We start from the raw sequence: 55,962 nt of genomic DNA on the forward strand, positions 1-55,962 counted from the left end.
CAACACCACCAAGGTCGGTCAACTTTTGCTCACGGGACAGCGCAAGTTGCGTCGCCAAAAGCGCATCCCCCATTGCGTGCATTTCGGTCGTGACTTGACGGGCATAGCCAGCTAAAAAGATCACACCAATCATAAGCGCGACCCAGAAGCCAAAGCCGAATATGACAGGCAGTTCCAGCACTTCACCAGTGGATGTCAGAATAGGAATGCTGGTTTGGCTCAGAAATGTGACCGCAATCAAAGCCGCAAACAGCACGAACATCATGCTCCGCCGATGAAGGACAGTCGCAGCAATCGTGACGGGTGCAAGGATCAGCAGCATGAAAGGATTATTGATGCCGCCAGTGAGGTAGAGCAGCAGTGCGAGCTGCACGATATCGAATAGGAGCATGAGAGTCGCCTCACGCTCCGTCAGTCTTCGGTTCTCCGGATAAAGAAAGCTGGAAAAGAGGTTTGCCAGAACAGAGCTGCCAACGACCAAGATCGCTGGCGCAACTTCGATTTGAAGTCCGAAAACGAGAACAGCCACCAATATTGCCGTGATCTGACCAATGATGGCAAACCACCGCAGCGTGACCAAGGTACGCAATCTGACCCAGTTGCTGCGCTGGTTCTTCTGAAATATCTCGTAGGCAGTTTCGGTCATCGCGCCGTTGTGATTGGTGAATTTTGACTGCTTATTGGTATGCGCAGGACGCGATCGGATCAATGCGACGTATGGGAACCTAGTATGGACAAGAAAATAGCAATCCTTTCGGGCACTGCGCTGGGCGCATTGATCCTTGGCACGGCATTCTTTGTTGTGCGCGGGAGCATGGTTGCAGGTGCTTGTTCGGCATCGGTCGTCGCAGGCGGTGATATTGGTGGACCGTTCACCTTGGTATCTGGTGCAGGTGAAACGGTGACAGAAGCCGACGTGATCATCGGCCCAACGCTTCTTTATTTCGGCTACACCTTCTGCCCTGATTTTTGTCCAATGGATGTAGAGCGGAACGCGATTACGACAGATATCTTGGAGGAGAACGGTATCGATCTGACGCCGGTCTTCGTCTCAATCGATCCGGCACGGGATACAGTTGAGGTGGTGGAAGACTATACCAATAACTTCCATTCCAAGATGATTGGCCTCACAGGATCAGATGAGCAGGTCAAAGCGGCAGCAGATGAATATCGGGTGTTCTACAGTCGCGCCGATGAAGATCCAGAGTATTATCTGATGAACCACAGTGTTTTCAGCTACTTGGTCACACCAGAGGACGGCTTCATCGACTTTTTTAAGAGCGACGACTCCCCGCAAGCGGTTGCAGATCGCATCGCTTGCCACGTGGGTTAGGAATATTTGACGCAATCTCCGCTGGCGCTACCTTCGAGAGGTGGAGAAAGCGAAATGATCACCGATACTTTAGACTTAGGCCCTGACCCATCACTCCTTTTGGTTGACGATGATGAGGCATTTGTGCGTCGTCTTGGCAAGGCAATGGAGAAGCGCGGCTTTCAGGTTGAGACAGCGCAGTCAGTATCTGAGGGCAAGACAATCGCAACCGCACGACCTCCTGCCTATGCTGTTGTCGATTTGCGACTGGAGGACGGAAATGGTCTGGATGTCGTCGAAACACTCCGCGCGCGCCGTCCGGAGAGCCGGATTGTGGTTCTCACCGGTTACGGCGCGATTGCGACGGCCGTTGCTGCGGTCAAGATTGGTGCAACCGACTATATGGCGAAGCCTGCTGATGCGACCGATGTTACCAACGCGCTTCTTGCACGGACAGATGAGCTTCCACCGCCACCCGAAAACCCGATGAGTGCTGACCGCGTTCGGTGGGAGCATATCCAGCGGGTATATGAGCTTTGCGATCGCAACGTTTCTGAGACGGCGCGTCGGCTGAACATGCACCGCCGAACACTTCAGCGCATCCTTGCCAAACGCAGCCCACGCTAAAGCGTCAGCCGTTTCACTATTCGATCAACTCTGGTGCCATCATTCCGCGTATGGTCATTCGGGATAATGTGATCATTGATAAATCCCATGCGAGAATAGTATGCGAGGCCAAGCATGTTGTCTGAGGTGATCTTGGCTATGATCGATTTGAACCCGCGCTTTTTTGCCTCAGCAATTGAACCTTCGATCAACGCGCGGCCAACGCCTCGTTTTGGGTTTGCTTGATCTGCAAAGCTACCAATCGATATGACGCCATCACCCACATCAAACATGCCCTGAAAGCCAACAACCTTGCCTCCGGTTTCGGCGACCAAACAAACCTCCGCTTCCTCGCGATAGTGCGCATCAAAATCTTCGACGCTGTACTCCTCCTCGTAGGCTGTTGTGCCGCCCTGACGGATAATGAAGTTCACAATATCTGTGCAAGTGGCCGCATCGCGACGTTCCATCGGTCGAACAGTAAACATCAGAGTGGCTTCAACAACGTCTCATGCATTTCAATGAATTCCTCGCGGACCTCCATTGGTGGTCTGAGTGTCAGAGTCAGCTCTTCAATCAGTTTCGCATCCACCTTTCCGAAGAACTTTGTGGCTTCATTTTCAGAGAACCCCGCAAGCTGTGTCGCTTCCATCCAAGCGCTGATTTTGTCCGCACTTTTGATCTTACGTTTGATCGCTTGGGGGATCTTGGCGGGCAACCCGAACCGAAGATGGATCGCAGTCGCCAATCGTTCATCCAAATCTTCGTATCCTGGCCCGACCGCGGCTTTCACTGGCGAAATCATATCGCCAATCACATACTCTGGCGCATCGTGAAGGAGCGCTGCAAGTATCCATTTCTTCGGAATCTTAGGCTCCATCCGTTTCAGGATTTTAGTGACCAGAATGGAGTGTTCGGCAACCGAATACGCAAAATCGCCTTTCGTTTGACCGTTCCATCGCGCAACGAAAGATAGCCCATGTGCAATATCCTCAATCTCGATATCCATTGGCGTCGGGTCAAGCAGGTCCAGCCTGCGACCAGACAGCATCCTTTGCCATGCTCTTTTCTGCGCCATGCTCGTTCCCAAACGGACCTAAAAGCTCTGCCAATACACCATATTGTCGATACTGCTTACCCGTGTTATCCGCCAGCCAAACATAGCGCAAAGGTGCATGAAAATGACGACTGACTATATTGTCAAAGACATTGAACTCGCGGCATTTGGCAGGAAAGAACTCGACATCGCTGAAACCGAAATGCCGGGCCTGATGGCCATTCGTGCGGAGTATGGGGACAGCAAGCCATTGAAAGGTGCGCGGATTGTTGGGTCGCTCCACATGACGATCCAAACGGCTGTTTTGATTGAGACTTTGGTTGAGCTTGGCGCAGATGTGCGCTGGGCGTCTTGCAACATCTTCTCCACGCAAGACCACGCGGCTGCGGCGATTGCTGCTGGCGGCACGCCTGTTTTTGCGATTAAGGGCCAGACCTTGGTAGAGCATTGGGACTACCTCGATAGATCCTTCATGTTCCCAGACGGTCCAAACTTAATTCTGGACGACGGCGGCGATGCGACACTTTACGTTCTGCTTGGCGCACGTGCCGAAGCTGGTGAAGAGATCATCCCAGTCCCGCAGTCCGAAGAAGAAGCTGTGATCAAAGCGCAGATTGCGAAACGGATGGAAGCGAGCCCGGGCTGGTTCACCAAGACTAAAGAGCAGATCATCGGTGTGTCTGAAGAGACAACAACCGGTGTTCACCGACTCTATGATCTGCACAAGAATGGCCAACTTCCGTTCCCGGCGATCAACGTGAACGATTCTGTCACAAAGTCGAAGTTCGACAATAAGTACGGCTGTAAAGAGTCACTGGTCGACGGCATCCGCCGTGCGACCGACACGATGATGGCCGGTAAAGTTGCGGTTGTGATGGGCTACGGCGACGTGGGCAAAGGCTCCGCCGCTTCCCTGCGTGGCGCAGGTGCGCGCGTGAAAGTCACAGAGGTGGACCCGATCTGTGCATTGCAGGCCGCGATGGACGGTTTTGAAGTTGTCCTGCTCGAAGATGCGTTGGCGGACGCTGACATCTTCATCACGACCACCGGCAACAAGGACGTCATCCGTATCGAGCACATGCGCGAGATGAAGGATATGGCGATCGTCGGGAACATCGGGCACTTCGACAACGAAATCCAAGTCGCTGCACTGAAGAACCACAAGTGGACGAACATCAAAGAGCAGGTGGACATGATCGAGATGCCGAATGGCAATCGTCTGATCCTGCTGTCCGAGGGGCGTCTTTTGAACCTTGGCAACGCAACTGGCCACCCATCTTTTGTGATGTCGGCCTCCTTCACCAACCAAGTGCTGGCGCAGATCGAACTTTGGACCAAGGGCGACGAATATCAGCCTGGCGTCTTTATCCTGCCCAAGCATCTGGATGAGAAAGTGGCGCGCCTGCACCTCGAGCGGATCGGTGCAAAGCTCTCAAAGCTCGACAAAGAGCAAGCCGACTATATTGGCGTCACTGTAGATGGGCCGTTCAAGTCAGAGCATTACCGGTACTAAGTGCCTGACGGAAAGTTTCAGATTGGCCGCATGACGATCGTTCGTGCGGCCTTTTTGTTTGTCATCATACTCCTATGTTGAGCAATCGGTGTCGCGCTCTTTCACCCTGACAGCCATCTGCCAGATGAATGGTATCCGTTTCGACCTTTGAATGTCATGGGTAGGATCACGCCGCTGACAAATTGGAAGCTGTCGAAGGTCCGTGCGAGTCCAGAACTTTGTTTGGCGGTTGTAAGTGCGGCAACCAACATCTCCCCACTGGATGACAAGGTGGAGTCGGAAAACTGTGAGAGCAGCAACCGAGTTTCATTCTCAAGGGTCGGTCAAACGCGGCTCTCTGAACTTGAGACTTCATGTCAAACGATATTGGCCTTGGCTATGTGGGAAAGTCATAGTTTACAGCTCCGCGCCGACGAAATTTTCGGAACCGAAGTCACCCGCATTATGCCCGCGATCAAGATCATCGCCACGAATGCCATGATGTGGGGAGTGGTGTGACGTTCTCTGGCCGACTGTTTTCATCCACTTTGATGTTTGCCGCTTCCACCTATAGTTTTGACAACGCCATGTATTATGCCGCCCCAAACGCAAATCTGGCGATTGCTGCGACGATTACTGAAAGATATCCCATTGTGCCCTACCTTAGAGCTAAGAGCAGTTTGCGCCCCAAAACGTCGCAGGGCTAGGGGTTTGTTTCGCCTAATTCGCAGACAATTTGCCATTCCCTGTCGGTGACGGGTTGCACTGAAAGCCGGGAGTTTTTGACCAAAACCATCTCTGAAAGATGTGGATCCGCTTTGATCATGTCGAGCGTGACCGGCTTCTTGAAGGGTCGAACCGCTCTGACATTAACGCAATCCCAACGCGCATCGTCTGTGGTGCTGTCGGGATGAGATTCTGCGCAAACTTCGACGATCCCCACGATCTCAAGCCCTGTGCGTGAATGATAATAAAAGCCTGTGTCGCCCTGCTTCATCGCGCGCATGTTGTTGCGGGCTTGGTAGTTGCGAACGCCATCCCACTCTTCACCAGCCTCACCCTTTGCTGTCAAGTCGTCCCAGCCAAAAACATCGGGTTCCGATTTGAAAAGCCAATGTGCCATCAGCCGATCACCTTGTTCCATGCTTCGATGCGCACATCCGCGAACAAGCCCGCTTGTGCATATGGGTCGTCAGCCGCCCAAGACTTCGCGTCGTCAAGTGTGTCACATTCCAAAATGATGAGGGAGCCGTGCATTGTCCTCTCCGGATTAACGAAGGGTCCGGCCATGCGCACTTCTTTTGAGGCTTTCAAATATTCGACATGCGCTGGGCGATTGTCGAGGCGGGTTTGAAACGCGCCTTCTTTGTCTTTTGTGATGACAGCATAAAGCATGTTCATTCCTCTCTCAGTGGCCGGGCGATCAGGTGTGCCAAGGCATCTTGGATGGTGATATCCCCGTTGCAGACTACTGCGATGACTTTTGAAACCGGTAGATCAAGATCGTGGGTGCGCGCAAGATCAACGACTGCGCGGGCGGTTGTGACCCCCTCCACTGTCTTCGATGGATCAGGCGTTTCTCCCGCGCCGAGCGCCAGCCCATAGGAGAAGTTTCGGGACAGGCTTGATGTGCAGGTCAGAACAAGGTCGCCAAATCCGGCTAGTCCATTCAGGGTTTTGGGGTCTGCGCCGAGAGTTGTGGCCAAAACCTGCATCTCACCAAACCCGCGGGTCATCATGGCAGCGCGGGCGCTATCGCCAAGCCCTGCGCCAATCGCGCCGCCTGCGCCGATGGCAATGACGTTCTTAAGGGCACCGCCCATTTCGGCGCCAATTACATCAGTGGTTCGGTAGATGCGGAGGTCTTCGGTCGTGAGGGCGTGCTGAAGAAGCTCGCCATGTTCTGCGTCTGATATCGCGAGGGTGAGGGCTGTCGGTCGCCCAATGGCGATGTCATCGGCGAACGATGGACCGGTCAAGATGCCTGCGCGCGCATTTGGAATGGTCGTTGAGATTACGGTTGTCGGGCCAGCGAGGGTCTTCAAATCAATGCCCTTGCAGCACGCGATCAGGAATTTGTCAGAGAGTGCTTCTGAATTCGCGTCTAGGAAGGTGCCAAGCTTCTGGGTCGGAATGGCCAACAGCACTGCATCTGCGTCAGCCACTTTGGAAACAGAGCCTGAGACTTTCAGGTTTTCAGGAATTGGAGCGTTTGGGAGGCGAGGTGAAACCCCATCGTGTTTGATTTGAAGGGCGGCTGCTTCATTACGAGCGACCAGTGTAATGTCCTTACCAGTCCGAGCCAATGAAATCGCCAAGGCTGTCCCGAATGCGCCCGCACCTGCAACGGCAATCTTCATGCTTTGGCCCCCTTCTTTCCATATCCCAGCATGGCGGGGCTTTGCGTATCAAGTGGCCAGCGGGGCCGCGCAGAAAGCGTCATGTCGTCCTGTTCACCTGCGTTGAACCGTTGCAGTCCAGCGAATGCGATCATGGCAGCATTGTCAGTGCAATACTTGAGGGGTGGTGCCACGAATTTCGAATCGAATTCTTCAGCAACCTCTTGGAGCCGCGCACGGATCAGCTGATTGGCTGCGACACCACCGGCTACGGCAAAGCTACGGTGGGCAGGCTTTTCTTCAAGGTAGCGCTGCAAAGCACGTTTTGATTTCTCGAACAGGATGTCCGCAACAGCGCCCTGAAAGCTCTCTGCAAGGTCGGCTTGATCGCTGGCAGTGATCGTATTGTCCCCGCCCAATCGCTCATCCCTTGCGCGCAAGAGCGCGGTCTTGAGGCCGGAAAATGACATATCACATCCGGGCTTGTTCAGCAGCGGGCGGGGCAGGGGGATTCGCGACCCGTCACCGTTGCGAGCGGCCTTCTCGATATTGGGGCCGCCAGGTTGTGGCAATCCGAGCAGGCGGGCGGCCTTGTCAAAAGCCTCTCCCGGGGCATCGTCTATCGTCCCGCCGATCCGAGTGAACCTGTCGGCGCTGTGCGCGATCAGGAATTGGCAGTGCCCACCTGAAACGAGGAGGATCAGATAAGGAAAAGGCACGTCCTCTTCGATCATTGGCGACAACGCGTGTCCGGCCAAATGGTTCACACCGATGAGCGGCACATTCAAGGCCGCACTCAGACCCTTCGCACTCATAACGCCAGAGACAACGCCGCCAATCAAACCAGGACCCGCGGTTGTGGCGATGACGCTTATCTCTTGCAGTTTGACACCGCTTTGCGTGATCGCCTCTTCAACCGCCAAATCCAGCTTTTCAACATGCGCGCGTGCAGCAAGTTCAGGGACGACACCACCAAACATGCGGTGCAATTCGTCTTGACCCATGACGACGGACGACAAGACCGACACGCCGCCATAATCCTGACGAAGAACAGCCGCGGCGGTGTCATCACAGCTGCTTTCTATTCCAAGGATGTAGGTGGGCTTGGGCATTTGCGGCTTCGCTTAGGTCTGATTTCGGGTAACATGCCATAGATCAACCGACAATGACGAGATCGGAATGCGCCAACCCATCCTTCTGCTGTGCCGTCCCGAGCGTCAATCACTGTCTTTTCAGGCAGAGGTCGAGGCGCGTCTTGGCGGCTCAGTTGAATGCGTGATCTCCCCCGCTTTTTGGATCGAAAGGCTAGAGGTCTCCTTGCCAAATCATGAAGGCCCTTTGATCTTCACATCACCAAATGCGGTCGCATGCGCGCAAAACCTGAGCCTCTCTATGCCAAGACTGGCCTATTGTGTGGGTGACGCCACCACTGAACTGGCGCGAGAGGCTGGCTTTGACACGCGCAATGCCAAGGGAACCAATGCTGAACTCGTCCAATTGGTCATGGCTGACAAGCCGGTTCAACCACTCCTCCATATCTCTGGCGAACAGGTGACGGGCGATCTCGTGAGTGATTTGAATGCTGTAGGCATCAAGGCAGAGCGTCTTATTGTGTATCGACAGGTCCAACAACCTCCCACCGCCGCGTTTCAGCAAGCGATTGAGGGGAGCGGACGTGTCGTCCTTCCCGTATTTTCGCCGCGATCTGCCTTGATACTTGAGGAACTTAATATCCGTTCAGGCGTTCAGTTCGTCGCAATGAGTGAGAACGTAGCGTCGGTGGTTGTCGGATTGGGGGGAAGCAACATACATGTCGCGCGTTCGCCTGATTTATCTGACATGCTCGATCTAACGTGCGAGCTTTTGTCCTGATCTGACGTCTCTCCCGGTCACTTGAGGGTCAAAGATAAGCAAGGTAGCCTCAAGGGCGTTTAAGAGAATCCCTTTTAAATTCAAAAGGACCGGTTGTGGCGAAGAAACCATCTCCAAAACCCAAGAAAAAGACTGACGATGTCGTCGATGCTGAAGTTGTGCAGGACCAAGAATCCTTGGAGCCACAGCCTGAAGAGGTGGAGGCAGGTCCTGAGGAAGTGGAAACAGTAGAGCCCGACAAGGAATCTATCACACCCCCGGCATCTGAACCGCAAGTGGTCGAAGTACGCCGTGGCGGAACCATCGCGATGGTTATCGGGGGTCTTGTCGCCGGCGCAATCGGTTACGGAATCACAACATATTTCCCGCTGCTGTCGAATCACGACCAAACGGCGGAACTTGCAGCACTGCAAACCGAGATCTCGAACCTGAAAGATCAGGTGGCGGGGTTGCCCGCCCCAAATGATATTACGCCGTTGACAGATGAAGTCTCCAGTCTTGCGAGTACAGTTGAAGCGGCTCAGTCAGAAACAGTGGCGGCGCTCACAGCCCTGACCGAGCGGGTAGAGATGATCGAGAAACAGCCAAATGGGGACGGAACCCTGCAAGAGGCTGCGATTGCTGCCTATGAACGTGATATTCAGGCGCTGCGCGATCAACTGGTTGATCAGCAAGCAGCGATGGACGACATGATGAGTGCCGCGGAAGCACAACTTCAGGTGACACAAGATGAGGCTCAAGCGATTGAGGCGCAAATTATCGCTGCGGCACGTGCAGCTACCGCACGGTCGGCGATTGCGCGCATCCATACAGCCTTGGACAGTGGGGTGTCTTATGGCGCGGTTTTGGCTGAGTTAGAGCAAGTCAGCGATGAGCCGCTGCCAGAGAATCTTGCTGCGGGAAAAGACGGTGTCGCGACCGTCTCCGCGTTGAGCGACGCCTTTCCTGATGCCGCTCGGTCAGCCTTGTCCGTTGCCCGTGCCGAAGGCGCATCTGGAGAGGACAGTTCCGGTTTCAAAGCGTTCCTTAAAAACCAATTCTCCGTCCGCTCGGTCGAGCCGCAAGATGGCACAAGTGCTGATGCAGTTTTGTCCCGCGCTGAGGCTGCCGTGAATTCGGGCCGGATCAATGATGCGCTGGCCGAGATTTCTAGCTTGCCAGAAGTCGCCCGCGTAGAACTGTCTGACTGGGTTGCCGAGGCTGAACGCCGTGCCGCTGCCGTTGATGCAGCCAACAGCCTCTCCTCAAAATACAACGTCAACTGAAAGCCGCTGATATGATTTGGTCCCTTATCAAGATTTCTGTGTTCATTCTGGCGGTGATTGTGCTCACGTTTGGGGCAACGCTGCTGATGGACATGCCTGGCGGTGCGACGATCCAGATGGGCGGGCAAGAAGCGACGTTTGGCCCGCTGGAACTGGCGATTGGCTTGGTGCTCTTGGTCGTGGCAGTTTGGCTTGGTCTTAAGCTGCTTTCGTTTCTTGTTGCCACCTTCCGCTTTTTCAACGGCGATGAGACAGCGATTTCTCGATACTTCGACCGGAATAGGGAGAAGAAGGGCTATGAAGCCTTGTCCGAAGGCATGCTGGCCTTGGCATCTGGAGAAGGTCATTTGGCACTGACGAAAGCTGCGCGTGCTGACCGTTACTTGGATCAGCCTCAACTCATAACGCTCCTCACTGCGCAAGCGGCGGAGATGACTGGCGATAAGAAGAAAGCGGAAGAGAGCTATAAGAAGCTGCTGGAGTCCGACAAGACGCGCTTCGTTGGTGTCCGTGGGATCATGAAACAAAAGCTCGCCGCGGGGGATACAGAAACGGCGATGGCGCTTGCGCAAAAGGCATTTGCGCTGAAACCAAAGCATGAAGAAACTCAAGACGTCCTTTTGAAGCTGCAAGCTGAGAAAGAGGATTGGGTTGGAGCGCGCGATACTTTGGGCGCGAAGTTGAAGGCTGGCTACCTGCCGCGCGATGTTCACAAACGGCGCGACGCCGTGCTCGCCCTGTCGTCTGCGAAGGACATTTGGGAAGAGGGCAACAGTGTCAAAGTGCGCGAAATCGCGATCGAAGCCAACCGTCTGTCACCAGATCTTATACCAGCGGCGATCATGGCGGCTAAGGCCTACATCAAAGATGACAAACAGCGGTACGCGTCCCGCGTTCTATCGAAGGCATGGGGCGTGCAGCCTCATCCTGATTTGGCTGCAACTTTTGCTTCTATAGTTCTGACAGAAACACCGGTTGAGCGGATCAAGCGGTTCAAGACTTTGACAAAACAGAACCCTGATCACGCCGAGACGAAGATGCTGCTGGCGGAATTGAACTTGGCCGCAGAAGACTTCCCAGCAGCCCGAAAGGCGCTGAGTAACTTGGTCGATGAAGACCCGACAGCGCGGTCGCTCACGATCATGGCTGCGATTGAACGCGGCGAGGGTGCTGATGAAGCAGCGGTTCGCGGCTGGCTGGCAAAGGCGGTCTCTGCGCCACGTGGTCCACAGTGGATGTGTGACAATTGCCAACACATCGAAGCAAAATGGTCTGCGACCTGTTCGAACTGCAGATCGATTGACACGCTCACATGGAAGCGACCACCTGAGGCTGAGGTAGTCTCACCGACAGGGGCGGAGATGTTGCCATTGATTGTCGGACCCGATCCTCAGTCCGCTGAAGTTGTCGAAGTTAATAACAAAGGTGATGAAGAGACGCTTGTCACCTAGCCTCTTTTCGTTCTTGAAAAGCAGTGCTAGGGACGTTTTGTGCCGCTGTAGCTCAGCTGGTAGAGCACGTCATTCGTAATAATGGGGTCGTAGGTTCGAGCCCTATCATCTGCACTATTTCCCCGACCTTTCGTTGATCAGAGTTCTGTCGTGGCGTTCCCAAATACCAAGCGATTGGTAGAGCCACGTGTCGGAAGTTTCAAATCCACAAAGTTCATTTGGTCGCAACTTGACCCAACTTCCTGGTTTGACAATTGAAATCTTGTTTATAGGCTGACCTGATACCGCCAAAGCCTGGGGAGGGGCTATGCTGCGCGTTAATGATGTTCATTTATCCTTTGGAGGAGTGAAGGCGCTGCAGGGTGTGTCCTTTGAGGCAAAGGCGGGTGAGATCACCGGCGTGATCGGGCCAAACGGTGCTGGAAAGACGTCTTTGTTCAATGTGATCTCAGGGTTTTATGCTGCTGACAAAGGCACGGTGACTTTTGGTGGTAAGGATATATCTGGCCTTAGCCCCAACAAGCGGGCCGAACTTGGCATGGCGCGGACATTTCAGAATATCGCGCTTTTTCGGGGGATGACAGTTCTCGATAATATCAAACTTGGCAGTCACACACGGTTGGATGCGACGGTTTGGTCGGCGCTGCGGTACTTTGGCTCCGCCCAGAAAGAGGAGCTTGCCCTACGGCAAGACCTTGAAGAGCGGGTGATCGACTTTCTTGAGATTGACCACATTCGCAAAGCACCCATTACTGCGCTGCCCTATGGTTTGCAGAAACGGGTGGAGCTTGCCCGTGCTATGGCGATGAAGCCAAAGATCCTTTTGCTTGATGAGCCGGTTGCCGGAATGAACCGCGAAGAGACGGCGGATATGGCAAGGTTCATCCTAGATGTTCAGGAAAAGTTTGGTACAACGATCCTGTTGGTCGAGCATGATATGAACCTTGTGATGGATATCTGCTCACACATCGTTGTTCTGAATTTTGGCAGGCAGATTGCGCAGGGAACGCCGGAAGAGATTTTAAAGCATCCGGACGTGATTGATGCCTACCTTGGACAGGCGGCTTAATGGGTCAGTTCATTCAGTTCACGATTAACGGACTCATGTCAGGTGCGATTTATGCGCTGATTGCTCTGGGCATTATCGCTGTCTACAAAGCCACCCGTGTCGTCAATTTCGCGCATGGCTATGTCATCATGATAGGGGCTTATTTCTATTATACTTTCGCAGTCATCCTGCCGTCTGCGGATTGGTTTCCCGCGCTGAGGTTTTCACCAGAGTGGCTGACAAAAGCAAAGGCAGAGGCCGCGATGTTTTCGCCAGCCGCTGCTTGGCTCAGTTGGTTGGAGAATTTGCCAAGGATCGTGTTTGGATTGGTGGCCGCTGTCATTGCCTCCGGCATCCTGGCGCGATTGATAGAGCGGTTCTTGATGCGGCCTTTGTTGGGGCAATCACAGTTTGCGATGATCATGATTACTGTCGGGCTGATCTCCGTCTTGTCAGGGATCAAGTCGGTGTTGTGGACAGGGGACGCGGCATCGGTGCCTCATCTGGCCCCAAACCCAGCGCTCAGGTTTGAATTGTTCGGATCCCCCATTTTCATATTTGGCGCCAACTTGGTGAGCATGGGGATTGCCATCGCGATCTTTGGGACCATCGTCTTGTGGCTTCGCCGATCTTCTGCGGGTGTCGCAATGCGGGCCGCGTCAGAAGATCAATCTACGGCTTATTCCATGGGTATCTCTGTCCCGCGCGTTTTTGCGCAAGCCTGGGTGCTGGCCGCCGCGACAGGTGCGGTTGCTGGGGCGATCCTCGCAGCGCGTGATGGCGTCTCCCCCTCCCTTGGGCTTTTTGGGTTTTCCGTTCTGGCCATCGTCTTGATGGGTGGGCTCGATAGCTTCATCGGCGTCTTTATCGCCTCACTCGTAGTGGGTGTTTTGGAGGCGCTCGTTCAATGGCAATTGGGCGGTGATTGGGTTGAGATCACACCCTACGTCGCCGTTTTGATTGTCATCTTGATTCGACCGCACGGCCTGATGGGTTCGAAAGAGGTGGAGCGGTTATGATTAACGGCAATTACAAAACCACCTATGCCGCTGATGAGCAGATCATCAACAACGCTTACAAAGCCGTCTTTGTTTGGGGTTTGGCTGCTTTGGCCGGGCTCTTTCCATTTGTTGCGAATGATTATTTGATCCTTATCGCCTGCCAATACGGGATCATGGTAATTGCCGTTGTCGGTGTGAATGTTGTGACCGGCTACACCGGTTTGGTGTCGCTGGGACACGCAGGATTTGTTGCGATTGGGGCTTATGGCGTGACGGTGCTGCACCAGTTGCTAGCGCTGACGTCGATACCGACCGGCCTTCATGCCTTCTTGGCCATTCCAGGCGCGATGGCATTGGCGGCTGTCATTGGCATCATCGTTGGACTGCCGTCGCTGCGGGTCAAAGGCGTGTATCTGGCCGTCGCGACATTGAGCTCGAATTTCATCATCATCTTTGTCATCGAGCTGGATGCTTTGGCCGCATGGACAGGTAGCAAAACAGGACTGACCACCGTGGACCCCAGCCTGTTCGGATGGGTCTTGGACACACAGCGGGAAGTTTTTGCGGTGATTGCGGCTATGGCCTTTGTGACGGTCTTGCTTGTGCAGAACCTCTTTCGGACACGGGTCGGCAGAGCGTTCATCGCGATCCGTGAGCGGGACTATTCAGCGGAGCTGCTCGGCGTATCTTTATTGCGGTATAAGCTGACAAGTTTTTCAATCTCTGCAGCCTGCTGCGGTCTAGCTGGCGCGATGTTTGCGTATTTCTACGCTAAGGTGCTGCCTGAGCAGTTTGAGCTTATGCTGTCGCTGCAACTTGTCGCGGCGCTGATTGTTGGGGGGATGGGGCGCACGATGGGGCCGGTGTTCGGGTCACTTATCATCGTGCTCGCGCCCGAAATTCTTAAGCTGACACTGGGGGCGCTTGTTGGCGATTCCATCCAAGCGGCGCAAATCCGTGCTCCGCTTCAAGAGATTATCTTTGGTGCTCTCATCATCGGTTTCATTATGTTTGAACCACTGGGCATCACACAAATATCTGACCGCGTGTTCAGGGCGCTAAATCGCTGGCCCTTCGCGCGCGGTTAATCAAGTAAAACGGGAGGAAGAAAATGACACAATCGAATATCACACGACGCGGAATGCTCGGCGCAGTCGCTGCCGGTGCCAGCGTTCTGGCAATGCCGACTGTTCTTCGGGCGCAGTCATCTGAGTACATCATTGGCGCATCGCTGCCTCTGACAGGGCCTTTCGCAACTGCAGGTAAGCTGATCGCGCCTGCGTTCTCGCTTTACCAAGCGATGATCAATGCGGAAGGCGGGATCAATGGCGTTAACATCAAGATCGTTACCGAAGACTCAGGCTATGTCGCGACCAATGCGCTTGCCAACTACCAGCGTCTGTTGGCGTCAGAGGGCAAGAACGTCGTCGCCTACTACGGTGATTCAACCGGCTTCATGAAGCTTGTTGGGCCAGAGCTGAAGGGCGATCAGGCGCGGATGATGACGTCGACATCTTTTGCGACTGAGCTTGCCAACCCTGAAACGCATCCATACCAGTTCATGTCCGGCCCAACCTACGCTGATCAGTTCGACATCCTGTTGCAGGACATCGCGGCTAAGGGGGGCAAAAGCGTTGCGTTCATCCATTCCAATAATGAGTTCGGCACCGATCCGTTGGAGCACGGCAAAAAGCGCGCGGCAGAGCTGGGGATTGACGTTGTTCTTGTTGAAGCCACCAAGACACAAGGCGCAGATATTCCAACGCACGTCACAAAGCTGGCGCAGGCCAACCCCGACTACTGCATCTTGCAGGGCTACGTGACCGGTGTCTGGCCACAACTGATTGGCGGTGCCCGTCAGTTCGGTTTGGCAACCAAATTCATGGGCACCTTCTGGGGCATGGAAAAGCTGATCGCCGACCGCGTGACGGCGGAAGCCGGGCCATTTCTCGATGGGTATCAGGGCGTGATGCCGTATCGCTATTCCTACGATCAGGAAGACGCGCCGCGCCTCCAGCAGATTGCTGAGATGTCCAAGACGATGTTTGCTGGCACACCGCTGGAAAACTATATGCCGACATGGGGACTGCAGGCGTTTGCATCGCTTGAGTTGCTGACCATCGCGTTGAAACGCAACGCTGATGCTGGCTTGGAAATGTCCAACGCTGACAATATCGCTGCGGCTTTGGCGACGGTCAAAGATGTCAATTTGGGCGGCTACTATGGCAAGAACGTCTCGATCGAGAACAACAAAGTCGGGATCGGTCGCGTGTATCAGTACTCCGCTGAGTCGCGTTTGTTCACGCCAACCTCCGATTGGTTGACTGTGTAGAAGACTGTGCCGCCGGGCTCAGCTCGGTTGGCAACTCACTTCCGCAAAGGTGACAACTGTTGCTGAAGATCGAAAATATTGAAGTTGTGTACCATCACACAATTCAGGCGCTGCGGGGTCTTTCTTTGGAAGCGCCCAAAGGCAAGATCGTTGCTTTATTGGGGTCAAACGGTGCGGGCAAAACAACGACGCTAAGAGCAGCGACGCGCCTGTTGGAACTGGAAAACGGTCGAGTCTGCGAAGGGCTGATTGAGTTTAACGGCAAGCCCGTTTCATCGATGACACCCGATGGATTGGTGCACGAAGGGCTGTTTCACATTCGTGAGGGGCGGCGAATATTCACGGAACTGACCGTGGAAGAAAACTTGCTGGTTGCGGCCAATGCGCTGCGGTCGCGGTCCGCGAAACCAAACTATGACAAGGTCTATGAATTCTTCCCGCGGCTGAAAGAGCGCAGGACGCAAACCGCTGGATATTTGTCCGGCGGTGAACAACAAATGTTGGCCTTTGGCCGTGCGATGGTGGCAGAGCCATCGATGATCTTGATGGATGAACCTTCACTAGGCTTGGCCCCGAAGATCATCGCTGAGATTTTTGAAACCGTCCGCAGACTGAATGCCGAAGACGGGGTTGGGATTCTGTTGGTGGAACAGAACGCACAAGTGGCCTTTTCCCTGGCAGACTACGGATACATCATGGAGGGCGGCCAGATCGTTCTCGAAGGTGAGGTGTCAAAGCTGCAAAACGACCCCGATGTGCGCAGCTTCTATCTGGGCATGAGTGCGGATGACGAAGCGCGGGAAAGCTTCCGAGATGTAAAGCACTACAAGCGACGCAAACGGTGGCTCAGCTGATGATACAAAAGATCAATGCATTCGAGCAACAAGGATTTCGGACCAGCGTTCAAGTCATCGCGGATCATGCGAAAGCCTCCCCAGACCTGGTTGCGATGCGGCAGAAGCGGTTTGGCATTTGGAATGAAACGACTTGGCTTGAGCTTCACCATAAAGTTCGCTCGCTCGCCTCTGCCCTGATCGAACTTGGTGTAAAGCCAAATGACAAAATCGGCATCTTGTCAGAGAACCGTCAGGAATGGGTTCTGACGCAGTTCGCAGCACAAGCCGCCGGAGCGGTGGTGGTGGGAATGTACCCAACAAGCCCCGCGGCAGAATTGGACCACCTTATTAATGCCTCTGAAACGGAGCTTCTCTTTATCGAGGATCAGGAGCAGTTTGACAAAATCGTTGAACTGTCGGGCAAGGCGGAGCATCTGAAAAGATTGGTGGTCTTTGAGCCAAAAGGGCTGAAGGAGCAAGACTTCCTTGGCCTCATGGAATTTGATGATCTCTATACGCTCGGCGCTGAAAACCTAGAAAAGAACGGGGCGGCGCTTGATCGACGCCTTGAGGCAATCGCGCCCGATGATACTGCGCTGATGGTCTTCACCTCGGGATCGACGGGCGCGCCGAAGGCCGCCGAAATCAGTCACAACAACTTCTTTGTGGCCGGATCTTTGGCGTATGAATTCTTCGATGACCTGCCAGCCAACAGCAACATCTTGAGCTATCTGCCGCTGTGCCACGTGGCGGAGCAAAACATGACCGTCGTCAATTGTTTGGCGGGTCGCCACACGATGAACTTTGGGGAAAGCCTGCGCACAATCACCTTGGATCTGCGCGATGTTGCGCCGCAGTTGTTCTTTGGCGTTCCGCGCATTTGGGAAAAGATGCAGGCGGGCCTGATGGTTCAGTTGCAAACCAATTCACGGCTCCGCCGGTTCTTGACTGGACTGGCGCTGCGGTCCGCCCAGCGCCGTCAGGACACACCGCGGGCCAAGTGGTCGATGGGCCAGAAGATTTCTTTCCGGTTTTGGGACGCGCTCGTCTATCGGCATATGAGGTCATACCTCGGCCTTGGTCGCGTTCAGATCGCATTGACGGCCGCAGCGCCCATCTCAGAAGAGCTGCTGGTCTTCCTGCGGGGGATCGGCATGAACATCCGCGAAGTTTGGGGCATGACGGAAACAAGCGGTGCCGCAACCCTGCAACCCGATTGGGGCGAGTGCGAAGGGCGGGTGGGGTTCATTCCTTCTGCTATGCAAGCCAAGATCGCCGACGATGGGGAGCTTTTGTTCAAAGGCGGCCTCGTCTTCAAAGGCTATTACAAGAACCCAGAAGCAACGGCAGATACAATTGTCGATGGGTGGCTGCACACGGGCGACATCGCCAAGCAGTTTGCTGATGGGTCATTTGCGATTGTGGATCGCAAAAAGGACATCATGATCAATGCGGCTGGTAAAAACCTAACACCTTCCTTGATCGAAAATACGATGAAGGCGTCACCTTATGTCAAGGAATGCATCGTCATTGCGGACAAGCGGCCCTATGTCACTGCCATGATCCAGATTGATTTTGATACGGTGCGGCTTTGGGCTGAGGCGCAGAATATCACCTACACGACGTTCCGGTCGTTGGCGGAACATCCTAAAACAGTCGCGCTTATCGATCAGGAAGTTGCATGGCGAAACAAGAACCTCGCCCGTGTTGAGCAGATCAAGAAGGTTTGGTTGCTACCAAAGGAATTGGACCACGACGATGGCGAAGTGACCGCCACAATGAAGGTCCGGCGATCAAAGATCACTGAGGTCTACCATGCAGAAATAGAGCGGTTGTACGCCGCGTGAGCGCTGCGCTTTAGGATTTCCGCGCACCCTCTGACGACGCAACACGCGGGACCAATGCGCGCACAAGGCTTTTCATTTCAAGGACGCCCACCGGCTCCCCGTTCTTTGTCACCGTGTAGCTGTGGGTCGTGTCACCACCCGACCTCGCGATCATGTTTTCGAGTGAGTCGTTCTGATCAACTTCGCCATGTGAATTTTTCGGTGGCTTGGCGCCATTCAATGGCTCCATCACGGAGCGGACTTTGAGAACGCGGGCGCGGTTGATGTCACTGACGAAGTCTTCGATGTAGGGATCGTTTGGCTCCAAAAGGATGCCTTGCGGTTCACCCTGCTGTACCACGCGACCGTCCTTCAAGATCACCAGATGGTCGGCGAGTTTCAGCGCCTCGTCCAAGTCGTGGGTGATGAAGATGATAGTCTTGTGAAGCTCCTTTTGAAGCTCCAGCAACAAGTCCTGCATGTCCGTGCGGATCAGCGGGTCGAGGGCGGAGAATGCTTCGTCCATCAGCATGATATTAGTGTTTGCTGTCAGTGCGCGGGCAATGCCCACACGTTGCTGCATACCGCCCGACAGTTGCGCAGGATAGTGGTTTTCATATCCAGACAGCCCAACGCGGGCGAGCCATTTCATCGCCTCCCGCTCCTGGTCAGCATCGGGCTCCCCGCGCACTTTTATCGCCATCGCGGCGTTCTGCAAAACGGTGCGGTGCGGCAGCAGTGCAAACTTTTGAAACACCATCGACATCTTGTTCTGGCGCAATTCGCGCAGACCACTTTCGGACAGCTTCGTGACATCTTGGCCGTCGAGGAGGATTTCCCCATCCGTTGGTTCGATGAGACGGTTGAGATGGCGGATGAGTGTCGATTTACCTGAGCCCGAAAGGCCCATGACGACGGTGATTTCACCTTCTTGCATGTCGACATTGATGTCTTGCAGGCCGAGCACGTGCTTGTGTTCCACAAGTAACTGTTCTTTACCGACTCCGTTCTTGACGTGGGTCAGGGCAAGGCCCGGTTCTTTGCCGAAGATTTTATAGAGGCCGCGCAGGCGAACTTTGGGGTCTTTGGTCATCTATCGTCCGTCCGCTTAGTGTTTCATGTTGGTCATGTCGACGCGGCTCAAGGCCGCTTTCGACACGCGGTCAAGGATGACAGCAAGCAACACAATTCCGATGCCCGCCACGATCCCGACACCAAGTTCGAGATTTCGGATGCCCCGTAAGACGTTCACACCCAGACCCGGTGCGGACACGAGGGAGGCGATCACAACCATCGCGAGGCTCATCATGATCGTCTGGTTCACGCCAGCCATAATGTTGGGAAGGGCCAGAGGAAGCTCTACCCCAACAAGTTTTTGTCGGGAGGTCATTCCGAACGCATTGGCCGCTTCAACAACGTCTTGGTCGACCAGCCGGATACCAAGGTCGGTCAGACGAATGACCGGAACGATGGCGTACAGAATGATCGCGATACCGTAGAGCTTTGACTCTGTCACCGAGAACAGGAAGATCAGCGGGATCAGATAAACAAAGGTTGGTAGCGTTTGGAGCAAGTCCAATATCGGCACGATCGACTTTTGTAATCGGTCCGATTTCGACATGGCAATCCCAATGGGCACGCCCAGAAGAACAGATATCCCCGTACAGACAAAGATGATCGAAAGCGTCTGCATCGCGACATCATAGTGGTCGACAAATGCCATCAGCAGGATGGAGAACGCCACGAAGATCGTGACTGGCTTGCTGCGGGAGGCATACCAAGAAACGGCAACCAGCACGGGGATCATGATCCACCAAGGAACGGCGTTAAACGTCCACAGCGCCCCGTCCAGCAACCAGCTCAATGGCTGGGTGATCGGGTCCAGAACAGTTTTGAGTGTGGGCTTGGCCGCGAGAAAGCTGTCTTCAATCCCTTTTGTCAGGTCGCGCGTTTGGCTGACTGCGCTACAGCTTTCGTTGAGGTTATCCAGAGAGGGGAATGGTAAGATTGGACCGGAGGCATCCTCACCACTGCTTTGCGCCAGCAAGTCCGCCATTGAGAGAGGGGCGTTTGACGCTTCTCCCCCGCACCAGTCCTCAAGACCCAAGGTCTTAAAGAGCCCGTCATAAAAAGCCATCGTCGTTCCCCTGAATGCAGCTGACCCTCCCGTACCAGTATGGCCGGAAGGGTCTTACTCTTAGTTGTTTGGCTTACTGCAGAAGTGCTGCAAGCTTGCCTTTGGCTTCGTCGTTCAGCCAGTCACCCCAAACGTCCTTGTAAGTTGTCAGGAAGTAAACGGCAGCTTCTTCGTTGGACGCGTTGTTGTCCAGACGCCAAGCCAGCACTTCACCCATCTGAGCGTTGGTGAAAGAGACGTTTTTCAGCAGTTCAGCCACTACTGGCTCACGCTCCATGAACGCGCCAGAAACAGCAGTTACAACCTTGGATGACGGGTAGGCGGAGAACACAGGGTTCGCGCAGTTTGCGTCACCGTTACATGTGTGACCTTCCGCGTCATACGCGGGCACTTCAACCTGAACCATTGGGTATTTGCCGAGCACGGCTGTTGGCGCCCAGTAATAGCCTAACCAAGGCTCCTTTGCGTCGTATGCCGCTGCGATGGAAGTTTGTAGAGTTTCACCAGAACCGTGCTGGAAACGCTCAAGGCCAGTGCCTTCGATGCCTGCAGCTTTCAGGTTGTTGTTGTTGATGATGTCGCAGGCCCAACCTGATGGGCAGTCATGGAACTTGCCGCCGACAGCCGCTGGGTTCGCCATGATGCCCTCCCATGTTGTCAGCTCTGGGTTGGATTCTGCGAGGTACGCAGGGATCCACCATGCTTCGACACCACCATCGGACAGCACGTCGGTCAGCTCGACCAATTTGCCTTCTTCCAGCAGGCCTTCGTAGGCAGGTGTGGAGTTTGCCCAAACCTCTGTCAGGATGTCAGGCTCGCCAGTTTCAGCAAGCGATGTAAGCGCTGGAACGGTGGAGGATGGAACCTGCTGAACGGTGCAGCCATAGCCCTGCTCCATCAAGAAGGCGGCAACAGCCGTTACAACTTGAGAAGAGGCCCAGTCCATCTGTGTGATAGAAACTTCACCACAATCTGCCTGAGCGGATGTTGCGGAAAGCAGACCAGCTGTTACAGCAGCTGATGCCAATTTGAATGTGTGTTTCATGTTTTTCTCCCTATTGAGGTCATTTTGCGTATGCGAGAGTTGGCAAAATGGTCCTCGCAGAGCATGCAGGAAAACCTGAAACTCACAAGTCAGAAAACGGCATTTGCGCATAAACAAGCGTTAAAGGTCGGTGCAGTTTCCGGATTAACAGCCCCGCCACCACAAGCGGAAACAACCATCAGAGCCACCAGTGCGGAGGATGCTTGGAAATTTAACATTAGAATTTCGCTCCTTTAGCAATCCCGAGACAAATACTGGCAAACTTGTGCTTTTTTGAGGCGATCAGCGGCCTTTCCAAACGGGATCGCGTTTTTCGGCGAAAGCACGGGCGCCTTCCAACTGGTCTTCGCTGCCATACAGGATGTCCACTGACCGCAATTGACGGTTAGTGATCCGGTTCATCGCGTCTTGAAATTTGGAACCCTCTGCGTCCCTCACAACCTCCTTGATGGCGGCATAAACCAAGGGTGGGCCGCTAGCGATCAGTCGGGCCAGTTCCCAAGTCCGCTCGATCAACGTTTCGGGCGCTGTGATTTCATTGACGAGGCCCCATTGCTTTGCTTCTTCCGCGTCAAACCAGCGGCCAGTCAACAAAAGCTCCATCGCGATGTGATAGGGGATGCGTTTTGGCAGTTTAATACTCGCCGCATCCGCCACAGTGCCGGACCGTAGTTCGGGTAGAGCGAAGGTGGCATGATCTGCGGCGATGATCATGTCGGCAGACAAGGCAAGCTCAAGCCCGCCGCCGCAAGCAATCCCGTTGATCGCCGCAATGACGGGCTTGTTTAGATCGCGCAACTCCTGCAGGCCACCGAAACCACCGACACCGTAGTCTCCATCAACAGCGTCACCGTCTGCCGCCGCTTTCAGGTCCCAGCCTGGGCAAAAGAATTTCTCCCCCGCTGCGGTGATGATGGCGACGCGCAGTTCGGGATCATCGCGAAACTCCGCAAAGACGTCACCCATGATCCGGCTGGTCGCCAGATCAATCGCATTTGCTTTCGGTCGATCCAGCGTGACCTCAAGAATGGCACCATCCCGTTTGGTTTTGATGGGGGACATTGGTTAGCTCCTTCTGATCAAAGCGTCGGCGGCAATTGCGCTGTCAGCAGTGCACATCAGTGGGTTGATCTCAACCTCTGATACGCAGTCTGCATTCTGTTCCACATAGGATTGGACCGCCATGATGGCGTCCAACAAGGCAGTCCGGTTGATCGCGGGTTTGCCGCGATAGCCGTTGAGGATAGGGGCGATGGCGAGGGTGCTGAGACCGGCGTCAATTTGATCTCGTGGCGTTGGGATCAGGAATGACACGGTATCTTTCAGAATCTCCGTCAGGACGCTACCTGCACCAATAGTTAAAACAAACCCGTGTGCCGGATCGCGGACAACGCCAATGATTAGTTCGGCAAGCGTGCCTTGCACCATTTCTTCGATCAGAACGTCAGGTGTGCCGATCTCTCTCGCTGCCTCTTCGATGTCTGATGGCTGAACACTTAAGCGAACCGCACTGTGCTCTGATTTATGCGCCAGTCCCACTCCCTTGACGGCAAGTGGTGCGGTCAATTCGCAAAGATCTGGAGTGCTGGCGCTTGTCACATGACCCTTCGGTACAGAAATACCCACAGCCGACAGCGCTTGCTTTGCGTCAAACTCTGGGACCAGTTTGACTTCGTGTTCCGGCCCAACGGGGAGTAGGGCGTCAGTCAACGGCGGTTTGATTTTGCTTGCCACTTCGACGGCTTCTAAAGCCTCTTGCAGTCCCATGAACGGCACGACGCCTGCATCCATCAGCTGATGTGCTGTGTCTTCCGGCATTAGTTCGGGCAGGGTCGCAACAACTGCGAAACCTTGCCCCGTCTGCTTTCTGACGGCAATCGCCGCTTTGGTGGCGTGGATCCAATCTGCTGGGTCTGTTCGTGGATAGTCGACGACAGATAGCGTCATCGCGATATCTCCACCCGTCATGCCGGACCACGCCTTCGTCATCGCGGCGCGATCGCGCCAGATGTAGGTGTGGTAATCCAATGGGTTGCTGAGGGCGACCATCGGGCCCAACGCCTCTCGCAAAGTGTTGAGCTGTTGGTCTTTGAGGTCGGGAAAGCGCAAATCCAGATTGTCGGCCATGTCTGCGACAAGGCTTGCCTCCCCACCCGAGCAACTGATCGAGGCGATATTGCCGTTTGCCAAAGGTCCATGACAATGCAGCAACTTCAGCGTTTCGAGGAAGGTAGGCAGTGTTGACAATCTAGCAATGCCAAGCCGATCCAGCAGGGCCGTCGCGCCTGCATCGCTCCCCGCGAGGGAGGCTGTGTGGGAGACCGTCGCGGCGCGTGCTTGTTCCGATTTGCCGACTTTGATAGCTACGATGGGGATGCCCTTTTCGTGCGCGGCGGCTGCCAATTCCTCCCACTCAGGAATAGTACCGAACCCCTCGATATGAAGACCAATCGCCGTGACACGGGGATCGTTCAGCAGGGCCATCGCAATCTCTGCCTGAGATGTCTGGGCCATGTTCCCGCATGTGATCATGTAGGCAATCGGCAACTGCCGCGTTTGCATCGTTAAATTGATGGAGATGTTAGAGCTTTGCGTGAGGATCGCGACGCCGCTTTCAACCGTGTTACACCCATGCTGGTCCGGCCAAAGCAACGTGTTGTCGAGCGCGTTGATAAAGCCATAGCAGTTTGGGCCAAGGATCGGCATGTCGCCTGCGGCGGCGATCAGCGCGTCTTGCAGATTGGATGCGGTATCATCCTCCGCCTGAGCTTCGGAAAATCCGCTGGCAAAACATACTGCACCACCGCATCCCAGCGCGGATAGGGCTGCGACAACCTCGACCGTCGCTCGTCGGTTGACGCCAATGAAGGCGGAGTCGGGTGCCTCTGGCAAGTCTTCAACAGACGGAAAAGCGGGGGTGCCACTCACCTCTGCCTTCGTTGGGTGAACCGGCCAAATTTCCCCGTCAAACCCCATCTTCCGCGCTTGCAGGATCACCTGCGAACACCATGCGCCCCCGCCGATCACGGCGATGGATTTGGCTTGAAGCAGGCGGGACAGCCGCTGTGACATGTCAGGCGCCCAAAGGCCGCAACAGATCGCGGGAGATGATGTGCCGCTGGATTTCAGATGTACCGTCCCAAATCCGTTCAACCCGCGCATCGCGCCAGAACCGCTCAATCGGGAAGTCGTCCATCAGGCCCATCCCGCCGAAGATCTGAAGTGTCGTGTCAGTGACTTTGGCCAACATCTCAGACGCGTAGACTTTGGCTGAAGCAATTTCCCTGTTTGCAGGAAGGCTTTCGTCTAGCCGCCAAGCGGCAGAAAGTGTGAGCCAGTCAGCTGCGTCAATCTCCGTGATCATGTCGGCGATCTGAAAGCTGACGCCTTGGAATTTGCCAATCGCTTGGCCAAACTGTTTTCGCTCTGCTGCGTAGTTCAGCGCATAGTCAAAACATCGCCGCGCGCGACCGACGCAGAACGCGGCCACCGTGAGGCGCGTGGCGTAGAGCCATTCGTTCATCACCGCAAAACCGCCATCAACCTCACCCAAGACCTGCGTATCTGGCAGGCGGCAGTTGTCGAAGTAGAGGATGTAATTTTTGTACCCTTTGTGGCTGACCGAATTGTACCCTTCGCGCACTTCGAAGCCCGGCGTGCCGCGATCGACGAGGAAGGTTGTGATCCGCTTCTTGGGGCCCTTTGGCGTTTCATCCACGCCGGTTGCGATGAACACGATGAAGAAATCCGCATGCTCCGCGCCAGAGATGAAATGCTTTGATCCATTCACTACCCAATCGCCACCGTCACGCGCTGCCTGACATTTCATGCCGCGCACATCCGATCCCGCGTCTGGTTCGGTCATGGCAAGCGCGTCTATTTTTTCACCCCTGACCGCTGGCACCAGGTATTTTTCCTTCTGCTCATCACGGCACGCCAAGAGGATGTTCTGAGGGCGGCCAAAGAAATGGGTGAGCGCCATAGACCCGCGCCCCAGTTCACGCTCCACCAATGTGAAATCAATGTGCGATAGGCCGGCACCGCCAACCTCTTCAGGGAAGTTGCAGGCGTAGAACCCAAGCTCTTGGCATTTGCGCTTGATCTCGTCCCCAAGCTCTTTCGGAACGTGGCCGGTGCGTTCAACTTCCGTTTCGTGTGGATAGATTTCATTCTCGACAAAGCTGCGGACCGTCGACACGATCATGTCCTGTTCCGACGTCAGACCAAAGTTCATAGCGCTTCTTCCCCTTCACGCAACTTGCCTCGCTCAGCGACGTTGGCATGGGATTTGACGGTCGCGCTAGTAGGAATCCGACTTCACAAGGTAATTGACCGAAATTGTATAACGAAAGTATACAATTTGTATGAGACTGGAATCACCCAAAAATAAAAAGGCCTATTGCGCCGCTGATTTGCGTGAACGCATTTTGACGCAAGATATCCCGCCGGGAACGGACCTTGATGAAGCGAACTTGGCGGAGGAATACGGTATTTCGCGGACGCCCCTGCGAGAGGTGCTGCACCGTCTGGCAGGCGGCGGATACGTTCGGTTGGAGGAGAACCGTGGCGCGAAAGTTGAGTCGCTTGATCTTTCTGCACTGCGCAAATTCTTCCAAACCGCTCCACTTATTTATTGTTCGATTGCTCGGCAGGCAGCTGAGAACAGGACCAGCCAGCAAGTCGCCGCATTGAAAGAGGTGCAACGCGCTTTTGCAGAGGCGACCCGTTTTGGTGATGCGCGGAGTGCGGCACTGCTGAACCACCAATTCCATGACTCCATTGGGCAAATGGCGGACAATCCATATCTGTTTGCCGGATTGAAGAGGATGCTGGTCGATCACACGCGACTGAGCCAAACCTTCTTTCGGCCTGAAACCTCTGCTGATGAGGCACGGGTAAGGAAATCCATCGAACAACATGACGCGATGATCTCGGCCATTGAAGCGCAAGAACCTGCACTGGCCACCGATCTGACCTTGCAACATTGGGACTTGTCCCGTGACCAGCTTGAGAAGTTCGTGAGGCCTGATCCATTGCCGCTCGATGTAATCGCAATGAAGGACCGACGCGATGCAGTTTGAAGGGATCTACACCCCCATAGTGACGCCCTATCATGAAAACTTTTCATTGAATGAAGCGGTGCTGGCGCAGACGGTTGAGCACCTCATTGCCGCTGGTGTGCACGGGATCATCGTCGCGGGATCGACAGGGGAATACTACGCCCAGTCAGAAGAGGAGCGGGTGGCCATGATGTCGCTCTGCGCGAAGCTAATCAACGGACGCGTGCCAATGATCGTTGGCACGGGGGCGATCCGGACAGAGGATTCCGTCCGCTATGCCGAAGCCGCGAAAGCGGCCCGTGCTGACGGCTTGTTGGTTGCAACGCCGCCTTATGCCTATCCGACAGGGCGGGAGATTGCTTTGCACGCTTTGGCCATTGATCGCGCTGCGAACTTACCGATTATGCTCTACAACTATCCGGGCCGCATGTCGGTGAATATGGATGAGGAAACGCTGGACCGTCTTGGTCGTTCGCCGAACTTCTGCGCGATCAAGGAAAGCTCCGGCGACATTAACCGTCTGCACATGTTGGCGCGTGATTATCCGCACATTGCCCTGAGTTGTGGAATGGACGATCAGGCGTTGGAGTTCTTCGCTTGGGGTGCGCGATCTTGGGTCTGCGCAGGGTCGAACTTTGCGCCAGAGGCGCATATCGCGCTCTATCAGGCCTGTGCGGTTGAGGGCGATTTCATCAAAGGCCGCGCGATTATGTCGGCCATGCTGCCGCTGATGCGTGTGTTGGAGCAGGGCGGGAAGTTTGTGCAATGCATCAAATATGGGCTGACCTTGCGGGGGATCGACGCGGGCCCACCACGCAAGCCGCTGCAACCGCTCAACAAGGACGACAAACGCGAATTGGTTGAAGTCATCCGGACTATGAACACGACAGTAGAAAAGATCACAGGAGCAGGCGCATGAGCGATCTTCTGACCCACGACGAATATCAGGCGCTGGCGGAGGCATTGGATCCTCCAACGACAGCCTTCATCGACGGTAAGTTTCAGGCTGGAAAGGGGGCAAAGTTTGCTACCGTGAACCCAGCAACCGGTCAGGCGTTGGCAGAGATTTCTGGCTGCAATGATATTGATGTTGATCTCGCGGTGAGTAAAGCGCGGGGGGCGTTCGATCAAGGCCGCTGGTCCAAGCTGCATCCATCGGAGCGGAAGGATGTTCTAATCCGGCTGTGCAAGCTCATCACACGAAACCGTCGGGAGCTTGCGGTGATGGAAAGCGTCGACAGCGGCAAACCGATCCTTGATTGTGAGACCGTTGACGTGCCGGAGGCGATCCACTGCATCAAATGGCACGCCGAAGCGATTGATAAAATCTACGACCAGACGGGTCCAACAGGGGACGATGCCATCTCAATGATCTTGCGGGAGCCGATTGGTGTTGTGGCCGCGGTCCTCCCCTGGAATTTTCCGCTCATGATGCTGGCGTGGAAGATCGGCCCTGCTTTGGCGGCGGGATGTTCCGTGATTGTGAAACCAGCGGAGCAGACATCGCTGACCGCCTTGCGGGTGGCAGAGTTGGCCTATGAGGCGGGCATTCCGCGTGGTGTGCTTCAAGTGTTGCCGGGTGATGGGCCTTCGGTTGGTGAACCGTTGGGACGGCATATGGATGTCGACATGGTGAGCTTCACGGGTTCCACAGATACAGGGCGCTTGTTTCTCAAGTATGCGGCGGACAGCAACTTGAAAAAGGTTGTTCTGGAATGTGGTGGCAAGAACCCTGCTGTTGTTTTTGATGATGCCGAAAACCTCGATCACGTGGCGGAGCATGTGGTGAACGCCGCGTTCTGGAACGCGGGGCAAAACTGTTCAGCGGCGTCGCGGTTGATTGTGCATGAAGGTGTGAAGGCCGACCTGCTTGAACGGATCGAAGCACGAATCCGCGACTGGAAAACGGGCGACCCGCTTGACCCAGCAAACCACATTGGCTGTTTGATCGATGGCGACCATGCGGCGAAGGTTTGGGGCTATATCGGCGAGACGAAAAAGAACGTCTTTGTCACCCCGTGCATCGTTGAGGTGGGCCGCAACGATGTGATGGCGAAGGACGAGATTTTTGGGCCAGTGCTGTCGGTCATCACTGTCTCCAGCAATGACGAGGCCGTCGAAGTTGCCAACGACACATCTTATGGCCTCGCTGCCTCGGTGTTCACAGTCAATACCCGACGCGCCATTCGTGCCGCGCGGAACATTAAGGCGGGGACGGTGACGGTCAACTGCTATGGGGAGGGGGATATTTCCACTCCTTTCGGTGGCTACAAACAATCCGGCTTTGGCGGGCGCGACAATGGCATTCATGCTCATGATCAGTTCACAGAGTTGAAAACGATCTGGATTGATCTGACTGATCCGAAAGAGGGCGATCATGTCGGTTGATGCTGTAGGTACTACCCGCCGTGGAAGAGGCGCGCGGAAAGCAGCGCGACAGGCGCGGGACATCACTATGTTGCCTGCGCTGAAGCGCGGCATTCCATTGACCGAGCCGATGGATGCGGAACAAATTGCGCGCATCGATGCGGCGTCGATGGATATTTTGGAAAACGTCGGCGTGGTGTTTCGTGACGACATCGCCTTGGCTGACTGGAAGGCAGCGGGCGCAGACGTGCGGGGCGAGACGGTCCATTTGGACCGTAGACTTGTGCGGGACCTGATCAAGACGATCCCGGCGTCGTTCACATATCACGCGCGCAATCCGGCCAATAACCTGCCATTCGGCAACGATCATGCGATCTTTATACCCATGACAGGGGCGCCATACCTGCGGGATCTGGACGATGTGCGCCGCAACCCGACGCTGGACGACCTCGCCAACTTCCACAAGTTGAGCCACATGCTGCCTGCGATGCATTCCTCCGCCCATCACATTGTGGAGCCTTATGACCATCCGATTAGCCAGCGGCATTTGCGGATCACTTATTCGTCGATGAAGCATTCGGACAAGACGTTCATGGGGATGACGACCAGCCCGAAAAACGCCGAAGACGTCATGGACATGTGCGCGATCCTATTCGGGAAAGAGTTTATGGAGACGCATCCCGTTGTTACCGGCAACTGCAACGGCAACTCTCCCTTGGTCTGGGATGAAACGATGCTGGGCGCGATGCGGGCCTTTGCGCGGTGCAATCAGCCGGTGCTCTGCTCACCGTTCGTGTTGGGAGGTGCAAATACGCCTGCGTCCGTCGCGCCGACCGTGGCGCAATTGAATGCGGAGGCTTTGAGCGCCTTAGCCTATACCCAAGTGATCCGAAAAGGAACGCCCGCGATATATGGGCATTACCTTTCGACAGTTTCGATGAAGTCGGGCGCACCGATGGCAGGCACGCCCGAGATTAGTCTGATGAACATGATGATCGGCCAGATGGCGCGGTTCTATGATGTGCCTTGGCGCACGTCCAACACGTTGGGCGGGGCGAAGACGTTTGATGCTCAGGCCGGATATGAAAGCGCCAGCACATTGATGGCCGTAATGATGTCGGGTGCGAATTACATCTGGCATTCGGCTGGGTGGAACGAGGCGGGGATGCATTGCTCGATAGCGAAGTTCATCGTCGATTCGGAGCAATGTGCGATGGCGCATCGCATGGCCTCTGGCATCAACTGGGATGACTTTGATGAAGCAATCAAAGCGGTGGGCGATGTGGGTCCGGGTGGTCACTACCTCGGCCATCCGCACACGTTGGAGAATTTCCAACGAGCTTTCTTCATGCCAGAAATGTTTGACAACAACTCGATCGAGCAATGGCAGGCGGAAGGATCCGTTGAGATCAATGAGCGTGCCCTGCAGAGGGCGCGTGCCCTGCTCAACGAATATGAAGAGCCAAAACTGGACGAAGCAGTAGATGAAGAGTTGCGGGACTACATCGCGCGGCGGGAGCGGGAGATTCCTGCTGCGGATGCGCTCAATCAGGATCTCTAGCCTTGCGGATTTCTGTCACCAAACAACCCATTGATCCCGGCCCTGCAGGATGGCGCGACCTGTTGCAGGCGCCTGCGTCATTCCCTCGGCTAGAGCAAAACATGATGGCGGAATGGGTAGTGATCGGCGCGGGATTTGCGGGCCTTTCTGCCGCGCGTCGTTTAGCGCAGCGGTGTCCCGCGGATCGGATCGTTGTGTTGGATGCAAAACAAGTGGCGGAGGGGCCAGCGGGTCGCAATTCCGGCTTCATGATTGATCTGCCGCATGACCTCGCGTCGGAGGATTATGGCGGCGCGGTCGAGGCTGACAAAGTCCTGATCGAGGACAATCGCTACGCCATCGATTTCGCGGCGGAGATGGCGGAGGACTTTGGCCTCGGCGCCGACGTCTTCGACCGTTCGGGCAAGATCAACGGCGCGGCCACGGCCAAGGGCCACAGTCATAATGTCGATTATGCAAGTCATCTTGCAGGGTTGGATGAAGAGTCCGAGCTTTATGACGCCCAAACGATGAAAGAGATTACGGGAACGGACTACTATCAAAGCGGCCTTTTCACCAAAGGCACAGCGATGATCCAACCCGCTGCCTATGTCTTAGATATCGCTCATGGGATGTCCTCTAACCGGCTTCAGATTTTTGAGAATTCAGGCGTGACGGGCCTAAAACGGAACGGGGCTTGGCAGGTCGAGACAGCGAGCGGGACTGTGACAACCCCGAACGTTCTTCTGGCTGTGAACGGCCACCTCAATAGCTTTGGCTACATGAAGCGGCGGTTGATGCATGTCTTTACTTATGCCTCGCTCACGCGGCCGTTGACCGAGGAGGAAGTCAAGGCGCTGGGCGGCAAGCCCGTATGGGGACTCACGCCTGCTGATCCTCTCGGCACAACAGTCCGGCGGCTGAGCGGCGCGAGTGGGGACCGCATTCTTGTGCGGAACCGCTTCACCTTCGATCCATCGATGGAGGTGGATGCAGCTCGGATGTGGCAAATAGCAAAGAATCACGACGCTGCCCTCTGCGCCCGCTTCCCAATGCTGAAGCATGTTGAGATGGCATGGCGTTGGGGTGGACGGCTCTGCCTGAGTCGGAACAGTGTTGGCATTGTTCAGGAGTTGGAAGATGGCCTGTTCGCGGCATGCTGTCAGAACGGTCTTGGCACGACGCGGGGGACATTGGCCGGTATCTTAGCCGCTGATTTGGCGACCGGACATACGTCGGACCGGCTGGATCGCGCGATCCATGCAGACGCGCCGCAAAAGCTGCCACCGAATTGGATCACCAAGCCGGCGGCAAATGCTCTGTTGCGCTTTCAGGAATATCGGGCGGGGAAAGAAGTCTGACGTCTACCAGGCATAAACTTCCATCGCGTCAGCCGTCAAAGAGTACCCTGTTCGGCCAAGGTCTGTGTCTTGCAACTTTGTCCGCATTTCGCCCGTAACCCAGACCGCTTCCCATAAATCGGTTGCGGGCCAAGGCGTTTCCGTCCGTGTGACAACAAGCTGGTTCGCGGGCGGCGGCGGCGTGTGTATGCAGGCACCAGCGTAGGGCACCAGCAGGAAGTCATAGACACCGTCTGCGGTCATCTCTAACGGCACCACGAAGCCCGGGATTTTGACGTAGGTGCCGTTCAAGTCTTCATTCACTTTCAGCGCGTTCGCGTCATAGATTGGTCGCCAGAAATCGCTCGCCACATCCATCTGCCCCTCGGCAATAATCTCAGAATATGGAACGCCGGGCGGGATCAGATCTTCCCACATCGTTTCGCGCGGCGTCTTAGCCAAAGCCGCGTTCGGTGCAAAGGCTGACGCAGAAAGTAGGGCAAGTGTGGAACGTCGTGAGAGCGTCATGGTCGATCCTGAAAAGGCTAGCTTCGAACCATCATACCATCGACAAGGGACATTCGGTAAGCCCGGAATGCGGGCAATATGCTTACAACTGCGCTAGCGACGATAATTCCAATCAGAATGAGGACGTTGGTGCTGGTAAGCATGGTGATCGGCACCCAAAGCCCAAAATTTCTGTCTATGATCGGTTGCGCGATGTAGAGCGCCAAATATAGCAGCGCAACGCCGATAAGGACGCCAATGACCGTGATGATGATTGCCTCGAAGACCAGCAACCCAAAGACCACGCGTGGCCGCGCACCCATTGCGCGGTAAATCGCCATCTCGCGGCGGCGTTCGTTCAGGCTTGAGAAAATCACAGCCGTCATGCCGATCAGCGCCGTTGCCACAACCATCGCGGAGATGGTGAGAAGGGCAGACTCAGCTACACCAATCACACCCCAAAGCTCCTGCAGCGCCACGCCGGGCAGGACTGCGAGCAAGGGTTCTTCGGGATACGTGTTGATGGCACGCTGTAGGCCAAACGTTTGAAGTGGGTTCTTTGACCCCACCAAGATTGCGGTCACTGCCTCAGGCTTTAAGTCCATTTCGCGTAACTCGTCCGGTGTCGTGATCTGCCCAGGGATTTGCGCGCCACCGCGCCAATCGACATGGATCGCTTCGATCCCTTCAAGGCTGATGATCACGGTCCGGTCCACAGGTGTGCCTGTCTTTTCCAGAATACCTGAAATGCGAAACGGTTGGTTTTCATGTTCGGTGAATGATGCAAGGCCGTGCGCCACGACAATCGGGTCTCCAACATTGTATTGCAAAGTCGCCGCGACATCCGCGCCAATGACCGCATCAAACAGGTCGGACATGACAGCGCCATCTAACAGGCGCAATGACTGACTCTGACGGTATTTGTAGTACTCGAAATAGGCTGGCGTTGTGCCCATCACGCGGAACTGGCGGTGGCTGTCGCCCAAGGATATGGGGACTGTCCAATCAACCTCTGGCCGCGCGACGATGTCCTGAAAGCTTTCCCAAGAGACGTTGTTGGTTGCGTTCCCGATATGGAAGACGGAGTAGAGCATCAGCTGAACCGCGCCGGATCGTGCACCGACGATAAGGTCGGTGCCTGAAATCGTGTCAGCAAAGCTGGCCTTTGTACCTGTCCGCACCTTTTCCACGCCAAGAAAGAGCATCACAGACACGGCGATTGCCAGAATGGTCATCGCAACGGTCAAACTGCGGGTGCGGAGGGACGCGAGTGCTAAGCGCACCATCATAGGGCGGGCTCCCCAACTGTGGCGACGTCGGACATTTTTAGCACGCGGTCAAACTTTGGAGCGAGGCGGGTATCATGGCTGACCATCAGCAGGGATAACCCAGAAGCGTCGAGTTGGTCGAACAAGAGATCAAGAAAAGCTGACTGACTACCTTCGTCTAAGGCGGAGGTGGGTTCGTCCGCAACGATCAACGGGGGGCGCCCGATCAGAGCGCGGGCGGCGGCCACGCGCTGTTGCTGGCCGACGCTCAAACTGTTCGCCCGCCGCCCCAAGACTTCTTCTGGCAGGCCCAAGGCGGCGCACAATCTTGCCGCTTCACTCCTCGCCTCCTTCGCTGTGGATCGTCGGCTTGGCGCGAACTGCAGTGGTAACATGATATTGTCCAATACAGTTGCGAACGGCAACAGATTGAACTGTTGGAAGATAATCCCAATCTGCGCCGCGCGGTACTGGTCGCGTTGGCGGGGGGCCAATTCACCAAGCGACTGCCCGTTCAAAACCACGTCGCCCGACCCTGCTTCTACTGTACCGCACACGAGCGACAGAAGTGTCGATTTACCCGTCCCGCTTTCGCCTATGAGGAGCAGCTTTTCCTCCGCGCTCATGTTCAGGTCTGGGATGTGCAGCCAAAACGAATCGGACGCCTGCCATCTGAAATCGAGATTGCGAATGTGCAGGACGGGACTCTTCAATAGTTAGAGACCTTCCAATACCAGCTCTGGCTCATCACGCTCCACTTCGTAAGCCATCGCGCCTTTAGTGGTGATCACCTGAACTTCAAGTTCCAAGGCATTTGGGAACTGCTCAAAGTAGGGGAAGCTGATATTTGTTAGCGCGTCCATGTTGGTGCAAGAGAACTCATACTCAGCGTAAAATTCCGTGTGGCTTTCGCCAGCTTCTTCGTCGTGGTCATGTTCATCATGATCATGGCCGTCATGTTTTTCGTCGTCATGATCGTGATCGTCGTGCTCTTCGCTGTCAACATGCTCCTCATGTTCGTCATCGTGACCATGCTCGTCATGATCGTGCTCATTACCTTCGAGATGTGCTTCGGCTTTCGCTGCGCTGCACCCTGCGTCAGATGGCAACCCGAAAAGTGCAGCAGGATCAGACAGGAGCGTAGTCGCGGTAGTGATAGCGGCCTTATCTTCGTCAGTTGTTGCCTCATATTCAAAGCCAACAATATCGGATCCTGGGGCTTCAAGCTCCATCGCCAATGTCTTCCCAAACAAGGCGATGTTGAGCGCGCCCACACCGTGTTCATGCGTATCATGTTCGCGTGACCCTTCGGCAAGGCCGGCGGTGGCAAAAGAGATTAGGGCAAGTTTGGGGAGATGTTTCATGACAAGGTCCGTTGAATTGTGGGCAACCTGAGAGACCTGTTATGTTATAATATAACAGAAAGCAATGTAGTTTGTTTTGAGCTGATATTTTGGTGACAAACCTCCAAGATGTGTCGTTTGGTCACAACTTCTGGGGTTGAGCTGCACAAGAGTTCACCCAAATCTTTATTGACATCTGGCGGTCTGCGTTTGATTGCATCAGCGCCCGAAAAACCAGTGTCTTCAGTGTTCAATCTGTGGCGCAGGCGTATGTCGGTGCGGCAGAAAAAGTGTAAATTTTAGTTTACATATGTACTGTCAAGTTGAATAGTTGTGTGGCTAAGAAGGAAACGTTGCATGAAGAATCGCGTGCAGGACATTACGCCGCTCCCGACTGAGTGGATTGGTCCGATCAGCATCACAGGGAATGTGATGGAGGAGCAGGTCAGTGTTCCTATGGCCACCTATGAAACCCCGCTTTGGCCTTCAACAGGTCGCGGTGCGCGGGTTTCGCGTCAAGCGGGCGGTGTGCGGTGCACGTTGGTAGATGAGCGGATGACACGATCCGTCGTCGTGCGAGCCAAGGATGGCGGCGCCGCTTTCAGTGCGTGGCAGTCGATCTCCTCTCGGTCTGATGAAATTCAGGCGGTGATCGCAACGACCAGCCGTTTTGCAAAGCTTGTCGACATGAACCGTCAGATTGTCGGCAATCTGCTGTTTATCCGGTTCGAGTGTGAAACGGGTGATGCGTCTGGCCACAACATGGTCACAGGCGCCGCTGATGCGCTGCTCGGCTGGATCCTGCAAGAATACCCAGAGCTGGAATATGCCAGCATCTCCGGAAATCTCTGCACAGACAAAAAAGTCAGTGCCGTGAACGGCATTTTGGGCCGCGGCAAATATGTGATCGCTGAGATGGAAATTTCGCGTGAACTCTGCACCAAACAGCTCCGCACCACGCCGGAAAAGATGGCGCAGCTGAATCTTGAAAAGAACCTGATCGGCGGCACCGTCGCAGGATCGCTGCGCAGCGCGAACGCCCATTTCGCAAACATGCTTTTGGCGTTCTTTTTGGCCACGGGTCAGGACGCAGCAAATATCATCGAAGGCAGTCAGGGCATCGTGCATGCAGAAGCGCGGCCTGAAGGTCTTTATTTCTCCTGCACACTTCCAAACCTGATCGTTGGGTCCGTGGGAAGCGGCAAAGGAAATTCCGTAGTGGAACAGAATCTGGTTCGACTGGGTTGTAAGGAAGATCGCGCACCGGGTGAGAACGGGCGTCGTCTTGCTGTTTTGTGTGCCGCCACAGTTTTGTGTGGCGAGCTTTCGCTACTTGCGGCACAAACCAATCCGGGTGAACTGATGCGCACGCACTTCAAGATGGAGCGCGGCTAAGTCAAAGAAAGGGGCCCTGCAATGACCCAAGTCGGTATCGACAAAATCAGCTTTTACGTACCTGAGCACTATGTAGCGCTCAGTACGCTTGCTGAGGCCCAAGGCATCGACCCTGATAAATTCTCACGCGGCATCGGTCAGAACAAGATCGCGATGCCGACACATGACGAAGATGTCGTGACACTTGCGGCGGAGGCAGCCGCCAAAGTGATCGCCGACGAGGATGTCGATGCAATCGATACAATCCTTTTTGCGACAGAAACCGGCATCGACCAATCAAAGGCCGCCGGCGTATATGTGCATGAGCTACTGAAACTGTCGCGCCGGTGTCGGGTGGTGGAGCTGAAGCACGCTTGTTATTCCGGCACCGCTGCTCTGCAATTGGCCTGTGGACACGTGACGCGCAAACCAGACCGCAAGGTTTTGGTGATCGCCTCTGACATCTCCCGCTATGATCTCGACTCGCCTGCGGAGGCGACGCAGGGATGTGGCGCGGTGGCGATGTTGGTGTCTATTGATCCTAAGTTGTTGGCGATTGAGCCAGCCTCCGGCTGTCACAGCGAAGACATTATGGACTTCTGGCGTCCGAACTATCGCAAGACGCCGCTGGTGGATGGCAAATTCTCAACCATCAAATACCTTGGCGCTTTGTCCGGTGCTTGGGAAGACTATCAAGAGAACGGCGGTCGCGGGTTCAATGAACTTGCCCAGTTCTGCTATCATTTGCCGTTTACCCGTATGGGCGCAAAGGCACACCGCCAACTGTCCTCCATTAACAAAGCGCAAAACGATCCAAGCGTCATCGAGCCAGGCATGATCTATAACCGCGAGGTTGGGAACTGCTATGCTGCGTCGCTCTATGTCAGCTTGATTTCGATGCTCGAAAATGCGGACCATGATCTGACAGGGTTGCCTGTCGGACTATTCAGCTATGGCTCTGGCGCAGTGGCCGAGTTTTTCGCTGCCACAGTGCAGAACCGCTATCGCGAGCGTCTGATGAAAGTCCATCATCAGGGTCTTTTGAAAAACCGCACGGCGTTGACCTTTGATCAATATCGCGACATGTGGAATGTGCCTGACCCTCAGGACGGTGTGGCTTGTATCATGCCGAACGCTGCGCGGGGTCGCTATCGGTTGACACGAATTGATGAGCATAAACGCCATTACGAAGCCGCATGATGCGACGGGTGCGCGGGCACCCGGCAAGCTGATCCTCTCTGGTGAGCATTCGGTCGTCTATGGCGCACCGGCGGTTGTCGTTGCGATCGAGCGTTACATCGAGCTTTGGTTCACACCGCTTCACAAGACCGGCGGTTTGCAGACAGCGTTTGAGACACTGGCGCCGCGGTCGTTCTATCCTTTTGATATCTTGAAGGGCTTCAGGGACAGTCTGGATCGTCGGTTTGATGAATTCATGCGCGGCGATCTGCCTGTTCAGAAAATCCTCAAACGTCCTGATGATCTGGCGATTTACACGTTGACGTCACTTTTGCCGATGTTGCCAGCGCCAGGTGGCACAGGCGGACCGCCGCTTCCCATTCCGGGCCAATTGACGAGCCGGAGTGAGATGCCTCTGGGCGCAGGCATGGGATCATCTGCTGCTGTCGTTGCGGCGACGATCGTCCTCTATGAACACCTTCTGGGTCTACCCCAATCTGCAGAAGATCGGTTCAAGAAGGTCCGCTTTTGCGAACGGCTGCAACACGGCAAGGGAAGTGCGATTGATGCCTCTGCCGTTGTTTTTGGCGGGGCCAATCGGGTGCAAGGGGAAGATATTCGCCCAATCGGTTTGACCGATGACCATTCGCTTAAAACGTCAGATGGCTGGTATTGGGTGATCCACGGACGCCCCGAAGCCAGCACCGGCGAATGTGTGGCCCAAGTCCGGTTGCGGCATGGGCAGGACACCCAGCTTTGGCAAGCTTTCGGCGACTGTACGACCAAGTTAGAGACGGTTTTGGAGACGAATGGCGACCCGCGCGAAGTCATTCGAGAGAACCAATCGCTGCTAGAGCAAATTGGCGTTGTCCCAGTGGCATCTGCGCGCTTTGCGAAAGCGGTTCAAGTAACTGGCGGGGCCGCAAAAATCTCAGGAGCAGGGTCTGTCAAAGGGGAGCAAGGCGGTGCGATGCTTGTCTATCATCCGAATGCTGAAGCGATGACCGAGTTGATGAAAGCCTACCCCGACCGTGAATGGGACAGGCTGACCATCGCGCAGAAGGGTGCTGAGTTGATGCCGGCCAACACGCAAGAGCCCTCCATGGCGGCCCAGTGACCCCGATCCTTAGGCCTGTCACTGTCTCAGCGCCGGGATCTATCATGATTACGGGCGAGCACGCCGTTGTTTATGGTCACCCAGCGATTGTCGCAGCGATTGATCAGCACATTACCGTGCAGTTGAAACCCATGGAAGAGCCGGTCTTGACCGTCCGTTCCGATCTAGCGGGTGAGGTTTCGACCCCTATTGGCACGATAGAGCCAACTGGACCCTATCGCTTCATCAACGCGGCGGTGCTGCTTTATCGCGATCGTATCCCGGCCGGTCTTCGCATCGACATTTCGTCGGATATTAATCCGACGCTTGGCCTTGGCTCTTCCGCCGCTGTGACTATAGCGGTTCTCGCGGCTTTACATGGGAAGGCTGATGACGATCTGCACGCGAAAGCCCTAGCGATCGTGCGTGGTCTGCAAGGTCGTGGCAGCGGGGCTGATCTTGCAGCCAGCCTTTGGGGCGGTGTGCGGTTCTATCAAGTCTCTGACAAAGGGACTGCGATATCGCAACAATTGGCAGCGTTACCGCAATTCAGCCTCTTCAATGTGGGGTATAAAACGCCGACGGGCGAGGTATTGGCGAAAGTTGCTGAGGCGCAAGCAGAAGACCCAGAGCGATATGAGGCGATTTATCTAGCGATGAGCAGAGTGGCCGAATGCACCATCGCTGCTGTTGAGGCGTTGCAATGGGCAGAAGTTGGTGCGCTCTTCAGCGAATACCAAACTCTCATGGCTGATCTTGGCGTTTCAGACGCAGCGATTGAACGCGCCTTGAGGGCCGCTAATGAAACAAGCGGCGTGTTGGGTGCTAAAATCTCGGGCTCAGGATTGGGTGATTGCGTGTTGGCCTGCGGTACTGTCCCAGACGGCTTTGTTCCAGTAAAACTTGCGCAAGAAGGTGTGGTATTTTATGGCGACGGCTGAAGATATTTTTGCGCGCGTTTTGCCAGCGGATCGCATGGTCGTCGCGCCTGGGGAGGCCTATGCGCCCGCCAACATCGCTTTGTCGAAATATTGGGGCAAGCGTGATCAAGCGTTGAACCTGCCACTGAACGCCTCGCTTTCGATCTCGCTTGGGAAACTAGGGACAACGACCATTGTTGAACCGGCGGAGGCAGACACGCTTGTTTTCAATGGAAACGACCTACCGAGCACTGACCCATTTGCGATGAAGGTTTGGAAGTTTGTTGACCTCTTTCGTGGAAATAGTTGTTCAAGCCTGTCCATAGAAACGACAAACACGATCCCAACGGCAGCAGGGCTCGCCTCCTCTGCGAGCGGCTTCGCAGCGTTGGTGGTGGCACTAGATGCCGCGTTTCAGACTAACCTCTCGAAGGCCGACCTCAGCATGTTGGCGCGGTTCGGCAGTGGCAGTGCGACGCGTTCGCTTTGGCATGGGTTCGTACGTTGGAACAAGGGGGTGGCGGTAGACGGGACAGACAGTTTTGGCGAACCGCTAGACATCGACTTCCCTGATCTGCGTATTGCGATTGTGCCTGTGGATACGGGGCCAAAGGCGCACACGTCCCGCGATGGGATGAACCATACCGTCGCAACCAGTCCCCTGATTGACGCATGGCCTGCGCGGGCCGACGCAGACTGCGCTGCGTTGGAAACATCGTTGCGAAATGGTGATTTCGAAACGGCAGGCCAGATCGCGGAGGCCAATGCGCTCGCCATGCACGCAACAATGATGGCCGCGCGCCCAGCGCTCACATACCTCAAACCCAAGTCTTGGGAGGTGCTGGAGACGCTTTGGAACGCGCGCGTGGACGGCCTCTCTGTTTATGCAACCATGGATGCGGGGGCGAATGTGAAGCTGATTTATCAAGCGGCGTCTCAGTCCGATATCTTGTCGGCCTTCCCGTCCGCCACACCGATCAATCCGCTCGATCTCTAGCTGGGATCAAATCTGATTGCGCTATCTGACTTGCACGCCATTCGGCTTTGCGACAGGTTCACTGGATGCGCATTCTTGCCTCACCCCTTCTTGCGGGTCTCGTCGTTCTGGGAGCGTTTTGGGCGTGCTATGGCTACTTTCGCGTGGACGAAGTGGATCGCGCGTCAGCGCGGCTTTTGCTCTATCGCAGCACAGTGGTGGCGGAGTGGGAGCGTTTCTCCCATCTGACATATGTCCTTGCCAACGACCCATTCGTCATTGCGACAGCGGGGGCGACGACACAGCTGACCTCAACGAACGGTTCAAAAGCTTTGCAGACCGCACGCTGAACGAAAAGATCGTGAAACTGGGCCTCGACAAAGACGCGTTGCTCTAGCCCCCGGAATTCCGCAATTCGATACCAAACATACGCGCGATTTCCGTCATTGCCCGAAACCGGGGAATCGCCGACACTTCTCCCACAAATTTTTAAGATCAAGAGGAGTTCTCATGAAAAAACTACTGAGCCAAACGGCTGTCGTCGCCATCACAATGGCCTTTGCGGGCGAAGCGCTTGCAACTGAATGGAATGTGTCCCTGTGGGGCAAACGCCGTGCGTTCACGGAGCATGTGGAGAAGTTGGCCGAACTGGTCAGCGAGAAGACAGGTGGTGAGTTCACGCTCAACATCTCCTACGGTGGCCTGTCGAAGAACCGCGAAAACCTCGACGGTATCTCCATCGGTGCGTTTGAAATGGCGCAGTTCTGTGCCGGTTATCACCGTGACAAGAACCCATCCATCACCGTTTTGGAACTTCCCTTCCTTGGCGTGACGTCGCTTGAGCAGGAAGTTGAATTGTCGATGGCCGTCTACAATCACCCTGCGACAGTGGACGATCTGGCACGCTGGAACGCCACACTTCTGATGCCGTCCCCGCTGCCCCAGTACAACATCGTTGGCGCAGGTGATGCACCAAGCACGCTGGCTGACTTCGAAGGTATGACTGTGCGTGCGACAGGCGGCATCGGCAAAGCGATGGAAGCCATTGGCGCGGTCCCAACCTCTACGACAGCATCCGAAGTGCGTCAGGCGATGGACGGTGGCATTGTGGAAGCGGTCAGTTTTGCGCCACACGCGCACATGTCCTTCGGCACGATTGAGAATGCGACATGGTGGACGACCAACCTGAACCCTGGCACGGTGAACTGTCCTGTTGTTGCAAACACTGATGCGCTGGCAGCTTTGTCATACGATCATCGTGACGCGCTGCTGAGCTCTATGGATGAGGCTTTGGATCACTACATCGCCAACTACAACGGTGCGACAATGGACGCTTGGGGTCCCGCCCTTGATGAGCGCGGCATTGCGCGTGTGAGATTCAGCGATGATGAAATTGCAGCCTTCAAAGCGGCTGCGGCTGCACCGGCCGCTGCTGCTTGGATCGAAGAGAACACCGCGCGCGGCCTGCCTGCGCAAGAGCTTTACGATATGGTCACAGGGATGATCGCTGGCGGAAGCTAATCTGTAGCAAGCTAAGAATAGACCTGCGCTGCAATCGTGGCGCAGGTCATTTTGACGACTTATCCGGGGATGGGGCATGGCGACGGCATCACTCGTGCTGTCTGACGACAGCACATTAAGCAAATTGGATCATGGGCTGCTCAAGCTGGAAAAATTTCTGGCCCTTCTGAGCGGGATCGCCGTGTTCTCTTTGATGATCCTCGCGGTCGTATCGGTCGGAGGGCGGAACCTCTTTGCCAGCCCCTTGCCCGGCTATGTGGATTGGATCGAGCAGGCTATGCCGCTCATTGCTTTCATGGGTGTGTCTTATGTTCAGCGCGAGGGCGGGCACATCCGAATGGACATCCTCGTTGGACAACTGCGAGGCCGCGCACTCTATCTTGTTGAATTGATCACCACGCTTGTGATCCTCCTGCTGATGGCGCTTCTTGTCTGGGGCACATGGTCACATTTCGGGCGCAGCTTTGATTTCAATGCACCCATGTGGAGCCGTGATAGCTCCATGGACATCGCTTTGCCGATTTGGCCTGCTAAGCTTTTGGCACCGGTCGCGTTCTTTGTCATCTGCCTGCGGCTTGCGCTGCAGGTCTGGGCCTACATTCGCGTCATTGTCACGGGCAACCCGATCGCAGTTCCACTCCCGCTGGATGCGGCCAAGCAGGCTTTGCTCGAAGCGGATCAGTTGAAAGGGGACGACTGATGGAACCGATTGAGATTGGTCTCTGGGTCACGGGTGGCCTGCTTGTTCTTGTCGTTCTTGGTATGCGGGTCGCCTTTGCTGCGGCAGCGGCTGGACTGATCGGACTGATTTGGATCTTCTGGTCGAAGAAGGGCTATACGGGTGATGAGTTTGGCTGGGCGCTGGGCGTCGCGGTCAAAACTGCCGGTCAGGTGCCGCACTCTAAGGTATCATCGCAGGCTTTGTCCCTCATCCCGACGTTCATCCTTATCGGATACCTCGCTTACTATGCCGGTTTGACTAAAGCGCTGTTTGAAGCGGCCAAACGCTGGATTGCTTGGGTGCCTGGCGGTTTGGCCGTGTCGACCGTGTTCGCCACGGCGGGATTTGCGGCTGTGTCGGGTGCGTCCGTAGCGACATCTGCGGTTTTTGCCCGCATCGCGATCCCTGAAATGTTGAAGATAGGCTATAACAAGCAATTTGCGGCTGGGGTCGTGGCCGCAGGTGGCACTCTCGCCTCCCTCATTCCGCCGTCAGCGATTCTTGTCATCTATGCGATCATTGTGGAACAGGACGTCGGAAAACTGCTTTTGGCTGGGTTCATTCCTGGTGCATTCTCAGCAGTTATCTATGGCTTGCTGATTGTTGGTCTCGCACTATCCGTGAAGAACTTCGGCCCACCTGTCACTGGTTTCACGTGGAAGGAACGTTTCGAAGCCCTCCCTCCCGCGCTGCCAATCGTCTTCGTTGTCGTGGTCATCATTTGCTTTGTCTACAACCCGTTCGGGGAAAAGGCATGGGGCACACCGACCGAAGGTGGAGCAATTGGCGCGTTTGTCGTGTTCCTCATGGCGCTTTACCGAGGGATGCGTTGGCCACAGCTGAAGGACGCTTTGTTGGAGACGGCAAAGCTTTCAGTCATGATCTTTTCGATCATCTGGGGTGTCTTGATCTACGTGCGTTTTCTGGGTTTTGCGGATTTGCCAGGCGCCTTCTCGGACTGGATCACGAGCCTTGAAATGGCACCGATGCTGATCCTGATTTGCATTCTTCTGGCGTATGCCGTGCTCGGCATGTTCATGGATGCGATTGGGATGTTGTTGCTCACCCTTCCTGTCGTTTACCCCGCTGTCATGGCGCTCAATGGGGGGGAGTTTGTGTCCGCTGCCGACAGCACATTCGGAATGTCAGGGCCGATGTGTGCGATCTGGTTCGGTATTTTGGTGGTAAAAATGGCGGAGTTCTGTTTGATCACCCCGCCGATTGGTCTGAATTGTTTTGTGGTTGCTGGTGTGCGGGATGATTTGACGGTTCAAGATGTGTTCAAAGGCGTCACGCCTTTCTTCATCGCAGACGCAATCACCATCGGGCTCTTGGTCGCTTTCCCAGCCATTGTCCTCTGGTTGCCAAGTTTGGTCTAGCTTGCTGCTTCCAATAGGAGGGCGCTGGAGTTCTGTCTGGCAAATTCGATTATCTGATCGGGTGGGATGGGTCGACTGATGCCATACCCTTGAATTTGGTCACAGCCGATTTTCTTACACATTTCGGCGTGGCTGGATTGCTCGACCCCTTCCGCAACCACTTTGCTATGCTGCGCTTTCCCGATACGCACAACAGCTTCCAAAATCTCGATCAGGCGTTCATCGTCAAGCGCCGCAGTGGCCAGGAAGCGATCAATCTTAAGAGCGTCTGGATGAACCGCCAGCAACCCGTTGATCGATGCATGACCTGATCCAAAATCGTCAATCTCTATGTTGATGCCGCGCGACTGAATTTCGTTCAGTCGGGCAATTGTTTCTTGATCAGCCGAGTCAAAGAACACTGACCCGAGTAGTTCAAATGAGATGCGATCCTTTGGTATATTCATGCCATCCAAACGCGTAAGCAGATCTGTTTAAAGCAGGCGACGACCAGAGACGTAGACAGAAATACGGCCAACTTCGATGCGTGCATCGTCCCAAGTTTCGAGATCATTCAAGGCTTGTGTCAGGATCGCTTCGTCAATTTCAGCAAGCCGACCGATATCTTGGGCGACTGACAGGAAAATCCCGGGATCAAGTACGCCCCGTTCAGGGTGATGCCACCTTGCAAGTGCTTCAACACATGAAAACTGCCCAGTCTCGGAGCAGATTCTGGGTTGATACACGGGTTTGATGTGCCTGTGCTCAAGCGCTCCGATCAAATCATCTGACAACTGTTTTTGACTTCTGCTGACCTCTAGCATTTCCTCGGAGAAGAGGACCGCGCACTTCCGCCCAGCTTCTTTGGCGCGGTAGAGCGCGAGGTCGGCTTCGATCATCATCTCTTCATGATTGTTATGGTTTGGATGGTTCCCGGCGATCCCAACGCTCGTTCCAAACCTAGGCAGATTGCCTTCATATTTGATGGGTTCGGGAAGGCGTCTGACGATCCGATCCGCAACTTTTAACGCATGGTTTGGATCATCTTTTGGCCGAAGCAGGACGATGAATTCATCGCCCCCGATACGGGCAACGACTGATTTTGTGGGGAATGCTCTTGCGCAATCGCTTCGCCACGATCTTGAGGAGCGTGTCGACTGCCGCGTGGCCGAGCGTGTAATTTATCTGTTTGAACCGATCGAAGTTGATATAAAGGATTGCCGCACCTTTCCAATTGGCCACGTCGGCATCAAGGTATTCGTTCACGAGCCAACGATTGGGGAGACCAGTGAGCGCGTCATGACGCGCAATAAACTCGGCATATCGCTGCTGCTCTTCCACGCGCGCGATGCTTTTTCTCAACGCCTCCGTTCGCTGCCGCACGATGATTTCAAGGCTATCGTTCAGCTCTTTCAAGTCGGCGTTCAGTTCAAAAAGCTCTTTGCTTTTCTTTTAGAGAAGTTCCTTAGCCTTCAGTCTGGCCGCCTTCTCGCGCGCAGTTTTCCGTTTGGCGCGCTCCAAATCAGGGTTTGTACGAAGGATTTGCCTTTCGTCCTGTCGGACTTGAGTTGGTCCGAAGAAATTCTCCATCTTGGTCATTAAGCAGCCTGTTGGAAGAGGCGTCGAACGATGATATCCAAACCGTTCTCTTTCGGTCGGTTGTCAATTTCGAACGCTTCCTGAAAATGGTCGCCGCACCCTTCGATCATTCCAACGCAGAGATCCCCAAATGGGCGGCAAGAACTATAAACAACAGCAAGTTCAGCACTTGATCGGACTGTCACATCCAAGGTTGGCAGCTCTGCATCTGGGTAGAGTTTGAGTACTTCCACATGGATTTTCGTTTCGACAGTTTGGAGAAAGTCGAAGGCATTCGCCGAACCCGACAGAAACTGCGGGTAGGTTTTTTGAAGAAGACCAAACAAATGTCGACCGAAGACATGGATTAGGTCAGGAACGGGGGTCGATGTGATCTCTGACAATGCGACGACAAGATCGACCATTTCCTTCCAGTCGTATTTACCATCAGCGGTGTAAGCGGCCCCTGAGGCAGGATTGGCCTTCTCAATCATGTCATCGATGACATCTTCGCCTGCTTGATCCTCGACAAAGTCGATGAATTCCCGAAATACTATTCCCTTCAAAACAGAATCTCTCTACTTCGCGTTTGGTCTTTGCTAGGTCGACACTGCTTTCGTATAGTTTAAGCTTTCAATTTGACGTAAATCTTCTTGCGTTTGATTTGAGGGAACCGGGAGGCACACGCGCCCATGTCAGGACAGTCCAAGACACAGCTCATAGACTGGGATGATGCCTTCGATAATTCGGGATATGTGCAAGAGGCAGAGGCATTGCTGGCGCGCTGGGTTACAGATGCTGCCGAGTTCCGCGAAAGGCTTCTTGCGTCTGGGCAAGCGGACTTGGATCAGGTTTATGGGCCACACCCAAGGCAAGCTTATGATTTCTTCCGCCCGAAGGCCGATTCAAAAGGAACCGTGGTTTTTATGCATGGTGGATACTGGCATATGCGTGGAAAGTCGGATTGGTCTCATCTGTTCGAAGGCTTTCTTCGAAAGGATTGGTCAGTCGCCGTCCTTGGGTATCCGTTGGCGCCCGATGTCTCGATCAGTGAAATCACTAAGTCGGTCGCTGCAGGCGTGTCAGAGGTTGCGAAAGGTGACGAGACCCCAATTCGACTGGTTGGTCATTCTGCCGGTGGGCATCTCGTGACGCGGATGTTGGGTGTGGGCGTGCTTGATCCGAATTTGATCGATCGGATCAAGCGAGTTGTTGCCGTGAGCGGGGTCTTTGACCTCCGGCCACTGCTTAGCACTAAGATGAATGAACAATTGAACCTCACAGTGCATGAAGCGGATGCGGAAAGCCCGCTTCTCCACTCAATTTGCGATGTGCCAGTAACCTTCTGGGTCGGGACGGAGGAACGTCCTGAATTTCTGCGCCAGAACCGCCTTTCGGCAGAGAAATTCGTGGGCCCAAAAACAACCTCGGTCTATGCAGAAGGTAGAAACCACTTCACGGTGCTTCAGGACTTTATCGAATCACCCAATCTGTTGGTTCAGGAAGTCCTGCGCTGAAGTAGTACACCGACGAAGGATACATGATGTCGAATACCGTTTGCCGCAAAGATCGTTTCTACATCCCCGAAGGCATGATCTATTTGGATGGCAATTCGTTAGGCCCGCTTCCAAAATCTGTGCCGGCCGCGATGGAAAAGGCTTTGTCGGCGGAGTGGGGCGCGCAGCTTATAAAAGGCTGGAACAGTTGCGGCTGGATGGCTCAACCGCGCGATGTGGGGGATCGCATTGCGGCTTTGATCGGCGCTCCAGCGGGCAACGTCGTGATGGGGGATACCCTGTCTATCAAAGTGTTTCAGGCCCTCGCCGCCGCGGTCGATATGCGGCCAGATCGGAACATAATCCTGTCAGACACTGGCAACTTCCCTTCGGATCTCTATATGGCGCAGGGTCTTGCGCGTCTGAAGTCGGAATTGAGGCTAGAGATCGTTGATCCCGCAGATGTCATGTCCGCCATCGACGAAGATGTCGTGGTCGTTATGCTGACGGAGGTCGACTACCGAACCGGCCGGCGGCACGACATGAAGTCGATTACCAAAGCAGCGCATGACGCCGGTGCCGTCATGATTTGGGACCTTGCTCACAGTGCGGGGGCGGTCGATTTGGCTGTTGCAGAGACAAACTGCGAATTTGCTGTTGGGTGTACCTATAAATACCTCAACGGTGGACCCGGCGCACCGGCGTTTATCTATGTCAGGCCCGATCTCATCGGAGACGTACAGCCTGCGCTTGCAGGTTGGCTTGGACACGATGCGCCATTTGATTTCGACCTCGATTATCGGCCTGGACAAGGCATCGACCGCATGCGCGTCGGCACGCCGCCTGTCTTGCAAATGACCGCTTTGAGCGCGGCTTTGGACATTTGGGACAATGTCTCTTTGGACGAGCTCCGGGCCTCCTCCCTGCATCTGACCAATCTTTTCATCAAGGAGGTGGAACGGCGCTGCCCCACGTTGCGGTTGATCAGTCCGAGGGAAGATGCCGAACGCGGTAGCCAGGTCAGCTTTGGGTTTGAGAATGGTTACGCGGCGATGCAGGCGTTGATCGCGCGCGGGGTCATTGGTGATTTCCGTGCCCCTGATGTGATGCGATTTGGATTTACGCCGCTCTTCATTGACGATGACGATGTTATTCAGGCTGCCCAGATCATTGAGGATGTCATCACAAACGATCTTTGGGACAGGCCGGAGTTTCACGCTCGGAAAGTCGTAACTTAGCGACCTGCCAATGATCCGTCGACTGGCCGCACGGATAAGATTCTGTTAACACCGACATCCGCATCAAGAAAACAAGCGTTCGGCTCCGGCCAACGGGCCGGTAAGCACTTGGAAAGACCGATTGGTGATGTTCAAGGGGAATATATTTCTCAAGGAACGCACCATGTCAGACACTTTCGAAAGCTATACTTACAGCCTTCGGGACCCTGTCGTTTCGGCGACAGAGATCACGCCAAATGATGCGACGGACCTCACCCAAACCAGTCGTGCGCTTTTTGTTGGTGGGGCGGGCGATCTGAGGGTCACACTTTTGGATGGGTCAGACGTGACATTTCGGAACTTGCACCACGTTACACCCGCCGACGTCTACTTCGGTCGGGACAAAGCTATTCTGAGGTAACGAGAAAGGATCAAACAGAAGACCTTCGAAACGCGACGCCTGCATCACAGAAAACGCGCCTCATAATCACACTTACCAGATGAGCAGAACCCTATCTTAGTTTACGCCACTCTTGGTTCCAATAATTCTGACGACGGACAGGCAGCTCACACGCAGCCCATCGCCTACCCAACCCTAACCCAAATTCCCACCACGGGTCAGGCGACATACTTCGGATATTTCTACGGCGCTCTGGCGAATACGTCAGATGGGATCACGGATAGCTTGACCGCTGATCTCGAACTCCAGATTGGGATCAGACCCAGCGGTGTTTCGGTTGCTGGCTCTGTAGAGAATTTCTTTGATGCAAGCGATACGCTGATTTCGGGCTCCCTCACACTCAGCGCTGACGCTTCGGATCGTTCTGGAAATCCGAACGATGACGTGACTTTTCAAGTGTCTGCTGAAGGCCAGTTGACCGAAGCGGACGGCGATCAGCTCGATTTAGGGTTGCTATTGGAAGGTGATTTCTTGGGGGCACAGCATGAAGCTTTGGGCGGCGCCGTCTTTGGCCGCGTCGAGCACAATGGACCAGCGCAGGACTTTGACGGCGGCTTTATCACACAGCGATGAAACGCCTTACTCTCATCGATCCGGATTTTTCGCTTTCGAATGACTCACCCTTCGTTGTAAAAACAAAGGAACAGACTTCGGTTTTTAAAGAAGGTGGGCGGTGAAAATCATTTTGAAACCAGGCCTTTCGGCTCTTGCGCTCTGCGCTGCGTTGGCGCCGGCCCATGCCCAAGAAACGACCTACACCATGTATGGGACGCCCGGCCTTGTGGAAATGCCGACCGCGCGCAGTGCGCGTGACGGGGAAATTATCGCCAGCTACAGCCACTGGAACTTGCAACAAAAGACCAGTTTCACGTTTCAACTGACGCCAAGGCTTTCTGGAACCTTCCGCTATTCCGGCATCGATGAGAGATCTGGTCCCGGCACTGATGGCACCTTCGACCGGAGCTTTGATCTGCGGTATCGCCTTCTGGATGAGACAGACACATTGCCCGCCGTCGCAATTGGCATTCAGGACTTCATGGGTACGGGTCTTCTGTCGTCGGAGTATGTCGTTGCGACAAAGGCCGTCACCAAAAGCATCGATGTTACTGCGGGACTTGGCTGGGGTCGGTTTGCATCGCGCGGCGGTTTCACAAATCCGCTTGGCGCGCTGGATGCATTGTTTGAGACACGGCCAAGCTTGGACTTTGGCGAGGGTGGTAAACCCTCTACAGATCAGTACTTTCGTGGCGATGCCGCTGTCTTTGGCGGCATCGACTATCGATACTCTGAAAAATTCAGCTTCCAGCTAGAGTATTCGTCCGACGGGTACGAGCTTGAAAGCGATCGTGGTACCATCGATGTAAAATCCCCTTTCAACGTTGGGATGATTTATCGTCCCTACCCAAATCTTGCGTTTAACCTTGCCTTTCTCCAAGGATCAGAAATCGCTGGTGCGGTGACCGTCGCCCTCAACCCAAACACGCGACTGGTGCCTTCCACAGATGTACGCGCCCCGCGGCCGCTGGCCGCGATTGGGTCCAACCCAGATGCCGCGCTCAGCTGGCAATCGGCAGTCACGGATCAATCAGACATCGCGAAGGAATTCCGCCGCACAGGATTGCGATTGATAGCTTATGATGTTTCCGGATCTGAGGCGCGGATAAGCTTCTCCAACGCGCGCTATCGCTCGGACGCACAGGCGATGGGCCGCGCTGTTCGCATCTTGACGCACCACCTTCCCGATGAGGTGACCACAATCGTCGCGCAGCCAACGAGAAATGGCATTCCCCTGTCATCGGCCCGCTTTGCCCGCGCTGATTTGGAAGCGCAGGAAATTCGCGCGGATGGTGCCAACACGTTGCGCGCAAGATCGACAATTTTGGATGCTGCTGGTCAGGCACCATCGAACACGGTGGCGACAGATGACCCGCGTTTCATGTGGGGCGTATTGCCCTACCTGCAACTACTTGTCTTCAACGGCAACGAACCGGTGCAGGCGGATGTGGGCGTTTCGCTTACGACGAGCTACAAGATCCAGCCAAACCTGGTTATCGACGGGACATTCCGACAGTCGATTTTGGGGCCGCGAGAGCTTGCCGATGTGCGGGTTGGTCAATCATCGGCCGACTATCCACCGGTGAGAACCTCAGGCAGGTATTATGGCATTGATGGTCGTCCAACCATCAACAAACTCACGCTGACCCACTACGGTCGTCCGGGCGAAAACCTCTACAGCCGCGTGAGTGCGGGCTACCTCGAACGGATGTTCGGCGGTATCTCCGGTGAAGTGCTTTGGAAACCTGTCGACAGCCGCTTGGCCTTGGGCGCGGAGCTGAACTATGTCGCGCAGCGGGAAGAGGATATGCTCTTTAGTTTCCAAGACTATGACACTCTTACTGGTCATCTTTCGGCCTACTATGATTTCGAAAACGGGTTCTTGGGTCAGGTCGATGTTGGCCGGTATCTGGCAGGTGATTGGGGCGCGACGGTCTCCCTTGATCGTGAGTTTGAGAATGGATGGAAAGTGGGAGCTTATTTCACGCTGACCGATATGCCGTTCGAAGATTTTGGTGAAGGGTCGTTTGACAAGGGCATCCGTCTGACTGTGCCAGTCGATTACTTCCTTGGGTCGCCAAGTCGCCGTGAGATTTCAACAAATCTGAATTCCCTGTCGCGCGATGGCGGTGCCCGCGTGAACGTGGATGGGCGGCTCTATGGGTTTGTCCGTGATGGTCACACCGCTGGCAAAATGGGCGACACCTGGGGTCGGTTCTGGCAATGATGCGCTCTGTCCTGCTTTTTGGGTTTTTGGCAAGCTGCGGCCCGCTGAACCAAGGTTCCCCTCCCAAAGCGATTGCGGGTCAGGTGTTTTCCCAAATTCGGGGAGAAGCTCCAGCTGAACAGCCGCTCATCACGGAAGAGCTGGCTCAAGCAGACGAGTTTCTTTTCGTCACCATTCGCCTTCTTGGCGCCGTCATCCCGATGTCGCCTGCGGCGCAGACTGGCGATGTGCAAACTTGGATTGCGCCAACTGGGGCAACTGTGGCGCTTGAAAACGAAATTTTGGTTGCTACGCGGGGCTTGGGCTTCGATGTCTCGGGCATTGATCCGATTGGAACCCGTGCCGCCATCGTTGCTGGTGGTGGATCCTCCAGCCGGACACATGGTTTCCTGACGCCCACCGACCAAATCGATACATTGCGCATGGATTGCACTGTGACACAGGTTGGCAGTGAGGATGTCGATATGCCCCGCGGCACCGTCTCCCTTACCAAGTTCGAAGAAGAGTGCAGCGGCCCAAGATTGATCTTTCAAAACGAATACTGGACCGATGACGACGGTGATATTGTTCGCTCTTTGCAAATGTTATCTCCAGAGCTTGGCTTCCTCCTGCTCGAACGCGCTTAGATCAATTCCCTGAACGCAGACAACCCATCGATGGAGCGAACCATCACAGAGGCACGTTCATCTGAGGCCATGGCAACAGTATAGCCGCCTGCGGAGGCTATAGTGCCCACGTTGCTAAGCATCTCAAATGAAATGCCTGCGCTCCCTTCGTCAATGTCATAGAAGCCATCGCCATCAGCGTCGGTATAAGCTACGCCTGTCAGAAAAACCTGCGCTCTGGACTTCGCGAAATTGAGGCTCAGCATCGATGTATTGAACTTTGTGCCGTCTTGCGTGAAATGACCTTGAACTTGCGCGATCCCGACCTCTCAGATGTTGTCTGCAAAGGTGTTCACACGGTGCTCAGAGCTGCGATAGAGCCCTTCATGATGCGTGTCGATCGCCGTTTGCATATTGAGTGCGACCGTTGTGCCAGTCCAGGCGAGATTCTCCCGCCAAGACCAATCACCCGTAAACACATAACCTTTATCGACCATGCGGTCGCCTGGCCGCGACCCGCCTTCGCCCGTATGGCTGCACACATCGTTCGCTAGCATTCAGTTGGAATGGGTCTCAGCCGCCAAATACAAAACCGCGTTTGGTGCCAATGATTGTTTGGAAGATGTGTCGATCGTCCCTGAGGTCAGCCCAACACTCAGCGAAAGCCCGGAACGTGCCGCCTCTGCCGCTGGGTCCAAGCGCGCGCGATTAATTAGTCAAAAGATATTGCTCTTCGGCGGTCAGCCCCATGACGATTCCTATGCAGTTGGGTTTGCGCAATTGTGTTTGGACGACAGATCGAACAACCCAGTCTGCCGAAAGATGGCTTTGTGGCTGAACTTCGGTCCGTTCTCGCGATTTTAAGAATTGTCATTGACGGAACCTTTCGAAGTTCAAAAAGCTCCGTTTGGATGGGGCGGGTCTTGGCCTAAGTCTCTACCTTTTGGCACAAAAAGCGCTAGTCTGTTCAGAGGTCATAATTGAGCGACGCATTGAGTTGCCGATACGTTTACGGAGAGAGAGCCAATGGCAAATATAGCATTCCTAGGGTTGGGCGTAATGGGATACCCGATGGCGGGGCACCTTCAGGCTGCGGGCTATTCTGTGACGGTCTACAACCGAACCACGTCCAAAGCAGAGGCTTGGGTCGCGGAGCATGGTGGCACTTTTGGCGCGACGCCCGCGGAAGCCGTCAAAAATTCAGAGCTCGTGATGACCTGCGTTGGAAATGACGACGACCTGCGGAGCGTTTGTTTCGGTGAAAAAGGGGCATTTTCCGCGATGCCATCTGGGGCTCTGTTGGTGGATCACACAACGGTTTCAGAAGCAGTCACAAAAGAGCTTTATGCCGCCGCCAAAGAACGTGGCCTTTCATTCTTGGATGCACCCATTTCCGGCGGTCAGGCTGGTGCCGAAAATGCGATGCTGTCCATCATGTGTGGCGGCGATCAGGCTGATTATGACCGCGCAGAGCCGATCATGGACGTATATTCAAAGATTTGCCGCCGGATCGGGGAAAGCGGTGCGGGCCAACTGACCAAGATGTGCAATCAGATTGCGATTGCGGGTTTGGTCCAAGGCTTGTCAGAAGCGCTGCACTTTGCGCAGAAAGCGCGGCTCGATGGGCGCTCTGTCGTGGAGGTGATCAGCCAAGGTGCCGCTGGCAGTTGGCAGATGTCGAACCGGTATGAAACCATGCTGGACGATCACTACGATCACGGCTTTGCGGTCGACTGGATGCGCAAAGATCTTGGGATCTGCTTGTCGACGGCGAATGAAAACGGTGCAAGCCTGCCTGTCACTGCTTTGGTGGATCAGTTTTATAATGATGTCCAAAAGCTTGGGGGTGGGCGTTGGGACACGTCGTCGCTCTTGAAACGGCTTGCAAAAATAGGCTGATGCGATGTTTTCGCACTGGACACCACGAGTAGAGTGCGTATGTCGGCACTACGCACCGAAAGGTCCCAATATGAAATATTTTCCAGCGCTTATCCTCGCCCTGACGCCCACACTTTTGATGTCTCATGACTACACGATTGGCGGTCTCAAGATCGATCATCCTGTTGCGCGCGCGACAACGCCAACCGCGCGCACTAGTGCAGGTTACATGACAATCGAAAACGTGGGCGAAACTGCCGACACCCTCCTAGCGGTGGAGGCTGACTTCCCCCGCGTTGAGTTGCACACGACCACCGTGACCGATGGCGTTGCCAGCATGCAAAAGTTGGAAGCTGTTGAAATCCCTATGGGGGCAACAGTGACCTTTGAACAAGGTGGCCTGCACGTCATGATCATGGGCGTCACCACCCAGTTGATGGAAGGTGACACAGTTCCAGCGGTTTTGGTGTTCGAAAACGCGGGCCGGATCGATGTTGATTTTAATGTCGAACAGATGGACGGTTCAGGCCACGGCAATATGAACCACTAGTGCCTAGTCGCGGCTGAGAAGGTCAAACTTGCGTAGCTTCACATAAAGCGATTGCCGCGACAGGCCGAGCATTTCGGCCGCAGCCACGCGGTTGTTCATCGTCAGCTCAACAGCTGTTTCAATGCACATCTTTTCGACAACATTGGTCGTTTCAGCCACGATTTCTTTCAGCGTTGCACTGCCGACCAGTTCAACGACAGATTCCAGCCCTTCATCTGTGACGGGTGCCTGACCACGGGCGGCGTCCACGCGGTTCACATCCCGAATGACGAACGCATAAACTTTAGTGTCGCTGTCGGCATCGATGACACTGACCGCAATCTCAACGGACCGCGGGCTGCCATACGGGCCTGCCACTTTGGTCGCATATGTTTTCATGCGGCCAGAGCGGTTCGCGTTTTCTGTCATCACCTTCAGGTCAACGCCACCACGCAGCAAATAATCTGCGAAGCTGCTTCCCTTGATGCTGCTGATGTTTGCAACGCTTAAAAGGTCAAGGAAACCATCATTTGCGGACAGGATTTTCCCGTTATCGGATGCAAAAACGATCGCATCTGGGCTGGCCTGATAAAGACCACGCAAGCGGCTATCCAAGGCATTCGACTGAGACGCCTTTTCGCCAACGACTTCCAGACGGACCAGAAGTGTCCGTTGGCCAGCAGCGCGGAACAGCGAGCTGTAAAGCCGCAATGGTTTGCCATAGCTACATTCCAGTCCCGAAGTTGGAATGGATTGGTCGCTCACAGCTTGTGTCGACAGATCATCCACCAACTCTGCGGCGCCTTTACCTTCGACGTGATCGGCCAAGCTGCTGCCAATCAGCGCGTCCCGGCTACCGTTTAAAATAGCGGCAGCATTCTCGTTCAGTTCTGAAATGCGGCCATCGTTGCTGGACATGAACACGAATGCCTCGGTCGTGTGGTCCATGAGGACGCGCAGCCGTGTATCGTATTCGCGATGCAGCTCCAGATCACGTTCCAAGGCCAGATGTGCTTGGACAAGCTGGCTTTGCATTTCCGCAATGGGCCGCAAATCGCGGCCCAGCAACAGGATTGCGCCGTCAGGCCCAACACGATGCAAGCTATACCTGATCGGAATGTTCCAATCCGTGCCACCTTCACCGTGGTTGAGTTCAATGGGTCGAGCTTGCCCATCCCCTTTGAGGAAGTCTTTCAGACGACCGTCGAATTTACTAACGCTTTCCACG

General features: G+C 54.9%; 58 protein-coding genes and 1 pseudogene (2 of these 59 cut by a window edge). 37 read left to right on the forward strand and 22 right to left on the reverse strand.

Annotated features, from left to right (window positions below):
* Positions 1-646: the beginning of a sensor histidine kinase RegB gene (gene regB, locus ACTF5F_RS00450; protein WP_438954911.1), read on the reverse strand. Its footprint begins 740 nt before the window's first position; only the first 646 of its 1,386 coding nucleotides appear in the window; its start codon is at positions 644-646; its stop codon lies beyond the left edge, outside the window.
* An 84-nt stretch (positions 647-730) separates the two neighbouring features.
* On the opposite strand from regB, the gene ACTF5F_RS00455 reads away from it, so the two are divergent.
* Both ACTF5F_RS00455 and ACTF5F_RS00460 read left to right on the forward strand, forming a co-directional pair.
* On the forward strand, positions 731-1,333 hold the full coding sequence (locus ACTF5F_RS00455; protein WP_438954912.1) for an SCO family protein: 603 nt from the start codon (positions 731-733) through the stop codon (positions 1,331-1,333).
* Positions 1,334-1,387: 54 nt separating this feature from the next.
* Positions 1,388-1,939 carry an ActR/PrrA/RegA family redox response regulator transcription factor gene (locus tag ACTF5F_RS00460; RefSeq protein ID WP_438954913.1) on the forward strand — a complete coding sequence of 184 codons (552 nt, stop codon included), beginning with the start codon at positions 1,388-1,390 and terminating at the stop codon, positions 1,937-1,939.
* Here ACTF5F_RS00460 and ACTF5F_RS00465 read toward each other — a convergent pair.
* Together ACTF5F_RS00465 and ACTF5F_RS00470 are read right to left on the reverse strand one after the other, a co-directional pair.
* Complete coding sequence (locus ACTF5F_RS00465) at positions 1,936-2,406, reverse strand: GNAT family N-acetyltransferase (RefSeq protein WP_438954914.1); 471 nt, start codon at positions 2,404-2,406, stop codon at positions 1,936-1,938. The two genes, ACTF5F_RS00460 and ACTF5F_RS00465, sit on opposite strands and share 4 nt — an antisense overlap.
* Entirely contained in the window at positions 2,406-2,996 is a 591-nt protein-coding gene (locus ACTF5F_RS00470; RefSeq protein ID WP_438954915.1) for a YfbR-like 5'-deoxynucleotidase, read from the reverse strand. The genes ACTF5F_RS00465 and ACTF5F_RS00470 overlap by 1 nt, the downstream gene beginning before the upstream one ends.
* Before the next feature lie 103 nt (positions 2,997-3,099).
* On the opposite strand from ACTF5F_RS00470, the gene ahcY reads away from it, so the two are divergent.
* Both ahcY and ACTF5F_RS00480 read left to right on the forward strand, forming a co-directional pair.
* Positions 3,100-4,488, forward strand: coding sequence for an adenosylhomocysteinase (gene ahcY / locus ACTF5F_RS00475; protein WP_438954916.1), 1,389 nt, complete (start codon positions 3,100-3,102; stop codon positions 4,486-4,488).
* 156 nt (positions 4,489-4,644) lie between these two features.
* On the forward strand, positions 4,645-4,986 hold the full coding sequence (locus ACTF5F_RS00480; protein ID WP_438954917.1) for an extensin family protein: 342 nt from the start codon (positions 4,645-4,647) through the stop codon (positions 4,984-4,986).
* 184 nt (positions 4,987-5,170) lie between these two features.
* Here ACTF5F_RS00480 and ACTF5F_RS00485 read toward each other — a convergent pair whose 3' ends face one another.
* From ACTF5F_RS00485 to tsaD, 4 genes are read right to left on the reverse strand one after another with little or no spacing between them, the layout of a single operon-like run.
* The gene (locus ACTF5F_RS00485) at positions 5,171-5,590 is read right to left on the reverse strand and encodes an EVE domain-containing protein (RefSeq protein WP_438954918.1); all 420 of its coding nucleotides are present in this window, start codon (positions 5,588-5,590) and stop codon (positions 5,171-5,173) included.
* Positions 5,590-5,862: a YciI family protein gene (locus ACTF5F_RS00490; protein WP_438954919.1), complete on the reverse strand. Its 273-nt coding sequence runs from the start codon at positions 5,860-5,862 to the stop codon at positions 5,590-5,592. The genes ACTF5F_RS00485 and ACTF5F_RS00490 overlap by 1 nt, the downstream gene beginning before the upstream one ends.
* Before the next feature lie 2 nt (positions 5,863-5,864).
* Entirely contained in the window at positions 5,865-6,827 is a 963-nt protein-coding gene (locus ACTF5F_RS00495) for an NAD(P)H-dependent glycerol-3-phosphate dehydrogenase (protein ID WP_438954920.1), read from the reverse strand.
* Positions 6,824-7,918 (reverse strand): tRNA (adenosine(37)-N6)-threonylcarbamoyltransferase complex transferase subunit TsaD, encoded by a 1,095-nt coding sequence (gene tsaD, locus ACTF5F_RS00500; protein ID WP_438954921.1) that lies wholly within the window; start codon positions 7,916-7,918, stop codon positions 6,824-6,826. The genes ACTF5F_RS00495 and tsaD overlap by 4 nt, the downstream gene beginning before the upstream one ends.
* 67 nt (positions 7,919-7,985) lie before the next feature.
* On the opposite strand from tsaD, the gene ACTF5F_RS00505 reads away from it, so the two are divergent.
* The 9 genes from ACTF5F_RS00505 (at position 7,986) to ACTF5F_RS00545 (ending at position 18,458) form a co-directional block, all read left to right on the forward strand.
* Entirely contained in the window at positions 7,986-8,678 is a 693-nt protein-coding gene (locus tag ACTF5F_RS00505) for a uroporphyrinogen-III synthase (RefSeq protein ID WP_438954922.1), read from the forward strand.
* Between the two features lie 95 nt (positions 8,679-8,773).
* A complete protein-coding gene (locus ACTF5F_RS00510) occupies positions 8,774-9,943 on the forward strand; it encodes a COG4223 family protein (protein ID WP_438954923.1) in 1,170 nt (389 codons plus the stop codon).
* 11 nt (positions 9,944-9,954) lie between these two features.
* Positions 9,955-11,394, forward strand: coding sequence for a heme biosynthesis protein HemY (locus ACTF5F_RS00515; RefSeq protein WP_438954924.1), 1,440 nt, complete (start codon positions 9,955-9,957; stop codon positions 11,392-11,394).
* 307 nt (positions 11,395-11,701) lie between these two features.
* Positions 11,702-12,463 carry an ABC transporter ATP-binding protein gene (locus ACTF5F_RS00520; RefSeq protein WP_438954925.1) on the forward strand — a complete coding sequence of 254 codons (762 nt, stop codon included), beginning with the start codon at positions 11,702-11,704 and terminating at the stop codon, positions 12,461-12,463.
* Positions 12,463-13,461 carry a branched-chain amino acid ABC transporter permease gene (locus ACTF5F_RS00525; protein ID WP_438954926.1) on the forward strand — a complete coding sequence of 333 codons (999 nt, stop codon included), beginning with the start codon at positions 12,463-12,465 and terminating at the stop codon, positions 13,459-13,461. Before ACTF5F_RS00520 ends, ACTF5F_RS00525 begins: the two co-directional genes overlap by 1 nt.
* Complete coding sequence (locus ACTF5F_RS00530; RefSeq protein ID WP_438954927.1) at positions 13,458-14,531, forward strand: branched-chain amino acid ABC transporter permease; 1,074 nt, start codon at positions 13,458-13,460, stop codon at positions 14,529-14,531. The genes ACTF5F_RS00525 and ACTF5F_RS00530 overlap by 4 nt, the downstream gene beginning before the upstream one ends.
* 23 nt (positions 14,532-14,554) lie before the next feature.
* Entirely contained in the window at positions 14,555-15,775 is a 1,221-nt protein-coding gene (locus ACTF5F_RS00535) for an ABC transporter substrate-binding protein (protein WP_438954928.1), read from the forward strand.
* A gap of 59 nt (positions 15,776-15,834) precedes the next feature.
* Positions 15,835-16,629 (forward strand): ABC transporter ATP-binding protein, encoded by a 795-nt coding sequence (locus tag ACTF5F_RS00540; protein WP_438954929.1) that lies wholly within the window; start codon positions 15,835-15,837, stop codon positions 16,627-16,629.
* Positions 16,629-18,458 (forward strand): AMP-dependent synthetase/ligase, encoded by a 1,830-nt coding sequence (locus ACTF5F_RS00545; RefSeq protein WP_438954930.1) that lies wholly within the window; start codon positions 16,629-16,631, stop codon positions 18,456-18,458. Before ACTF5F_RS00540 ends, ACTF5F_RS00545 begins: the two co-directional genes overlap by 1 nt.
* 10 nt (positions 18,459-18,468) lie before the next feature.
* Here ACTF5F_RS00545 and ACTF5F_RS00550 read toward each other — a convergent pair whose 3' ends face one another.
* From ACTF5F_RS00550 to ACTF5F_RS00575, 6 genes are all read right to left on the reverse strand, one after another.
* A complete protein-coding gene (locus tag ACTF5F_RS00550; RefSeq protein WP_438954931.1) occupies positions 18,469-19,530 on the reverse strand; it encodes a quaternary amine ABC transporter ATP-binding protein in 1,062 nt (353 codons plus the stop codon).
* A gap of 15 nt (positions 19,531-19,545) precedes the next feature.
* Positions 19,546-20,574 carry an ABC transporter permease gene (locus ACTF5F_RS00555; protein ID WP_438954932.1) on the reverse strand — a complete coding sequence of 343 codons (1,029 nt, stop codon included), beginning with the start codon at positions 20,572-20,574 and terminating at the stop codon, positions 19,546-19,548.
* 73 nt (positions 20,575-20,647) lie between these two features.
* Positions 20,648-21,619: an ABC transporter substrate-binding protein gene (locus ACTF5F_RS00560; protein ID WP_438954933.1), complete on the reverse strand. Its 972-nt coding sequence runs from the start codon at positions 21,617-21,619 to the stop codon at positions 20,648-20,650.
* A gap of 282 nt (positions 21,620-21,901) precedes the next feature.
* Positions 21,902-22,681 (reverse strand): carnitinyl-CoA dehydratase, encoded by a 780-nt coding sequence (locus ACTF5F_RS00565; RefSeq protein ID WP_438954934.1) that lies wholly within the window; start codon positions 22,679-22,681, stop codon positions 21,902-21,904.
* Between the two features lie 3 nt (positions 22,682-22,684).
* Positions 22,685-24,691, reverse strand: a complete 2,007-nt coding sequence (locus ACTF5F_RS00570) for an acetate--CoA ligase family protein (RefSeq protein ID WP_438954935.1) — start codon at positions 24,689-24,691, stop codon at positions 22,685-22,687.
* 1 nt (position 24,692) lies between these two features.
* Entirely contained in the window at positions 24,693-25,853 is a 1,161-nt protein-coding gene (locus tag ACTF5F_RS00575; protein ID WP_438954936.1) for an acyl-CoA dehydrogenase family protein, read from the reverse strand.
* Between the two features lie 130 nt (positions 25,854-25,983).
* Between ACTF5F_RS00575 and ACTF5F_RS00580 the strand changes: the two genes are divergently transcribed.
* The 5 genes from ACTF5F_RS00580 to ACTF5F_RS00600 are packed head-to-tail and all read left to right on the forward strand — an operon-like array spanning position 25,984 to position 31,947.
* Positions 25,984-26,700 carry a GntR family transcriptional regulator gene (locus ACTF5F_RS00580; protein WP_438954937.1) on the forward strand — a complete coding sequence of 239 codons (717 nt, stop codon included), beginning with the start codon at positions 25,984-25,986 and terminating at the stop codon, positions 26,698-26,700.
* Complete coding sequence (locus ACTF5F_RS00585; protein ID WP_438954938.1) at positions 26,690-27,598, forward strand: dihydrodipicolinate synthase family protein; 909 nt, start codon at positions 26,690-26,692, stop codon at positions 27,596-27,598. Before ACTF5F_RS00580 ends, ACTF5F_RS00585 begins: the two co-directional genes overlap by 11 nt.
* On the forward strand, positions 27,595-29,067 hold the full coding sequence (locus ACTF5F_RS00590) for an aldehyde dehydrogenase (RefSeq protein ID WP_438954939.1): 1,473 nt from the start codon (positions 27,595-27,597) through the stop codon (positions 29,065-29,067). The genes ACTF5F_RS00585 and ACTF5F_RS00590 overlap by 4 nt, the downstream gene beginning before the upstream one ends.
* Entirely contained in the window at positions 29,057-30,607 is a 1,551-nt protein-coding gene (locus ACTF5F_RS00595) for a trimethylamine methyltransferase family protein (RefSeq protein ID WP_438954940.1), read from the forward strand. Before ACTF5F_RS00590 ends, ACTF5F_RS00595 begins: the two co-directional genes overlap by 11 nt.
* A 2-nt stretch (positions 30,608-30,609) precedes the next feature.
* The gene (locus tag ACTF5F_RS00600; protein WP_438954941.1) at positions 30,610-31,947 is read left to right on the forward strand and encodes an NAD(P)/FAD-dependent oxidoreductase; all 1,338 of its coding nucleotides are present in this window, start codon (positions 30,610-30,612) and stop codon (positions 31,945-31,947) included.
* 3 nt (positions 31,948-31,950) lie between these two features.
* On the opposite strand, the gene ACTF5F_RS00605 is transcribed toward ACTF5F_RS00600, so the two are convergent.
* From ACTF5F_RS00605 to zrgA, 4 genes are read right to left on the reverse strand one after another with little or no spacing between them, the layout of a single operon-like run.
* Positions 31,951-32,454 carry a DUF3299 domain-containing protein gene (locus tag ACTF5F_RS00605; RefSeq protein ID WP_438954942.1) on the reverse strand — a complete coding sequence of 168 codons (504 nt, stop codon included), beginning with the start codon at positions 32,452-32,454 and terminating at the stop codon, positions 31,951-31,953.
* 17 nt (positions 32,455-32,471) lie between these two features.
* The gene (locus ACTF5F_RS00610) at positions 32,472-33,722 is read right to left on the reverse strand and encodes an ABC transporter permease (protein ID WP_438954943.1); all 1,251 of its coding nucleotides are present in this window, start codon (positions 33,720-33,722) and stop codon (positions 32,472-32,474) included.
* On the reverse strand, positions 33,719-34,414 hold the full coding sequence (locus ACTF5F_RS00615; RefSeq protein ID WP_438954944.1) for an ABC transporter ATP-binding protein: 696 nt from the start codon (positions 34,412-34,414) through the stop codon (positions 33,719-33,721). Before ACTF5F_RS00615 ends, ACTF5F_RS00610 begins: the two co-directional genes overlap by 4 nt.
* 3 nt (positions 34,415-34,417) lie before the next feature.
* Positions 34,418-35,065, reverse strand: coding sequence for a zinc uptake protein ZrgA (zrgA, locus tag ACTF5F_RS00620; protein ID WP_438954945.1), 648 nt, complete (start codon positions 35,063-35,065; stop codon positions 34,418-34,420).
* Between the two features lie 336 nt (positions 35,066-35,401).
* Here zrgA and ACTF5F_RS00625 point away from each other — a divergent pair, with 336 nt between their 5' ends.
* From ACTF5F_RS00625 to ACTF5F_RS00665, 9 genes are all read left to right on the forward strand, one after another.
* Positions 35,402-36,439 carry a hydroxymethylglutaryl-CoA reductase gene (locus ACTF5F_RS00625; RefSeq protein WP_438954946.1) on the forward strand — a complete coding sequence of 346 codons (1,038 nt, stop codon included), beginning with the start codon at positions 35,402-35,404 and terminating at the stop codon, positions 36,437-36,439.
* Positions 36,440-36,460: 21 nt separating this feature from the next.
* Positions 36,461-37,618, forward strand: a complete 1,158-nt coding sequence (locus ACTF5F_RS00630) for a hydroxymethylglutaryl-CoA synthase (RefSeq protein WP_438954947.1) — start codon at positions 36,461-36,463, stop codon at positions 37,616-37,618.
* The gene (locus tag ACTF5F_RS00635; RefSeq protein WP_438954948.1) at positions 37,587-38,714 is read left to right on the forward strand and encodes a mevalonate kinase family protein; all 1,128 of its coding nucleotides are present in this window, start codon (positions 37,587-37,589) and stop codon (positions 38,712-38,714) included. The genes ACTF5F_RS00630 and ACTF5F_RS00635 overlap by 32 nt, the downstream gene beginning before the upstream one ends.
* A gap of 44 nt (positions 38,715-38,758) precedes the next feature.
* Complete coding sequence (locus ACTF5F_RS00640; protein WP_438954949.1) at positions 38,759-39,634, forward strand: mevalonate kinase family protein; 876 nt, start codon at positions 38,759-38,761, stop codon at positions 39,632-39,634.
* On the forward strand, positions 39,621-40,610 hold the full coding sequence (mvaD, locus tag ACTF5F_RS00645) for a diphosphomevalonate decarboxylase (RefSeq protein ID WP_438954950.1): 990 nt from the start codon (positions 39,621-39,623) through the stop codon (positions 40,608-40,610). Before ACTF5F_RS00640 ends, mvaD begins: the two co-directional genes overlap by 14 nt.
* A gap of 65 nt (positions 40,611-40,675) precedes the next feature.
* The gene (locus ACTF5F_RS00650; RefSeq protein WP_438954951.1) at positions 40,676-40,939 is read left to right on the forward strand and encodes a hypothetical protein; all 264 of its coding nucleotides are present in this window, start codon (positions 40,676-40,678) and stop codon (positions 40,937-40,939) included.
* Positions 40,940-41,099: 160 nt separating this feature from the next.
* Positions 41,100-42,110, forward strand: coding sequence for a C4-dicarboxylate ABC transporter substrate-binding protein (locus ACTF5F_RS00655; RefSeq protein WP_438954952.1), 1,011 nt, complete (start codon positions 41,100-41,102; stop codon positions 42,108-42,110).
* Between the two features lie 76 nt (positions 42,111-42,186).
* A complete protein-coding gene (locus tag ACTF5F_RS00660; protein ID WP_438954953.1) occupies positions 42,187-42,810 on the forward strand; it encodes a TRAP transporter small permease subunit in 624 nt (207 codons plus the stop codon).
* Positions 42,810-44,210, forward strand: a complete 1,401-nt coding sequence (locus tag ACTF5F_RS00665; protein ID WP_438954954.1) for a TRAP transporter large permease — start codon at positions 42,810-42,812, stop codon at positions 44,208-44,210. The genes ACTF5F_RS00660 and ACTF5F_RS00665 overlap by 1 nt, the downstream gene beginning before the upstream one ends.
* Here ACTF5F_RS00665 and ACTF5F_RS00670 read toward each other — a convergent pair.
* Positions 44,207-45,370 (reverse strand): annotated as a pseudogene (locus tag ACTF5F_RS00670) (EAL domain-containing protein). The gene ACTF5F_RS00665 and the pseudogene ACTF5F_RS00670 overlap by 4 nt on opposite strands.
* Here ACTF5F_RS00670 and ACTF5F_RS00675 point away from each other — a divergent pair.
* On the forward strand, positions 45,255-45,791 hold the full coding sequence (locus ACTF5F_RS00675; protein ID WP_438954955.1) for a hypothetical protein: 537 nt from the start codon (positions 45,255-45,257) through the stop codon (positions 45,789-45,791). The pseudogene ACTF5F_RS00670 and the gene ACTF5F_RS00675 sit on opposite strands and share 116 nt — an antisense overlap.
* Here ACTF5F_RS00675 and ACTF5F_RS00680 read toward each other — a convergent pair.
* Entirely contained in the window at positions 45,788-46,333 is a 546-nt protein-coding gene (locus tag ACTF5F_RS00680; protein ID WP_438954956.1) for a heme NO-binding domain-containing protein, read from the reverse strand. The two genes, ACTF5F_RS00675 and ACTF5F_RS00680, sit on opposite strands and share 4 nt — an antisense overlap.
* A 126-nt stretch (positions 46,334-46,459) precedes the next feature.
* On the opposite strand from ACTF5F_RS00680, the gene ACTF5F_RS00685 reads away from it, so the two are divergent.
* From ACTF5F_RS00685 to ACTF5F_RS00710, 6 genes are all read left to right on the forward strand, one after another.
* Complete coding sequence (locus ACTF5F_RS00685; RefSeq protein ID WP_438954957.1) at positions 46,460-47,284, forward strand: alpha/beta hydrolase; 825 nt, start codon at positions 46,460-46,462, stop codon at positions 47,282-47,284.
* 26 nt (positions 47,285-47,310) lie between these two features.
* Positions 47,311-48,501 (forward strand): kynureninase, encoded by a 1,191-nt coding sequence (gene kynU, locus ACTF5F_RS00690; RefSeq protein WP_438954958.1) that lies wholly within the window; start codon positions 47,311-47,313, stop codon positions 48,499-48,501.
* A 163-nt stretch (positions 48,502-48,664) separates the two neighbouring features.
* The gene (locus ACTF5F_RS00695) at positions 48,665-48,901 is read left to right on the forward strand and encodes a spike base protein, RCAP_Rcc01079 family (protein WP_438954959.1); all 237 of its coding nucleotides are present in this window, start codon (positions 48,665-48,667) and stop codon (positions 48,899-48,901) included.
* 264 nt (positions 48,902-49,165) lie between these two features.
* A complete protein-coding gene (locus ACTF5F_RS00700) occupies positions 49,166-49,513 on the forward strand; it encodes a hypothetical protein (RefSeq protein ID WP_438954960.1) in 348 nt (115 codons plus the stop codon).
* A 100-nt stretch (positions 49,514-49,613) separates the two neighbouring features.
* Complete coding sequence (locus ACTF5F_RS00705) at positions 49,614-51,722, forward strand: YjbH domain-containing protein (protein ID WP_438954961.1); 2,109 nt, start codon at positions 49,614-49,616, stop codon at positions 51,720-51,722.
* The gene (locus ACTF5F_RS00710) at positions 51,719-52,348 is read left to right on the forward strand and encodes a YjbF family lipoprotein (protein WP_438954962.1); all 630 of its coding nucleotides are present in this window, start codon (positions 51,719-51,721) and stop codon (positions 52,346-52,348) included. Before ACTF5F_RS00705 ends, ACTF5F_RS00710 begins: the two co-directional genes overlap by 4 nt.
* On the opposite strand, the gene ACTF5F_RS00715 is transcribed toward ACTF5F_RS00710, so the two are convergent.
* Both ACTF5F_RS00715 and ACTF5F_RS00720 read right to left on the reverse strand, forming a co-directional pair.
* The gene (locus tag ACTF5F_RS00715) at positions 52,345-52,593 is read right to left on the reverse strand and encodes a hypothetical protein (protein WP_438954963.1); all 249 of its coding nucleotides are present in this window, start codon (positions 52,591-52,593) and stop codon (positions 52,345-52,347) included. The genes ACTF5F_RS00710 and ACTF5F_RS00715 overlap by 4 nt on opposite strands.
* 63 nt (positions 52,594-52,656) lie before the next feature.
* Positions 52,657-52,884, reverse strand: coding sequence for a CAP domain-containing protein (locus ACTF5F_RS00720; RefSeq protein WP_438954964.1), 228 nt, complete (start codon positions 52,882-52,884; stop codon positions 52,657-52,659).
* Positions 52,885-52,888: 4 nt separating this feature from the next.
* Here ACTF5F_RS00720 and ACTF5F_RS00725 point away from each other — a divergent pair, with 4 nt between their 5' ends.
* From ACTF5F_RS00725 to ACTF5F_RS00735, 3 genes are all read left to right on the forward strand, one after another.
* Positions 52,889-53,191 (forward strand): hypothetical protein, encoded by a 303-nt coding sequence (locus ACTF5F_RS00725; RefSeq protein WP_438954965.1) that lies wholly within the window; start codon positions 52,889-52,891, stop codon positions 53,189-53,191.
* Between the two features lie 162 nt (positions 53,192-53,353).
* Entirely contained in the window at positions 53,354-54,226 is an 873-nt protein-coding gene (locus ACTF5F_RS00730) for an NAD(P)-dependent oxidoreductase (RefSeq protein WP_438954966.1), read from the forward strand.
* Positions 54,227-54,296: 70 nt separating this feature from the next.
* On the forward strand, positions 54,297-54,755 hold the full coding sequence (locus ACTF5F_RS00735) for a copper chaperone PCu(A)C (protein WP_438954967.1): 459 nt from the start codon (positions 54,297-54,299) through the stop codon (positions 54,753-54,755).
* A gap of 3 nt (positions 54,756-54,758) precedes the next feature.
* Here ACTF5F_RS00735 and ppsR read toward each other — a convergent pair whose 3' ends face one another.
* On the reverse strand, positions 54,759-55,962 hold the 3' portion of the coding sequence (gene ppsR / locus ACTF5F_RS00740; protein ID WP_438954968.1) for a transcriptional regulator PpsR. Its footprint extends 248 nt past the window's final position; only the last 1,204 of its 1,452 coding nucleotides appear in the window; its start codon lies beyond the right edge, outside the window; its stop codon occupies positions 54,759-54,761.

The sequence above is a fragment of the Cognatiyoonia sp. genome, assembly GCF_965661665.1.
GTDB lineage: Bacteria > Pseudomonadota > Alphaproteobacteria > Rhodobacterales > Rhodobacteraceae > Cognatiyoonia.

Bases quoted from the DNA above. Each gene is read 5' to 3' on its own strand.
- ACTF5F_RS00660 (WP_438954953.1), top strand. From the start codon at position 42,187: ATGGCGACGGCATCACTCGTGCTGTCTGACGACAGCACATTAAGCAAA.
- ACTF5F_RS00520 (WP_438954925.1), top strand. From the start codon at position 11,702: ATGCTGCGCGTTAATGATGTTCATTTATCCTTTGGAGGAGTGAAGGCG.
- ACTF5F_RS00685 (WP_438954957.1), top strand. From the start codon at position 46,460: ATGTCAGGACAGTCCAAGACACAGCTCATAGACTGGGATGATGCCTTC.
- ACTF5F_RS00610 (WP_438954943.1), bottom strand. From the start codon at position 33,722: ATGATGGTGCGCTTAGCACTCGCGTCCCTCCGCACCCGCAGTTTGACC.
- kynU (WP_438954958.1), top strand. From the start codon at position 47,311: ATGTCGAATACCGTTTGCCGCAAAGATCGTTTCTACATCCCCGAAGGC.
- ACTF5F_RS00465 (WP_438954914.1), bottom strand. From the start codon at position 2,406: ATGTTTACTGTTCGACCGATGGAACGTCGCGATGCGGCCACTTGCACA.
- ACTF5F_RS00470 (WP_438954915.1), bottom strand. From the start codon at position 2,996: ATGGCGCAGAAAAGAGCATGGCAAAGGATGCTGTCTGGTCGCAGGCTG.
- ACTF5F_RS00595 (WP_438954940.1), top strand. From the start codon at position 29,057: ATGTCGGTTGATGCTGTAGGTACTACCCGCCGTGGAAGAGGCGCGCGG.
- ACTF5F_RS00650 (WP_438954951.1), top strand. From the start codon at position 40,676: ATGCGCATTCTTGCCTCACCCCTTCTTGCGGGTCTCGTCGTTCTGGGA.
- ACTF5F_RS00605 (WP_438954942.1), bottom strand. From the start codon at position 32,454: ATGACGCTCTCACGACGTTCCACACTTGCCCTACTTTCTGCGTCAGCC.
- ACTF5F_RS00480 (WP_438954917.1), top strand. From the start codon at position 4,645: ATGGGTAGGATCACGCCGCTGACAAATTGGAAGCTGTCGAAGGTCCGT.
- ACTF5F_RS00640 (WP_438954949.1), top strand. From the start codon at position 38,759: ATGATTACGGGCGAGCACGCCGTTGTTTATGGTCACCCAGCGATTGTC.
- ACTF5F_RS00655 (WP_438954952.1), top strand. From the start codon at position 41,100: ATGAAAAAACTACTGAGCCAAACGGCTGTCGTCGCCATCACAATGGCC.
- ACTF5F_RS00535 (WP_438954928.1), top strand. From the start codon at position 14,555: ATGACACAATCGAATATCACACGACGCGGAATGCTCGGCGCAGTCGCT.
- tsaD (WP_438954921.1), bottom strand. From the start codon at position 7,918: ATGCCCAAGCCCACCTACATCCTTGGAATAGAAAGCAGCTGTGATGAC.
- ACTF5F_RS00625 (WP_438954946.1), top strand. From the start codon at position 35,402: ATGAAGAATCGCGTGCAGGACATTACGCCGCTCCCGACTGAGTGGATT.
- ACTF5F_RS00590 (WP_438954939.1), top strand. From the start codon at position 27,595: ATGAGCGATCTTCTGACCCACGACGAATATCAGGCGCTGGCGGAGGCA.
- ACTF5F_RS00485 (WP_438954918.1), bottom strand. From the start codon at position 5,590: ATGGCACATTGGCTTTTCAAATCGGAACCCGATGTTTTTGGCTGGGAC.
- ACTF5F_RS00550 (WP_438954931.1), bottom strand. From the start codon at position 19,530: ATGACCAAAGACCCCAAAGTTCGCCTGCGCGGCCTCTATAAAATCTTC.
- ACTF5F_RS00455 (WP_438954912.1), top strand. From the start codon at position 731: ATGGACAAGAAAATAGCAATCCTTTCGGGCACTGCGCTGGGCGCATTG.
- ahcY (WP_438954916.1), top strand. From the start codon at position 3,100: ATGACGACTGACTATATTGTCAAAGACATTGAACTCGCGGCATTTGGC.
- ACTF5F_RS00710 (WP_438954962.1), top strand. From the start codon at position 51,719: ATGATGCGCTCTGTCCTGCTTTTTGGGTTTTTGGCAAGCTGCGGCCCG.
- ACTF5F_RS00635 (WP_438954948.1), top strand. From the start codon at position 37,587: ATGAGCATAAACGCCATTACGAAGCCGCATGATGCGACGGGTGCGCGG.
- ACTF5F_RS00585 (WP_438954938.1), top strand. From the start codon at position 26,690: ATGCAGTTTGAAGGGATCTACACCCCCATAGTGACGCCCTATCATGAA.
- ACTF5F_RS00545 (WP_438954930.1), top strand. From the start codon at position 16,629: ATGATACAAAAGATCAATGCATTCGAGCAACAAGGATTTCGGACCAGC.
- ACTF5F_RS00490 (WP_438954919.1), bottom strand. From the start codon at position 5,862: ATGCTTTATGCTGTCATCACAAAAGACAAAGAAGGCGCGTTTCAAACC.
- ACTF5F_RS00525 (WP_438954926.1), top strand. From the start codon at position 12,463: ATGGGTCAGTTCATTCAGTTCACGATTAACGGACTCATGTCAGGTGCG.
- ACTF5F_RS00715 (WP_438954963.1), bottom strand. From the start codon at position 52,593: ATGCTGAGCCTCAATTTCGCGAAGTCCAGAGCGCAGGTTTTTCTGACA.
- ACTF5F_RS00495 (WP_438954920.1), bottom strand. From the start codon at position 6,827: ATGAAGATTGCCGTTGCAGGTGCGGGCGCATTCGGGACAGCCTTGGCG.
- ACTF5F_RS00560 (WP_438954933.1), bottom strand. From the start codon at position 21,619: ATGAAACACACATTCAAATTGGCATCAGCTGCTGTAACAGCTGGTCTG.
- zrgA (WP_438954945.1), bottom strand. From the start codon at position 35,065: ATGAAACATCTCCCCAAACTTGCCCTAATCTCTTTTGCCACCGCCGGC.
- ACTF5F_RS00565 (WP_438954934.1), bottom strand. From the start codon at position 22,681: ATGTCCCCCATCAAAACCAAACGGGATGGTGCCATTCTTGAGGTCACG.
- ACTF5F_RS00630 (WP_438954947.1), top strand. From the start codon at position 36,461: ATGACCCAAGTCGGTATCGACAAAATCAGCTTTTACGTACCTGAGCAC.
- ACTF5F_RS00575 (WP_438954936.1), bottom strand. From the start codon at position 25,853: ATGAACTTTGGTCTGACGTCGGAACAGGACATGATCGTGTCGACGGTC.
- ACTF5F_RS00735 (WP_438954967.1), top strand. From the start codon at position 54,297: ATGAAATATTTTCCAGCGCTTATCCTCGCCCTGACGCCCACACTTTTG.
- ACTF5F_RS00675 (WP_438954955.1), top strand. From the start codon at position 45,255: ATGAATTCATCGCCCCCGATACGGGCAACGACTGATTTTGTGGGGAAT.
- ACTF5F_RS00730 (WP_438954966.1), top strand. From the start codon at position 53,354: ATGGCAAATATAGCATTCCTAGGGTTGGGCGTAATGGGATACCCGATG.
- ACTF5F_RS00555 (WP_438954932.1), bottom strand. From the start codon at position 20,574: ATGGCTTTTTATGACGGGCTCTTTAAGACCTTGGGTCTTGAGGACTGG.
- ACTF5F_RS00515 (WP_438954924.1), top strand. From the start codon at position 9,955: ATGATTTGGTCCCTTATCAAGATTTCTGTGTTCATTCTGGCGGTGATT.
- ACTF5F_RS00580 (WP_438954937.1), top strand. From the start codon at position 25,984: ATGAGACTGGAATCACCCAAAAATAAAAAGGCCTATTGCGCCGCTGAT.
- ACTF5F_RS00505 (WP_438954922.1), top strand. From the start codon at position 7,986: ATGCGCCAACCCATCCTTCTGCTGTGCCGTCCCGAGCGTCAATCACTG.
- ACTF5F_RS00530 (WP_438954927.1), top strand. From the start codon at position 13,458: ATGATTAACGGCAATTACAAAACCACCTATGCCGCTGATGAGCAGATC.
- ACTF5F_RS00460 (WP_438954913.1), top strand. From the start codon at position 1,388: ATGATCACCGATACTTTAGACTTAGGCCCTGACCCATCACTCCTTTTG.
- ACTF5F_RS00720 (WP_438954964.1), bottom strand. From the start codon at position 52,884: ATGCTAGCGAACGATGTGTGCAGCCATACGGGCGAAGGCGGGTCGCGG.
- ACTF5F_RS00695 (WP_438954959.1), top strand. From the start codon at position 48,665: ATGTCAGACACTTTCGAAAGCTATACTTACAGCCTTCGGGACCCTGTC.
- mvaD (WP_438954950.1), top strand. From the start codon at position 39,621: ATGGCGACGGCTGAAGATATTTTTGCGCGCGTTTTGCCAGCGGATCGC.
- ACTF5F_RS00665 (WP_438954954.1), top strand. From the start codon at position 42,810: ATGGAACCGATTGAGATTGGTCTCTGGGTCACGGGTGGCCTGCTTGTT.
- ACTF5F_RS00570 (WP_438954935.1), bottom strand. From the start codon at position 24,691: ATGTCACAGCGGCTGTCCCGCCTGCTTCAAGCCAAATCCATCGCCGTG.